This window comes from Ruegeria hyattellae, assembly GCF_041537925.1.
Lineage (GTDB): Bacteria > Pseudomonadota > Alphaproteobacteria > Rhodobacterales > Rhodobacteraceae > Ruegeria_C.
In genome coordinates, this window is sequence record NZ_JBGOSH010000013.1 from 1 (window position 1) to 57,671 (window position 57,671).

Genomic DNA, 57,671 nt, shown 5'->3' on the forward strand with positions numbered 1-57,671 from the left:
GGATGTCTTTGACGACCCGTTCGGCCGCCGGTTTGTCGGTTCCAACTTTCAGTCTCATCTTCACTCCTTGACGGTTCAGATGAGCCAGAAACCTTCCGTTATGCAAATACTCTAATCAGGCCCAAAGGTGCTGATCACGGACACAACAAGGTCGCCAGAGAGGTACTTTCAACGCAGAGAAACCAAGCGAGTTTCCACACACCCTCAGCCCAAAGCGAACGCGTTTCACGGTGCCAGCTCAGCTGCAATCTCGCCAAATCCGGCGTCCCGCAACTGACCTTCCAATCGCGCCAAAATAGTTTTGTCACGAAATAGTTCTTGCCCGCGAAGATAGTCGAATCCCAATGCCGGATCGACTGCAAGCGCCTCACGAATAACCTCTTTTGAGTTTGCAAGATCACCAGTGGCCACAAGGCTCGCGGCAAGGTAGTACCGTGACCGCCGTGTTTGATGCTGAAGTTGACGGGCCTCGGCGATTATTTGTTTATAGTTTTCAAGCGCATAGTGTGCGGACAAGCGTTCCTCGACGATATAGACCGGGACAAATGGATCGAGCTCTTGCGCATGTTCCAAACGCTCCAAACCCTTTTCTGGGTCACCGCAAAATATATGGATCGCTGCACACCGGCCAATCAAGTACGCATCATGTGGCGCAAGTGAAACCGATAATTCAGCGTGATAGATCGCCTTTTCGTATTCTTCATATTCCAGCCACATCCAACCAAGGATTCTACTAGCTTCAGGATCGTTGGGGTCCGCCAGGTAGGCCTTTAGGACAGAATTATTCGCCTTTTCCTTATCGAAATCAGGTAGGTCGGACCAGGCGCAGGCCAGCATAGCCCTTGGCCGGTTGAAACTCGGATCTGCTTCGATTGACTTGCTCAACCATTCGACAGCTTTCCTTGAATGCTCCGTTGTGATCCCGCCAAGCCGATGATGCCAAATACCCCGCAGGTAATATTCATAGGCCGTCATGTTTTCCGGGCGTTTGAGACGCGCCGCCTCGATTTCACGTCTCTCGATTTTTCCCGCGATCCGAGCAACCACCTTCGCCACGACGTCGTCGAGAATGTCGAGCAAATCAGAAAAACCGACCGAAAATTGCTCGGACCAAATTACCCTGCCGGTATCCGTCTCAGACAGCGAGAAGTTCAGGCGCGCATCGTCCCCCATCTTTCGGAATGAACCTGAAAGGACGAAGCCGACACCCAACTCTTTGCCGATCTCGACCGCGTCGTGGTCACCGATCGCAAAAAGTGTCGTGCGCGAGCTGACGTTCACCCGATGCGTTCGACTCAACTCTAGTATCAAATCCTCAGTCAACCCCTCGGACCAAATTTCATCATCTGATCCCGATGGCCCAATAAATTTGATCGGCGCCACTGCTAGCGAGCAACTTCGTTTGGGCATCTCGGCGGAGTCGTTTGCATAAACCGCCAAGAACGGCTGCCGGATCATGGGCCTTTCGATGCGGTAAAGTGTCAGTCCGAGCCGCGTATTCTCGGGCGCAACCTCTTCGAAAAAGTAAGGAGAATTTCGGCGAACGATCCCGAACAAACGGGCGCTTACTTGAATTTCGCCCGCAGGTGTCACCGATAGGGCCTCTTCAAGCTCTGCAAGATCGCCCGACGAGTAGGCCACACCTGGTTCATCGGTTTTGCCCTGGTGAATTGCAAACGCGGCTTTGTTAGCGGCTTTGCCACTATTGTCACGCGATTTAGATCGCGCATCAACGCATGCACGCATAGCGGCTTCTGCCGTCTCGAATGCAAACCAAATGTTGCTGTCTGGGAGTTGTAGCTGCGACCCGTTCCACTTTGAAAATGCCTCTTGGATTGTCGGGGCCTGGTCTGGCTCCGTGCGCACCAAGACCATGAACGATTTGGTAGCCAACCCTAAATCCAACGACCGGCCTGGTACAGCATTTCTGCGCCGCCGCGCTTCCTCCCAAAGGGATATGGTCTGAGCATCAGGCGCGACGTCGAGGTGCTGGTTCAAAAGCGTGCGGCATTTTTCGAATTGCCGAATTGCGGCATCAAATTTGCCCCGCACTATCTGCAACCTTATTAATCCGCGATGCGCATTTTCGTCCGTCGGTATTTGCCGCAACAGCATCCCCAAACGCGCTGCCGCAAGATCGAAGCGCTGTTCTGCTTCGGCCTCATCTGCAAGTTCTCGCAGTCGAACCGAGACCTGATCGCGCATGCGTTCGCGTTCGACCGACAGCCAAGTGTCGAATTCCGCGTCGCCCAATGACATGCCTTCTAGGAATTCAAGGCTTTGGTCCTGATCCTGTTTAACGACCTCAGAAAGCAATGCGTCAATTTGATCGCAGTCCAAGTGCAGGCTGCTCGTTCGAACCATTACTGACTCGGATGTGGTGGCGAGAACCATTTCGGCAAGGTCATCAAGTGCCGACCGCAAAACCGCGAGCGCCTGGCGCAGGCTGGAACGCGCCTGTGTTTCGGATCGATCACCCCAAAACATCCCGATGAGCGTTTGTCTAGGCACCGCCACGTCACTTCGCGTCACAAGATAGGCAAACATAGCCCGGACTTTGCGCGGCAGTTCTATTTCTTCGGCATTATCGCGTGTTACTTTCATCGGCCCCAAGAGCCGGACAAAAACAAGCTGCGCCTCGGAGGCCGCTGAGTTGATTTCTTGGTCGGGCATCAAAAAACGCTCCTTCGAACTCAACCGAAAGTTAGCTCATGCGATCCCGCCCGTCCAATCCGGGCGAAAACGGCCAAGGCCGTCATTCGGCAGGTGTCATTGGATTTGGAGCTGACGGCGCGATTGTCTTTGTGGGCGCATGGGCTCCTAACCGCAACGCAAGCAATTTTTTGACCGCACTCAAAAGCGTCGGAAGCCTTGTTTGCCACCGTCTCTGCGACAGCACGTCGGCGCGCAACTCGTCCATACTCAAAGCATCCATTTCAAACAATGCCGGCGTTATGCCCGCGCGAAGATGCCTTGTGCGAACGCGACTAAGTTCTTTGTGGGTGTCATAGAGCATTTGTTCGGCCTCCTTGGTTTCCCAACTTGAGAGAACATTGCCGGGCAGGTGTTAGGTCGCAGTACAGAGGGCCGTTATTTTCCCGTTATTTCATGCAAGGGTGAATGTCCGTATCGTCTCGCGATATGTGAGTTCGACAGGCCTCCTATCTCGCCGGTGCAGCGAATGTCGGCAAAGCGGGCTGCGCCCGCAGCATCTCGGTTGGCTGCTGGATGTCGGCTGTGGGCCGTCTTGATACATGTGAATAACATCTGCCGCCCGGATGCCGCGCTCGGTCCGATGGCCGTGGCGAGCCCACAGCAAAAGTGTTGAATTCTCGCTGCGTGCGCTCGCGGCAGGAAATTCGTCGCAGATGCGAGAATTTCAGCGCCGCCACGTGGCGGCCGGACTGGCCGTTCGAGCTGGCCGCAGCAAGCGTTCGCACTCGAACTCACAGGTGGCGGACAAAGCCGATCTCGGCACGCCCTCAATCTCGCCAAATGGATGGTTCTATGGGGCGGTTACCTTTTCTAGAAGACAGATCCTAATACCACCAACGGGCGCCTGCGTGCCGCCGCAGCCAGCCTCCGATGCTGAAGTGATCGCGGTGAATCAGGAGCAGAAGCGCGACGAATGCGGCCATCGCCGCAAGAGCGATCACTGGGTTTCGGTTGATTGGAAAGCCGCGGTCGTTCAGAGCAAAGGGATCTAGGTAACGCTCCCATTGTCGGGTGATGGTAAAGAAATGCATCGCCGCAAGACTGCCATAGCTGAAAACACGAAAAACGCCCAGTGCTGCCAACACACAAAGTGCAATTTGAACGCCTCCCACGGCGTATATCTGGGCAAAGGACATCTCGATCCCGTCGATATTCTTGGCCAGGTTTTGATATTGCTGGGGCGTAATGATCTTGTGGACGGCCCAGAGAAACATGAACCACACGAGCCCTATGCGCAGGATAAAGACGGCGGCGGCGTCTTTGCGGTCATAAAACGTCATGATCACTCCTGCACTTGCAAAACTATGAAGCGACAGACCGTAGGCAGAGGCCATCCGAAATCGTCGCGGCAACAACAGATGGCACGCTGGAATGATTGGCGCAATGAACGAGCGCTTCCGACCATATCTATTGTCGGTGGTCGTAAGGGAAAAAAGGTCCGCCATGGGCTCAGAACCATCGAATGCCAGCGCAGAATGCGTCGACCTTCAGACCTCCCTGGAGCGGGCGTTCGCGAACAGGGCCATACTCTTGATTCTACGCCGTTTGGTTCGATCCGCAGTCATTCGCAGTTCAGCAGCCGTAGTTCGTGTCACCGGCAGCGAAATCGGGCTCTGAGCCCAGAATGACCGATGCCGCACTCTGTATGAGCGTCAGCTTTGGGTCGGGCTCTGATCTTGTCGCGTTGAGGCTTCTTCGAGACGTGTCTTAAGATGGCCAACAACATTTTGCGCTGTCGCAATATCATCTGGCGACAGGCCTTCCGAGAGTTCATTCACCCATGGAATTTGCCGCGCATTCGCGGCTTCGTACAGCTTCCTTCCCTTTTGGGTCAGAACAACAAGATGCGCGCGTTTGTGTTGCGGGTTTGGCTGAAACTCGACGACGCCCTCTCTTTTCAACTCGTTGACAATCCGTTGAACGCCCTGCCGGTGAACACCCATGGTCCGTGCATGCCAGGCAACGGATTCCGGTCGATCAGAATAGGCAATGGCGCCAAGGATCTGCCATCGGGCACTTGTCAGGCCGAGTTCTAACACGAGGCGATCACCGGCAAGCTGCAGTCGACCGTTCAGCCGAAACACATCGAGTATCAGCGCTGTCACGGCTTCTCCATCCTCGGTCCTTCGTTCATCCGACATGTCGATCCCTTATTTTATTTGACAACATATTGTCATTGTGCTTGATGCCTCCCAAATATGACAACGTGACACCAAACTGAAATGACTTTCAAGGAGTAACGAAATGGTCAGTTTCAAACCCCTCGACCTCGAGTTTCCCATTGAACGGCAATTGGGCATCGATGCCGGACCCGTCGTGCTCGTCAATCTCTTCACAGTCGATCCCGTTGACCAAGACGCCTTGGTAGAAGCCTGGAAAAGCGATGCCCAATGGATGAAAAAGCAGCTGGGTTACATCAGCACTCAACTGCATAAAGCCGTTGGCGACGGCAGCATGTACCTGAACTACGCGGTCTGGGAGTCTGTTGCAGACTTCCGCGCCGCGTTTTCAAACCCCGAGTTTCAGCAGCAGCTCAGCCACTATCCCTCAAGCGCTGTGACAGCACCCCACCTGTTCGAGAAGATTGCCGTGCCGAATTGCTGCACGGCCTGACGAATCCCTTCTAAAAAACCAATTTGAGAGAACCGAAATGAAAATAAAGATTCACGCCATCGCGGGCGGCATCGGCTTTGTGATGATCCTCCTATTCTGGACATCAACGGCCACCAGCGAACTCTTTGCGAGCCATGAAACAGTCGCAAACGTCAAGGCATTGATCCTGAAAGGCATGTTCATTCTCATCCCGGCTATGGCCATTGCTGGCGGATCGGGCATGGCTATGGGCCGGAAGCGCAAGGATGTGCTGACGAGAGCGAAGAAGACCCGCATGCCTGTCATTGCGCTGAACGGTTTGCTGATCCTCCTACCGGCTGCCTGGTTTCTGGCTGGCAAGGCCGCCGCTGGCGAATTTGATAGCACATTTTATACGGTTCAGATGGTTGAGTTGATCGCCGGGGCAGCCAACCTCACCATGATGGGACTGAACATTCGTGATGGCTTGCGAATGACCGGTAAAATTCGGCGGTCGCGCTGAAGAGGTGGTTCCAACCCAAGCTCTGGCCAATATTGCCGACATTCGAGCAAACGCAGCGAAAGCACGCTTTGTCCGCGTTGTGTGAGTTCAGGTTCAGCACCGCGAATGACGGCTGTTCATGAACAGAGCAATTCCCGAGCCTTCAGCTCGTGACCGGGCTCTATCCGGACGCCGGCTACATCGGCGCCCGGGCGGAAACAGGATGACGCATTCTGGCTTTGTCGCAAAATTTGGTCGGCAGGTTGCACCTTCGCCCGGTTTAATCCATCTGGTGCTTGGTCTGTAACGCTATTTGGGAATGTCCGGTGATCGACTTCAAAGGTGCGCACTACCCAAGATCTGTGATCCTGTTTGCGGTTTATTTCTACGTTCGCTATGGGGTCTCGTACCGCGACCTGGAAGAGATCATGGCCGAACGTGGTATGTCGGTTGATCATCCTACTCTGAACCGCTAGGTCGTGAAATATTTATCCGAGGCTGCTCGCGTGGCGCAGAAAAGGAAGGCCAATACGGCTGACTCTTGGCGTATGTATGAGACCATATTAAGGTCCTTGGCGAATGGGTGTACCTGTATCGTGCCGTAGATCGCGACGGACAAACCCTTGATTTCATGCTTTCCGAGAAGCGCGCCACCAAGGCTGCAAAGAAATTCTTCGCCAATGCTTTGTGCACCAATGGCCTCCCGAAACGGATCACCATTGACAATAGCAGAAGCAACGCGGCCGGGATCAAGGAAGACAACAAGATATTCAAGCGATTGCAGATACCGGTTAAGATCGACACCGTTCGCTCGAAGTACCTAAACAACATTATCGAGCAGGACCACCGGTTCATCAAGCGGCTCACGAGGCCGATGCTCGGCTTCAAAAGCTACGTCTCAGCAGCAGGGGCACTTGCAGGAATCGAGACCGCCAACATGATCCGGAAGGGGCAGCTTGGGCCTTCGACAAACGGATTCCGTCAATTCGCAGAGCTCGCAGGATAAACTCGCCCAGTCAAAGCGATAGCTTCGAACCACGCTAAAGTTTGCGACAAAGCCCGTCGTCTGAAATGACGGGGTATAGGGCGAATTCGCCTCATTCATAATCCGTGCAACACGGTCACCTGGATCATAAAATGTAAGCTACATTCGGCCCGTGAGAATCTTTGCCAAGTCTGGTTCCGCTCTTTGGGTTTGTTCAAGGTCAAGTGAATTCTGAACATGAAGGATGTGGTGACGTATGGAGTCCTCAGCCGCTTGTGGTTGGCCGTTGGCGATAGCGTCAATGATCGAAGTGTGTTCGTCATCGGGACAGGTGGAACCGCGGTTTGAACCGAACAATGCGACAATCAGTGATGTGCGAGTCACCAACTCGCGCAACACGCGGGTCAGGACCGAATTATTATGGCAGCGCGCCAACTCGACGTGAAACGCTCCGGAAAGTCGGATCATCTCGGTACGGTCGTTGTTCTTTCGCGCAACTTCTTCCTTCTCGACATGCGCGCGCAAGGATTGAATACCTTCGTGACTGATGCCGCGTGCCAGTTCCTGCACGATTCCTGTTTCAATCATCAACCGGGCAACAAAGACTTCACGGGCCTCATCAGCACTAGGGCAGGCGACATAGGCTCCGCGATTCGAACGGAGGTCGACGATCCCCTGACTGCTGAGCAACAGCAAGGCGCGGCGCACACGCATGCGTCCGACACCGAAAGTTTCGCACAATGCCAGCTCGCTCAGCTTGGTTCTGGGCGCCAACTTTTGTTCCATGACTGCTGAATAAATCCGGTCGACGATCATTTGTTCGTCAGGATCGGTTCGCAGAGTGTCAAGCTTCTCTTCAGCTTTGTTTTTCATCTCGTTCCATACCGATGGAAATGGCCTGAAAATTGTTAATAGCTGCAAGGTGTTCTTATGACAATATATCGGATTTGTGTTGACAATATCAACAACTGTGCTGGCAAAAAATGTTGACAAAGATTGTTAACAATGCAGAACTTGAGCTGTTCACCGGGATTCGACCTGTGAAACAGTCTACCTTTCCAAGCGTCCGAAAGAGGCGCCGAGACCTCAATAGGGAGGAAATAATGAAACGCAGAAACTTGATGAAATCATCGGCTGCTTTGGCTCTGGCCGCATCCATCTTTGGATCGGTCGCTTGGGCGGAAAACCCGGTGCTGAAGATAGGCTTTGTCGGAGTTACGTCTGGCCCGGCTGCGGCCTGGGGCATCTCCAATCAACGCTCGATGGAAGCGCGAGCCGACTGGATCAACGAAACCGGTGGATACAAGATCGGTGACACCGTTTATGATATAGAGATTGTGTCTTTCGATGATCAGAAAGACCCCAAGCGGGCAATTGCCGGTATGGAAAAAATGGCGCAAGAGGGCATTCATTACGTGGTAGGGCCCAATGTGGATGATGGCGCCGCAGCGGTGCGCCCCGTCGCAGAAGCGCAGGGGATCATGTATTTTCCGTATGCCTTCCCAAAAGAGCTTTATACGGCCCCTGCGTCGAATGCGGTTCTTGGCATGGTCGCAAACTATCAGTCAGGCCCTGCGATCTATAAGTACTTGAAGGACGAAAAGGGTGTAAAAACCGTGGCGTTCGTTGCCGCGAACGAATCCGATCCGCTGAGCCAACGGGATGGCGGCGTCGCAGCGGCCAAGTCTCTGGGGCTTGAGGTTGTGTCGGACAATGTCACATACCAGGTGGACACGACAGATTTTACTCCGGTGTTGACCCCCGTCATGCGCACACAACCCGACCTCCTTGTGCTGTCTGGCGTCTCTCCGGCCAACGCGCCACAGCTGATCCGATCGGCGCGTGAACTTGGGTTCCAGGGCGTCATCTCGACCGAAACCGCGCAGGATGCGACGGTTCTGCGCGAAGGCGCAGGGGATTTGGCCAACGGGTTCATTTCTGTCGGTGGTGCCTCAACGCCCGAGATTGCATCCGATGACATGAAGGAGTTCGTCAAGCGATATACCGATTTGTTCGGCGAATATAATGACGAGTCTAACACCAAGGTCTATGCGCTTGAATACATTCTGGCGACGCTTAATGCCAACCCAGCCGGTATTGACGACGTCGCTGCGTTTCAGACGACCATGGATACGTTCGAAGCGCCCAATCCCTTTATGAAGGGCGATGCCAAGATGCGGTATGTGGGTTCAACTTCGTTCGGGCAAAAGCGTCAGATCGCCGTTCCGCTGGTGGTGAATGTTTATCAGGACGGTGCGTTTGAAACGCTCTTCGTCGCCGAAGTCGACTGAGGCAATACACTCAATCAAGGCGACAGCCTACCGAGCCACCTACTCACCCGGGCTGACAATCAGCCCGGGACACCCGAACCTTACGCGGGACACTCATGGAACAGATACTAGCAAATGGCATCTATCTGGGCGCGCAATATGCGATGATTGCCCTAGGACTGACGCTGATATTCGCCCTTATGAATGTACTGAATTTTGCCCATGGGCAGATGTATGTTCTTGGCGGCTTTGTCACCTATACCTTTTATGGGCAACTTGGTTGGCCATTCGTACTTGCGCTGCTGGCGTCTTGCATCACGCTTGCCGTACTCGGCGCGCTGATTGAACGGTTCCTGTTTGCACCGGTCATACGACGATCTTCCCGCGAGGAAAGCACGATGTTGCTGGCGGCGGGGCTGGCGTTCTTGTTCGATGCGGTAATCTTGCTGGTCTTTGGCGAGAAACAACGCGGTGTTCCTAAGATCGTCGACGGCGTCTTCAATTGGGACTTCAGGCTGATCATGCCATATGACCGCATCTTGATCTGCGTTCTGGCTATTTTGTCGATCGTCTCATTCATCCTGTTCATGCAATATTCCAGAACCGGCCGCGCCCTGCGTGCGCTGGCCCAAGACCGCACGGCCGCGCAGCTGATGGGGGTCAATGTCGCTCGCTATTCGATGATCGGCTTCGCCCTAGGCGCAATGCTGGCGGGTCTGGTCGGAGGGTTGCTGGTGACCATCACAGGGGTCAATTTGGGGATGGGCGGACCAACCTCGATCAAGGCTTTCATGATGGTGATGATCGGTGGAGCGGGCGTGATTTCCGGCGCGATCGCCGGTGGTATCATCCTCGGCTTTTTGGAAGCCATCGGTTTGGCCGTCCTCTCGCAATATGGCGACATCACCTATCTGCTGATTTTCGTATCGCTGATGATTTTCCTGGCCATTCGACCGCAGGGGTTGATGGGCAAGCCGTGGGGATAATGCAGTGCCTAAACTTAACATGATCCAATGGGCCAGTCTGGCGGTGTTTGTATTGGCAATCTTCGCTGTGGTGCCTGCGCTTATCGCAGCCCTTGGCCGGACCGATCTATATTACACCCTCACAGCAGTTGCGTTGTTGTCAATCGCCAGCGCAGGTGTTTGGCTGACTTTCTATATCGGTCGTATCAATATCGGTCAGGGTGCCTTTGCCCTGATTGGGGCCTATGTCTCTGCCATTCTGGTGACTAAGGCGGGCATGTCTTTCTGGCTGTCCTTGCCGCTGGCCGGGTTGTTCGCTGCCGCCGTGGCGATTGTGATCGGCGTTCCGATCCTGAGATTGCGCGGCGTATATTTCGCCATGATCTCGCTGGTGCTGACGCAGGTGGTCACACTGACAACGTTGGCCCTGCCAATCACCAACGGGGCAAAGGGTATCACATCGATCCCGCTGCCTGGAGGCGTGTCGATCTTGGGTCTGACACTGATCCCAGATTTTGCAACGCTTGAGAACCCGAGACTAGCTTTCTACTACGCTGCCTGTGTGCTGATGGTGCTGACCTTCGCGGCCATGTACCGGCTGGTCAACTCGCGCCTCGGGCATCTGTGCCGGTCAATGCAGCAGAACGAGGAACTGGCCAGTTCGATCGGTGTTAATATCTCGTATATCCGCGTCATCGTCTTTGCGATTTCATCCTTTCTGGGCGGCATTGGCGGGGCTATGTTTGGCTCGATCGCGCAATCGGTTTATCCATCCAGTTTTCAGGTCGCTGACAGTGTGAATTTCATGCTGAACTGTTTCCTTGGTGGGCTTGGCTATGTGTTTGGTCCGATGCTTGGCACGTTGGTTCTGTATTTCGGCTGGGACCTGCTGTTCGAACTCGGTCGCTTCCAGTTGCTGGCCTATTCCAGCATGCTAATCATCCTGATGCTGTTTTTGCCCAATGGGCTGCTCAGCCTGCGGTTGCCCGGCAGGAAAGGAGCGGGCAAATGAGCCATCTTCTGGAAGTCCGCCATGTTACCAAGAAATTCGGAGGATTGACCGCCAACAGCGACATTTCATTCAACGTCAATGAAAACGAGATTCTGTCGGTGATCGGGCCAAACGGGGCGGGTAAGAGCACCCTGTTCAAGATGATCTCCTCTTTCCTGCCCACAACGACGGGTGAGGTGCTGTACAAGGGCGAGAGAATCTCGAACCTGAAACCACACGTGGTGGCGCGCAAGGGTGTGGTTCGCACGTTCCAGGAAACGACGATCTTTAAGTCAATGACAGTGCGCGAAAGCATCATCGTGGCCCAACACCTGCGGGCCAGAGCCTCGTTGGCGGGGTATTTCTGGGGCACCAGGACCGCGCATGAGGATGTCGACAGCTTCGGGCAATATGCCGATGATCTGATCGAATTCCTGGGCATGACAGAGATCGCCAATGAACAGGCGTCGAACCTGCCGCAAGGCAACCTGCGGGCGCTGGGGATCGCCATTGGTCTGGCCACTGATCCCAAGGTACTGCTGTTGGATGAGCCATTTGCCGGAATGAACCACGATGAGACCATGAAAATGGTCAATCTGGTGCGCAAAGTGCGGGATGACCGGGGTGTCACCGTAATGCTGGTGGAACACGACATGCCAGCGGTGATGAATATTTCCGACCGGATTGTCGTCCTTAACTTTGGTGAGATGATCGCCGAGGGCACGCCAGAAGAAATCCAGAACAACGAAAAGGTTATCGAAGCCTATCTGGGCAGCGAAGATGACGAGATCGGGATCTGAGCCATGACAAAGATGTTAGATTTCAAAGACGTCGAGCTCTACTACGATCACGTCTATGCGCTGAAAGGCGTGTCGCTCGAACTGAAGCAAGGCGAAACGGTGGCTCTGATCGGTGCCAATGGCGCGGGCAAAAGCTCGATCCTGCGGGCGATCACCGGGTTGGCCAAAATCAAATCCGGTTCGGTCGCGTTTGAGGGTGAATACATCGCCGGCACAAACCCGGCCGAGATCGTCTCGAAGGGCATCGCCATGGTGCCGGAAGGGCGGCGCGTGTTTCCTTATATGTCGGTGAAAGACAACCTGCTGATGGGGGCCTTTACCCGCTCGGACAAGGCTGATGTTCAGAGCACACTGGATTCAGTTTTGGAAAGATTTCCGCGTCTGAAGGAGCGTTATTCCCAATCTGCGGGAACCTTGTCGGGTGGCGAACAGCAGATGATGGTTATTGGCCGGGCGCTGATGGCCAAGCCCCGGCTGCTGCTGCTGGATGAGCCTTCGCTGGGGATTGCTCCCAAGCTGGTGCAAGACATTGCTCGGTCTATCGTGGCAATCAACCGCGACGAAGGCGTGTCGGTTCTGTTGGTCGAGCAGAACTCGCGTATGGCGTTGTCGATTTCGCACCGCGCCTATGCGTTGACCACTGGAAATGTGGTGATCTCGGGCAATTCAAAAGAGCTTTTGACCGATCCCCGGATCAAGGCCGCCTATCTGGGCGGAGAAGTGTGAGGATGCTGTGAAACTGCTTGTAGTCAATCCCAACACCACCAGTTCCATGACACGCAAGATAGAGGCGGCGGCCCGCACTGTTGCAGACCCTGAAACCGAGATTGTTGCCGTCAACTCGCAGGACGGTCCGGCCAGTATTCAGGGCTATCTGGACGTCTCAATATGTCTGCCCGGCCTGTTGGATGTGGTCAAGCAATACCCGGATGTCGATGGGATCGTCGTGGCCTGCTTCGACGACACCGGTGTCGATGCCGTGCGTTGCGTCACCTCAGCCCCGGTCATCGGGGTTGGCGAGGCCGCGTATCACGCGGCCTCGATGATCAGCCCGAAATTCAGCGTCATTACCACATTGTCCCGCTCACTTGCAGGGTTAGAGGCGAACCTGTTGCGCTACGGTCTTGACCGCCGCTGTGTTCGGGTTCGCGCGTCAGACGTGCCGGTTCTGATGCTTGAGGAGAATGATCCCAAAACTGTCGACAAAATCAGAACTGAAATACGGGCTGCGATTGACGAAGATAGGGCTGAAGCCATTGTTCTGGGTTGTGCTGGCATGACGGATCTGATGACGAACCTGTCCGAAGAATTCGGCCTGCCCATTGTCGATGGCGTTGCTTGTGCCGTGGCTTTTGTCGAAGCCCTGGTCAAAGCCAAACTGACAACATCAAAACTGTGTTCTTATTCCTAAAAGGGTGCCGCAGGGCTCTGTCGCATTGTTTGGCGTTGATCGACTGTGTTGCGTGGATCAGGCAAGAGGCTAATTTGCCCCATACCCCAACACTTTAGAAGGCGCGTTCATACTCCGCAAAACCGAGACCAGTCATGCGGTTGAGCGCCTTTGATGCGATTTTCGCCTCGCCAATTTGATTGTCAGAACCACGCGCTTGCAGGCGATCGCCGATAACCTGTTTCCACCTGCCGATCTGGGCTTCAACCCGCGATCTCTCGTTGTATCCTGTCTTCGTTTGCCAGTGCATTCTGCCATGTCTAGCGATAGCATTGATGTGTTGATTGCGCTGTGCATTCTCGCCGTGAATCGCGTTCTTCGGAGGAGGAGGAGTAATGATCTCGGTATTGCCAAGTTTTTCCGGCGGAGAGATCTCGCTAGGTCGCGCTTATGCACATCCCAACGATTATGCCGGGCCTGAAGGGTTTTCGCTTTCCTCGTGAGATCATTGCCTATGCGGTTTGGGCTTACCATCGCTTTGCGTTGAGCACAGCTGACGTCGCGGATCTGTTGGCTTCTAGGGGCGTGATCTTCAGCCGGGAAACAGTCCGGCTTTGGGCCAATCGCTTCGGTCGCCACTTTGCAGGTTGCATCCGCCGTGATCGTCCGCTGCCACACGACAAGTGGCACATGGACGAGGCTGTGATCATAATGCGCGGCAAGAAGCACTGGCTGTGGCGCGCGCTCGCCGCAAATGGCGATGTGCTCGACATTCTCGTGCAAACGCGTCGAAGCGCCAAAGCCGCAAAGCGCTTATTCAAAGGACTGGTTGCCTAATTTGGCGAACCCAGGGTCGTCATCACCGACAAATTGCGCAGCTATATCAAGCCAATCAAAACACTGGCACCGGTCGTTGACCGTCGCGCTCACAAAAGTCTAAACAACGCAATCGAGGTGTCGCACCGACCGACCCGAAAACGAGAGAAGATAACGGGCCGGTTCAAGTCTCATCGGCAGGCTCAGAGATTTCTGTCTGCGCATGACCAGATCAACCTGATTTTCCGCCCCCGCCGATACCAACTCACTGCAACCTCATACCGCCACGCTCGCTCTGATGCGTTTAAACTCTGGGGCGACTACACCGCCGAAATGGCAGCCTGAACCTGCCTTTGCCATTGCCTGACAAGCTCACGTCAACAACTTGGCAATACCAGTTCGATTAATGATGGCCAACCGGTCAAACGTGGCAGGCGTACTTGACGCCTGTTTCTATTGGTCCAGAGGTTCCGGTGTCGGCGATTTGCGCATAAGCGCCCAGCGGTTAAGCCACGCCAGACCCGCCAGAGCCAATCCAAGCGCCAGTAGTGAAAAAACCCGGATCAGCCCTCCCAGACCGGAAATGTCGATCAGAAACACCTTCGCCACAGCAAGCCCGATTACCGCCAGCCCAGCCTTGCGCATCATATCGGATTGCCGAGCCAGAGACTGGTAGAACAGCAGCCCCCCGATGGCCAGCAATGTCATCGTGTAAGTGTAAAGCTCGGGCTGACTGACGCCGTTGCCAAAAAACATGCCCGGGGCGCCCTGCCAGAAATGACGAATGACAAGAACAAGCCAAAGGGCGGACAATGCCAGCGCACCGACTTGGCAAACATGCTTCAATTTCCGGGGCATCGACCCAATTCGCCATACGGCGAACCCGACGACGGAAGCCGGGATCAGATAGGCTACTGTCAACGTGTTAAAAACTGCAGGACCAAGAACCGGAGCCGTCGTGTATTCAAACAGCGGATTGGCTACGGACAAGGCAACCAGCAATGCTGCAGCACCGGTACATCCGAAAACTACGGCAAGAAAAATGCGGAATGTCTTTAACGCTCCACCCAGTTCCAGCCTCCGCACCTGAGCGAATGCAAGAACCAGCCAGATTACCGATGCCAGACCAAGACCCCAGTGGCTGTCTTCCGCACCAACCTCTCCGACGCTCTCCAGCCACCGCAGGAGCAGCAGCGACAAAAGAATGCCCGCAGTCGACCATGCCGCGCTTTCCAGCATCAGACGGGCCTTGGGGCGCGCCAAAGGACGCAAGAGCCACAAGGACAGAACAAGACCCGCCAAAGTGCCGCAATAGGCCAGCAGCATTTCCGGCAACGGCGCCAAACTGGCCCAGTCCAATCCCGGATCCACGACCAGACGGAAACCAAGGGTCGCGATACCCACCGCGATAAACCAGCTCATCGGGGGCAACGAGAATTTGCGGTCAAGCGCAGCTGCTACCGACACGGTCACCGCCATCGCGACGGTTAAAGCGGCAGAGCTGAGGACGATGATGCAAGCGAACGCAAGGCAGGACAGGGCCGACAGGGTTACCAGCGCCGCCCGCATCCGATCCTCACCGTCCACGCGCGCAAAACGCTCCGCCAGAAGGACCATCAGCGCCCCGAGCATCAGCGCGTGCAGCGCCCAGAGATATGCCCCGATGACTTCGGGAGGCCGCCAGCTGACCTCCAGCACAATGGCCATTGCAGGCGCCAGGACCGCCGCTGCTCCGGCCCAGACCGCGGCATATCGCCCACCGCGGAAGGAACGCCATGCGGCCACAAGAGAAAGCACCGCACCAAGCGCCGCCAAAATCGTAACAGCCATTGGATAATCTGCTTCGTTCGTCTCAGAATACGTCGCAGCAAATCTGCGGTAGAGGACACCGCCAAAGCCCTGATGATATACCAGCCAAAGCAACCCGGCAGCCGGGAAGATTGTAGCGTCCTGCAAGGCGCTCGCGCCGCTGGCCCATGTCATCAACGCAATCGTTAGCCCGCCCAAAAGCAAAGCATACAGCCAGAACATCGCCTCTGATCCCACCCAGTGAGTACTTACAATAGCCGAACTGGTCAGGACCGCGGCAAAGGCCAGCCGGGTGGGAAACTCGGGCCACGGATCGCCGGCCTTGCGGCGGACCACTTCGGTCAGCATCCTGCCGTCATGCCTCGGGAAGAGGCTGCGGGCAGGAATCGTGATCGCGGCTGCGGCAATTGCCACCAGATAAGCCACGAACCCTGCATCGCTTGAGGGGGACGACAAAACCACCAATCCTGCTGCGGCATAGGCACCAAACAAACTCAGCACCGAAACCCAGGCCCACTTACGCACGGTATCGATTCCAAGGCCAAGCAATGTGGCGATCAGGAAATAGGCATAAAGCCAAGAAGGATCTTCCGAGGACCCGCCCACCAAAAATGGCGCGCCGAAGGCCCCAATCAATCCGACCGCTGCCTGCAGGGGCCCATGATACCAACCCAGAACCACCCCCATCAGAGCAATCGCGACCATTGCGCCAAGCGCTGTTTCGGGTCCGATCAGACCGTACATCTGCCGTGCCGCGAGAATGCCACCAAACAATGTGACAAGCCCTGCGCCCGAAAAGACGGACGGAAGATAGGCCGTTGCCGAGTTTTCATCATCTCCGAAACGGCGGCGCACGACCTCACCCGCGATGATCAGCAGCGTTCCAAAAACCAGTGCGGCGGCAACGCGCGCCGTCGGTGGCAACAATCCGTTTTCGACCCCGTATTGCACAAGGAAAATGCCCGCTAGCGCTAAGGAAAGGGCGGAAACGGCATAAAACCAATTCTCCCGCAGCCAGAGTCCCAGGGCCTGCAATCGATCCTGCCGGAACACGACAGCGCGCGGTGTCGGCGGGCGAACGCCCTCATCCCGATCGGTTTTTTGGGTTGAGACACTAGACGGCTCTTTCGTCGCGGCACGCGTGTGCGCCCACGGCGCAGACCGGCGCATACTCTTGTCCGGTTCTGAGGTCCGCCTGGCTGGCGCGGCCTGCCTGGCCAAATCTGATCGGGTATCGGACCGGTCCGAGGACGTGGGTTCCCGCTCAATTTCAGTCAGCTGTCTTTCCAGATTGTCCACGCGCCGCCGCAGGCGGGACTGCCCCACGAGCAAGACGACAATCGTAACGGGAATTGCCACAACAATCAGACCGACAAGAACAAGCACCGGTTCCATAGAAAACCTCCAGATGAATTGCCGGAATGCGGCTTTGTTGCAAATTTTTGGCGTGTTTCAAAGCTTTCGCTTTGACTGGGTGGAGTTATCCAGCGAGCTCTGCAAATTGACGGAATCCGCTTGTCTAAAGTCCGAGCTGGCCCTTACGAATCATGTTGGCGGTCTCGATGCCCGCAAGTGTCGCTGCAGCTGAGACGACGCTTTTGAAGCCGAGCATCGGCCTCGTGAGCCGTTTGATGAAACGGTGATCCTGCTCGATCATGTTGTTGACCTCTTTGATCCCGGCTGTGTTGGTTCTGCTTTTGTCAATGGTGATCCGCTTCAGTATGCCATTGTTGCACAAAGCATTGGCGAAGAATTTCTTTGCAGCCTTGGTGTCTCGCTCCGCTGACAGCATGAAATCAAGGGTTTTCCCGTCGCGATTTACTACACGATACAGGTACACCCATTCACCACGCACCGTAAAATAGATCTCATCGATGCGCCAAAAGTCAGCGGTGTTGTCCTTCCGTTTCTGCGCCTCGTAGGCGGCCTCGGGTGAATACTTCAGGACCCAGCGGTTCAGCGACGCATGATTAACCGACACATCACGTTCTGCCATGATCTTTTCCAGGTCGCGGTATGAGACGCCGTACCGGACTTAGATATAGACCGCGAACAGAATCACCGATTGCGGATAGCGCACACATTTGAAGGAGATCATTGGCATTCCTAAACAATGTCGCAGTCAAACCACCAGTTGGATCAAACAACGCCAAGGTGTTACACGCCGGCCAAGGTTTGCGACAAAGCCATTCTGAGTAGTTCGCGACCCGATACTTTGCCTTGGGAAACTTGTGGCAACGGGCATCATTGAATTTGTCGGCCATCTACCGTCGCTCGCGTCAGAGGGAACGTTGGCGATACCGCGACCCAGCGATCCATGCAACACGGTCACGTCGATCCGTCTGTGGTTTCGCCATTTGTCAACATGACCCAATCAATTTGGGTTCCAGCCAGCAGCATACATACCTTTTGCGAGCTGTTCACTAAACTCCGGATTTTCGAACAAGCGTGAAAACAGGAGATCCACTCTTTGATTTGGCCAGTTGGTTTCGTATTTTCGAACAAGCTCACTAGCGCGACCTTCTTGGCCAAGGTATTGATTTGCAGCCATCATATACGCGACTGGCACTGGGCCCATTGGAGCCCCTTTTGCGATTGCTACTTCAAAATCTTTGATTGATTTGAGGTAATCTTCCATGTGAAAGTATGACGCCGCGCGCGCATTGCGGAACACGAACCCTGCATCACCGTCTGTTTGTGTAAGCATCTGAGATGTGTCATTGATAACACGCTCAAATTCCCCGGAATATAGAAATATTAGTGCGTTAAACTCCAGCACGTGCGGGTTTAGCGGATCAATTTGCCGTGCCTTATCGGACCACGACATAGCCTCATCGTAGTTGCCAGAGGCGAACTCAGCCCACGCACGTGCCGAAATTGCCCAAGCAGAGGTCGGTGAACGATCCAGCGCCATTTTCGAAAGAGATTTGGATTGACCAAGTAAACTCTCAGACTTAGCCTTGTCTGCTGTCAAAAGCGACATCAACCCCTGAACCTGCGAAGCGCCTGCGTATCCTCCTTCGTAGGTTTCATCTATCTGCATGGCGGACTCGAAAATCAACAAAGCGGCCTGAAGCCTGTCCGGATTGATTGCTGGGAAAATCAAATCGCGTCCCTGCTTAGCAAGATTGACGGATTGAAGTCGTTGAGGGGAAGTGTCGAACAACACGGTTCTGAGAACGGCCTCATCACCGGCGCCCCGAAATGAGGACAGTCTGGATTGATACTGCCAGATACCAATCGCTAAGAGAGCAATACCCACTAATGCACCACCGGGGGGGAGGTGCTTTCGGCGCTTTCGGTCAGCGCCCGTCGTTGAGTCCTCTCCGGGAATGCTAACCTGCACTGAGTGAAAAACCGGGATATATCTCCCTTTGGGCAGATCAATCCGCACCAAGGCGTCTAATCCCTCGCCTTCATAATACTCCTCCAGCTTTCTACGAATGCGACCAGCATCGACACGAACGACGCTTTCTCGCCGCTCAATCTCGTCAGGTTCGTACCCGTAGACGTCGAGGGCAATGGATTTCGCACGAATGAGGTCGCCCCTGCCTTGCAGTTCTTCCTCGACGACATAGCGAAGAAATCCGAGCAAGCGATCGGATCCTGAAAAACCGCTGGACAGGGCAAGCAACTCAAGAGCGGCTCGGGCATCTGCACCAGAAACAGCTTGGTCGGCTTTGGTATCTGGCGGCCTCTTCAAATTGGAAATCCCTTTGGGAACGGCAGGTTGCGCTGTTGATGCTACGGTAGCATGCGACAAGATACGTTTAAACAGCCTGCGGAAGTTCTCATGAATGCGCCATGTGGCGAATAAACCGGGCGCAGGCATTGAATAAACAGCATGAATTGGAGAAGTGCTTTGGATTGGACTCTTCGCGCATTCAAAAGTTACGAGGCCAAGATCCCATCCTCGAAGAACTCTTGTCTGACTATCTGACTTTGTCGCGCGATCTGGATACCGCCAAAAACAATTCTGACGCGGACGCAGAAAAATTCCTGAAGGACGCCAGAGAAAGCCTTCGTGCGCTTGAGCTGGAAATCAGAGAAAAACTTTCCTGTGCCACGCAGATAGCGAAACCTTAGAAAGGGAAGCGGATGAGAATACTAAGTTGGGCACTGCCTGCGCTACTATTGGGTTCTGCCGCGATGGCGCAGGGCAACCCAATCATTCACGACGGAGAGTTTGAGTTTCTGCGCGCGCAGTTTGGGGAACAATGGGATGCACAAGACGTCGAGATTGACGCCCGCCTAAAGGAAATCCGTGAGGCCAAAGGCGGTGCTCCAAACATTTTAAACATCCTGATCGACGATGTCAGTTTTGGGATGCTTGGCAACAGGGCAATGAACTACGTTACAGGGATCGACACACCCAACATCAACGGCTTGGCCGCTGACGGCATGTCGCTGATGCGGATGTACACAGAGCCGTCCTGCACCCCGACCCGAACTGCGATGCTGACGGGTCGACACCCGGTGCGCGCTGGCGTCGAAGAGGTAAAGGTTGCGCTGGTTGGTGAGGGTCTCGCTGCCGAAGAGGTGACGATTGCCGAGGTTCTCAAAGAAGCAGGCTACAACACCGCGCATGTCGGAAAATGGCATCAGGGGGATATCGAACAATCCTACCCGCATAACCAGGGCTTTGACTGGGCCGCCTTCCCGACACATCAGCAGGTACAGCTGTCGCTGATGACGCGCGAAGCCATGGAGGCCAACAACATGGTGGGCCTCGACCCATCGGGGCAGACAAACCCATTCGCGATTGATCAGCGTTTCAAACCATACGGGCTTGTCACAGGTCTGGAAGCCGAGGCAGACGGGCTTGCCCGCGAGGTCGACATGGCGCCGGGCGAGGTCTGGACACAATCCAAGTATCGCGACATGAATGAACGGTATCAGCGCCAAGCCATTGAGCAGCTGAACCGTCTGGCCGCAGAAGATGCGCCTTTCTTCTTGCAATACTGGCCGCTCTATCCGCTGAACTTCACCTACGACCAAGAACAGCAGACTTCGCGCAACGGCGGCTACATGGCTGAAAAGCTGGAGCTTCTGGACATTTGGCTTGGTGATCTATTCAACGAGGTTGAAAGGCTTGGCATTGCGGACAACACTATCGTCATGCTGATGTCTGACAACGGTATCTTCAACTACTACTCTCCTGCGCAATCTGGGTTTATGGAACTCATTTACCGCGGTGGGAAAACACAGCACCTTGAAGGCGGCGTAAGGACTGATGCTTTCATCCGTTGGCCCGGCGTAATTGAAGCAGGCAGTGCTGCCGGTGATATCGTTCACGTATCGGACTTGTTCACGACATTCGCCCGGCTTGGTGGAGCCACCGATTTTATTCCGCGTGACCGGGTCATCGATGGTGTTGATCAAACCGCCTTGCTGCTGGAAGGCGAAGGCAACTCGCGCCGTGATTACGTGTATGTGTATGAGGGTCCGGTCCTGCGGTCTGTGGTGAAACAGGAATTCAAGATGCACCTGCCGCCACCGGGACTGCCGGGCGCTGCGGCGGAAACATTCAATGTTCTGCGCGATCCACGCGAGGAAAGTTCACAGATTGGGATTGCGTTATGGGCCGGTGCATCCTTCCAGGACATGATCAAACGGCATGCAAAAACGATTGGCAAACATCCGCATTGGCCACTGGGTAAAGGTGTACCTTACGAAGGGATCGAAAACCTGCGCCCGGAAAGCGAACTGGCACGCGAAGTTTTCGCAAGTTGGCAATGACCGACCTTGATGGAGTGGATACCCCCGCTCTACGGCGTCGCAATGTGCCAGAATGGTGATGTATCACCAAGCACCGAGGAGGGTATCCAGGATCTGTCGCAAAGTTTGAAGTCTGCACGATTTGATCATTTGTTGCGCTCGAACTGGGGCAAATTCTGATCCTAATGTTCACAGATTGACGAATGGCCACCTCGTTTGCGACCAGCCAGTCAAACATTACCTGATTACGTTTGGGTTCGCGGCTTAAGGGCACAATTAGTTGCCACTTAGGTGCTTCTGATTTGCGCTGCTCGCCTCGCAGATCCACACACCGATCTGTTCGCTTTTCCCCCTTAAGTCCTGCATCCCGGCAAACTTCAGATTTGAAACCAGCGCTTGCTTGACCTTACCGTTCTGATTAATTGACTTAACCAGATCATCGCTGACCGCCAATGATGTGTTCAGCTTCCTGGTAAGAGTTTCTAATCTACTTGCAACATTTACCGTATCCCCAATGACACTGTACTCCAGTCGTCGCTGATTTCCTATGTCGCCAGAGATGACAGGACCGTAGTGAACTCCGATGCCAATGTGGACCGGGAGATGTCCATTTGCCTCTCTCTCCTCGTTCCATTTTTTTAGCGAGTTCAGCATATCGAAGGCGCAGTTAAGCGCGTTTTCAGCGTCATCAGAACCGGGTTCCGGCGTGCCAAAGGTCGCCATCAGTCCGTCGCCGAGGTATTTGTCCAGCGTTCCACCGTTCTCAAAAACGGCTTTGCCAAGCCGGTCATGATATTCTCGAAGGAAAGTGACAACCTCGCTCGGAGTATCGTTCTCACACATTGTGGTGAAACCTACGACGTCAACGAACATGACCGCCACGTCCTGCTCGCGGGCACCACCAAGCTCCCCTTCGGAGGTGCTGAGGCGGTCCACAACGTTCGGAGAAAAGTAGCGTGCGAGGCTGGCACGTGACCTTTCCGTGGTAATTCGACTTTCTACAAGCCGACGGGACCGGCGCACGACCGCGGCCAAGCCAGCGGTCACGAGAAGACATACGATGATCTCCTGCGCCCAGAATCCTAGATAGATAAAGTTCGGGTCTGAACGCGCTTGCAAAAAGTTCTCAACAGATCGCTCGGCAAGATCGAGATTGGTAAACGTGCCAGGTAGATGCAAGAACCAGGCGAGCATTCCGGTGCGCGCTACCACAATACAGAAGCCGCACCACAGGACGAGACTCGGACGGAAACTGAATGCGGCTTGCATCAGAAACAGGTAGAAATATGAGAACTGGCTGCCGTTCATTAGTATCGCCGGCGGCATATCCAATTCGGCGAACGGGCTTTGACTGCTGGTAACGAGCGCCAGCAAGGCACAGTCGACAGCGACAAAAACATACTTCGCTGTCCTACCCAGCCAACCATGCCTTGCACAGTAGAACTGAACTAGACCGAGAATGGCGAAAATCGCGATTTGCGATATATCATATAGAAAACTAAGTCCGCGGCTTTGTGTATCAACCGCAACCCAGATCAGGACGACGCAAAGAGCAAGCGTTCGAACCTTGGCAGCAAGCATCAAACCCTGCCGTTCGGCCTCGACGAACGTATCGTCGTTGCGTTGAGCAAGTCTAAGATTGACGTCTTCTTCCGCCAATCGATGCGTTGCGGGTTTCGGCGCCCCTATCACTCCAATACCCTCCAATAGTGCATATCATAATGGTCGAAGTGAATGCTGGGGTGTCCACTTGTTTGTTTGGTTTACCGATTACGGGGATGGTTGCGCGCTTGGCGCTCATTCCCCCGTTTGTAGTTGCCGGTTATCCGAGCCATTTCCTGCTGCTGGCTTTCGAAGTCCATGCCGTCCATGTCTTGCAGAAACCACCTTGCCTTGTCGCCCCTGAGCGTCGACGCAGTCTTGGCGCGATGTTCGACGATAACGTCGCCGTTCTTCGCGCGCCTGAAAGTGAATCCCAGATCGCTCATCATGCTACCCCTGCGCGGTTCCTTTGGCGCTTAGAGACAAGATAATCACTCAAGGGTCAAACCGATCCTGGGATTCTCGACTTCCAATTGAATGGCACCAGACAACTCAAGCCCAAGATCCCCTTTGGCCATCAGGCTAGAAGCCTGACAGAAAGAAGAAATCTAAGCGTACCTGTAGACCAGATCTCTTGGGTCTTCTCGTACGGCGTTTTCATCCAGTATACCGCCCAACCGTTCCGCAAGGCGACGCGAACGAAGGTTATCCGGATCAATATAACTGACGAGTGTCGGGGCGACATCCCAGCTACATGCCCAATCTCGCAGAGTTTGCGCAGCCTCAAACGCATAGCCTTTTCCTTCTGCATCAGCGTAGACAAACCAGCCAAGTTCGGTTTCTGGGAAAAGAGGTCCTGAATCGATACCAACCTGCCCCAGACAAGTTCCTGTATTCCTATCTTCCATCATCAGTGCTCCGTGCCCCATGAGGGCCACTGTGCGACGTCGTGGCAGAATATCCCCCAGGCAAGACGGGGCGATACTGGTCCGCCCATGAACTCTGAACGTTCTGAAGTCATGAGCGCCAGATAGCCGGACCAATCTTCCATTTTAGGCGGTCGAAGAAAAAGCCGTTCGGTTTTAAGTGTCGGAATTTCAATCACTTGTCGCCTATTTCTTTGAGAGTGCTGGACTATGGGGAGCTATGAGGTAAGCCGCCGCCAGTTTCCGTATCTCGGTTCCTTTAGTTAGAACTTGTAGGACATCCGAAGCGTAACTGAATCAGCCGTTATGTCGTCACCTGAGGTGTCATAAGTGTCCCGCAGGTATTCAAGACCAACCAGAATCCTGTCTGTTGCGCGGTACGTAACACCAACACCAGCAGAATAGCCGTCTTCGCTTAAGGACCCTCCATCGATATTCGCGTAGCCCACTACACCATAGAGATATGTTCGGCCAAAAACGTGCCCGCCTTTGAACTTCAGGCGTAACGTGCCAGCTTTTTCGGTTTCGTTTTCCGATACAAGTTCAGCCCCGGCATCATAGGTAACTTCGCCACCAAAAACGTAGCCGTCGAATTCGTGCAGATAGCCAACGTGCAAACCCAGAGCGCCATTTCCATTGTCGTTGTCACCGTCGGATAGGTCGACTGTTGATAGCTGCAAACCCGCGTTGAAGCCGGTCCAACTCTCATCTGCGTAGGACTGCGTCGGCACCAAGACGGCAAGTGTGATCATCGAGATAGCTTTCATCATATCGGTCCGTTCTCGTTCTTCGTGTGGAAAGGACATCTGATCGCTGACCAATTGGGCTGGTCAGCGGAGATGGTTTTCTGAGATGGAGAGGATGTTGAAATTTCTGCTGCCCCTTTTTAGTTCAGCAGTGATCCAACAGTCTGATCATAGGATAGGTTTCGGCTTGCTGTTCATTTGAAGCAGTTTTCCTGATTTGTCGTAACGCGCAGTAACTAGAACGCGACGCGCGTGGGCTACTTCCAATGGACCTCCGACGACCTCCCAGAGCCCAAAAGTAAAGAGATCCAACGTACCATGACCTGCCGCGCGAGCCAGGTTTGACTTTGTCCGGGGTTCCACGTCATAGATTGCGACCCAATCGCCATTGGTTTGTTGTTTTAGCGTTTCTGGTGAACCCAACTGTCGTTCGACGTTAAAGCGGGTCGCTTCCCGGCTGACGACGCTCAGATCTGGACCATCACTGCCTGTTGCAGCCATGTTTGCGGCGCATCCACTTAGCGTGACGCCAATCGAGAGCGCGACAATTGCTGAGCGCACGTGTCGGATAGAGCCGGCAATAAACTCGAGCAACTCGTGAATACCTGATAGGCGTGACACCTGGCGTAGCTCGGACGGAGAAACATATTCAGAAGTGAGAACGTACATGGTCTTGGTTCCTGGTTTATGGGCACAATTCAACCGGACCCGCAAAGCGATGTGGCTCGCGGAATTGGGCTGCGTCAGCGCATCGTCTTGTTCGGGTGGCAGGCGAATGGCATTGCTCTGCCGGGTGAGTCGGAGTACAAACCGACCGTGGGTCTGTATTTACAAACCGCCGGTCGGTTTGCAAGGGGAAAGTGAATGAAAAACACCAAGCGGAAGAATATGCCGCCAGAGGAGCGACGCGCACAGCTACTGGGATGTGCGCAAATGCTGTTCTTTTCTAAAGGCTTCGAAGATACGACAATCCAGGATGTGCTTGATCTGGCAGGTGTTTCGAAAGGTGGATTTTATCATCACTTCAAATCCAAGGATGAATTGTTGTTCGGAGTTCTCGACGGAATGGCTGAAGGCGTGTTTGCTCAAATGTCCGTTGTTGCCTCTGATGAGACATCCTCTGCACTTGATCTGTTGCGCAGCTTTATCCATCTGCGAGCCAACTACTTGCGAGAGCATGACTATCCTGGGCAGGTCGAATTTTTCAGGGTTATGAACCTCGACAAGAACATGGTCCTGCTAGAGCAGTTCAAACGCCGGGTCAGAGCCGATGCCATGCCCGTTTTGAAAAAAATTATCCAGAAAGGCTGTGATGATGGCACATTCACGGTTGCCGATGTCGAAACCGCCTCAGAACTAGTTTTGTTTCTGAGCACTTTTATTGATCTGTCGTTACTAAGGGCAATTGAGGCGCGTGGAACCGCAATGGCGGATCAGGCAGCTCAAAAATTGCAGGACGCAATCGACATGCAGTTTCTCGCAATCGACCGCATTCTGGGGTTGCCAGATGGAACCACGGATTTCGGTTGGCCGGAAGCCGTTGTCGTTACGATGGCAACTGTGCCTCCTCCACCGCCATCTATCAATTAACGCGGTTCGGAAAACCTACGGCCAACGTTGCTCTTCTGAATGGCGTTATACGCGTAGAAAATGCGCCCGCAGATGCGCTCAACCGCATGACATCTCTTGGTCGTGCGGAATATGAACGCGCCTTCTAAAGTGATGAGGTATGGGCAAATTTGCCTCAGTCCTGATCCATGAAACACGGGCGTTCAGGGGCAATTGTGGATACGTTCCCTTTCTACAATGAAGGGTTATTGGGACCAGCCGGATGAGACCGAGAAGGCAATAGTTGAGGGCTGGTTCGACACCGGTGATGAGATGTCGTTTGACGAAGACGGGTATCATTGGTTCGCTGGTCGCAAGAAGCAGATAATTGTGAATGACGGGTCGAACGTTTCACCTCAGGATATAGAAGGCTCGCTGCTGCACACCCGTCCGTCGCGGCAGCCGGAGTTATTGGAATCCACGACCTTGCTCACGGTGAGAATGTGCGAGCCTACGTTGTCCAGCATCCTGATGAGCCAGTACCGTCCCCAAGCGACCTGATTACGTTCTCAAGAAAGAACATTGGCTACAAAGCGCCAGAGGAAATCGTGTTTCTCGACGAAATGTCGCTGAGTCCGGCCGGAAAGACGGATCGCACAGCGCTCATCAAGATGGCTGAGCAGTAGAGCCATTCTCGCGGTCACCGAGATCCCGGCCTATGGATCCCGGCAAACTGCAACGGTCTTGAAGGGTCTGGTTCTGGATCACGATTGCTGAGGTGTTTTCGGCTTTTATGAGCGGCCCAATGTATTGTCGTCGCGAGCCCGATGGATTCCGCGTGCTTCTCACTCGTAGCCTCCAAGGCAAGAGCGTTGCTGTGGCGATCCATGCGCTAGGCTCTGGAAGCGACTGGTCGTGTCGTTGCACCAACTGACCTGCCCCCCGAGGCTCCCTCATTCATAACGAGAGTCTGCGGGTCTGGTTTTCATATTCTTCGTCGTCTGTTTGAGCAAGCGCATCGGGCGCAGAGCCCTCAAGTTGCTCATGCGTCCGGCGCGCTTCTGCTGGGGTCTGGTTCCCGAGCGATGAGTGCGGCCTGGCGTTGTTGTAGTCGTATCGCCAAAGGGCCAGCTTGCGCCTTGCATCGTCCAGGCTGTTGAACATCTCCTCGTTCAGGAGTTCATCGCGCAGACTGCCGTTGAAGCTTTCAATGAAGGCGTTCTGCTGGGGTTTGCCCGGGTCGATGTAGTGCCATTCGACATTGTTGTCGTTGGCCCACTTCAAGATCGCTCGACTGGTAAACTCTGTCCCGTTGTCGCTGACAATACTGGCGGGCTTGCCGTACAGGCGGACAAGCGCATCCAGTTCCCGAGCCACGCGGGCGCCCGAGATGCTGGTATCCGCGATCAGACACAGGTTTTCTCGGCAGCAATCATCATTCACGGCCAGAATGCGGAACCGGCGCGAGGCCCCGAACGTGTCAGACAGGAAGTCCAGAGACCAGCGCTCGCCCGGCCTCAAAGCCTCTGGCATCGGGGTCCGCGAACCGCGGGCGCGCTTACGGCCTCGTCGTCGCCTGACACCCAGCTTCTCCTCCGTGTACAGCCGATACAGCTTCTTGTGGTTCATGACGTACCCTTCGCGCTCAAGCATCACGCCGATCCGGCGATAGCCGAACCGACGTCGCTTCGCTGCGATCTTCTTCATCTCTTTGCGGATCTCAGGGTTGTCAGGCGGACGGTCGCGCCTGACAGTCTTCGGATCGACACCAACAAGACGGCATGCACGGCGTTGCGAGATGTCATGTTCCCGCATCGCCAGCAGTGCTGCCTCTCGTCGCTTGATCGGCGTCGTTAGCTCTTTCCCAGCAAATCCTTAAGCACGACATTGTCCAGCATCGTATCCGCCAGTAGGCGTTTGAGCCTGGCATTCTCGTCCTCCATCGCCTTCAACTTCGCGACGTCAGACACCCCCATGCCGCCATATTTCGACTTGTATTTGTAGAACGTACCCTGGCTGAGCCCGTGCTTGCGGCAGACCTCCGCCGTCGGCATCCCAGCTTCCTGTTCTCTAATCATCCCGATAATCTGCGCTTCAGTGAAACGGCTCTTTCGCATTCGTTTGCTCCTTCAAAAGGTTGGGCAAACTCTACATCAGAACGAGGGAAGTTTCGGGGGGCAGGTCACAACCCATGTCATAATGATTTGATATTCTGTGCTGTCGGAAAATACTGACCAAACAAAGCTGGCGTACGTTTTTTGGCCAGATGGACGGCAACACATCTAGGTGTCGACGATCCCTTGGTGGTCGCAAACCCGAGACAGCTACTCGTTGCTATACCTCGATTGAGCCGTTGCGAGTTGGAAGGAAAAACCAACCGGTTGGCTGAGGTGGCGTCAGGTTCCATTCAGGATCTGAATCCTTGTAGGTGACTTGATCTCGCAATGTCATTGGAGAGAAGGACGGCGCCAAACGACAATGGCGCCATGGAACTGGCAGAAACCACACCGGTTCATTTGATATACGTCGATCCGGACGTCAACATGGCGCGGTTTTTTTTGTATAGAATTGCAGCCAACGCTGTTTAGGGAAGTGTTCGTGCTTCGTACTTGAGGACGAATTGGTACGAATGGGCAGGCCATGATGGCGATGGATGACGACGAGACCCAGGCCAACGAAGCGCTCCAGGAACTCGACAGGCAGAAACGTCGTCGCGAATATGTTGCAGTGACGGAGTAATCGAGAAAGTTTCGACCGAAACCGGTTCTATGTTTGCGCAGCAGTCAAGGACTTGGGTTCGTTGTCATTCGGGGTCGTGGCTCTCTACAACGTCGGAGTCCGGCTTCATGATGGCGTCCGGGAGCTGATCGGCCAAAATGTCATTCGCGAGATTGGACCGGTTTCACATCTACAGCTTAAGGCTGGCTTGATCCGCCTCCGTTCCGACGGATGCAGAACTCGCCCTTGGTCTCTCGGGCAGGTGATGGATTGTTACGTTAGGCCGAGGCCTCCATTTTGTTTCAAAGACTGTTCCGTCGCGCCAGATATGGGCCGCTCCTCGACTTACTCGATCGGCGCCGACGGGATGCAATACAAGTGGCATCCTGCACTCGGGCTCGGTTCATGGTAGCGCATAGGCAAATCTGATTGGACGAAGGTGTTCAATTCCCGATGTTTTCATACTAGAGTCGCCAAAATCGCGCCAAGAGGAAATTGCTGTGCCGAGCTCAATGATTGAAGAAGACCTGACTATCGAAGGCAATGTCAGTTCGAGCGGGGGTAGCGTCGATGTTAGAGGCCATGTGGTTGGGGATGTCAGCGCAGAGATGATCACCATTCAGTTGAGTGGGTCTGTTGACGGCGCCTTGTCGGCAAGGAAGATCACTGTTGAAGGCAAGCACAAAGGCAGTTTGAACTGCGACGCTCTTATGCTTGCATCGACATCACAGGTTCAGGCTGATGTATCGGCCAAGACGATGACAACCGAAAGCGGCGCAAAAGTCTCGGGCAAGGTCGCTGTAACCGGTGGAAATGAGGCTTCGTTGTAAATACTTTGAGGCATAACCTGGCGCGTCGCGCTCGCGCTCGGGCAGTACCGGGTGGGACCTGAGAATATCGGGTGCACGCACTCGCAACCCTGTCGATTGGCCGGATTTAAGCGTCCACTTAATTCATCTCCGATGCTCTGACAATCTGAGCTCGTCCCACATCCAGCTGAAATCATACTCTGTGACGGGGGACCCTTTCTAGCGGGCGCTGCGGTTTTCGATGGTCTTCAGCCAGTCAATGACTTCTTACTTGCCCTTGGCGCTACGAACGGCCTTGCGTGGGGTTTTGCCTTCAAGAGCCGGCATCGGTTGGTCGAGTGTGTCACGGTAGAGGTGGTCGAGATGTTCGTGGGCAATCTGGCGGGCAAGGGCAGGGGGGATGTCATCTTCAGCCATCGATTCGCTGTCCCGGTTGTCATCTGACATCATTTGTTCACCGGTCTGGATCGCCGTAAGCGGCGGCTTCACTAAATCACCCAGCATCTCTAGGATGAGTGCTTCGCTGCGTTCGGCGCGTGCCGCAGAACTCACGGAGAGTGTAAGCGCCCTGCCTTTCAGATTCAGGGACCCAAGGACAGAAGCGCCCGACATTGAATTGTCCCGTGTGAGGCCAGCACCGCGCCTTGAACCGCCAGCGTTGTCCAGGTCCAGCCAGGTCCAGTCTTTCGGACCCGTGGCCACGAGATCTGCGGCATGGGACAGCGTCTGCGAAATCTGGTTTTGCGTGACCCCACTGGCGAACGGGAAGCGCAGATCATGCAACAAGGTCGCTGCAATGAAGGAAAGCAGTTGAGCGACTACTGAAAGCGGACGTATCGGAAAGATCTGAACTCGAGCGAGACATCGTCGCGCACACTTGATCCCGCGTAATTATTTTCTCACATGGGTTCTGACCTCCACCCTTCCATCCGTCGGGCGCGAGCCATTCTTCAAAATACAGCATCTAAATATATTTCGAGCGAATTTCACACTCCCCAATGCCGCATCGATAGGTGCTTTGATTCAAATGCCGGTCGTGCTCTGGTGTAGGCATGACAGTTAATAAGCCGGCCTTGGCCTACGGCGCATTGTTGCTTGCGATGTTGATCAGCTCGGGGAACTTCCTGTTCGGCAACCTGGCTGTCAATGAGGTTGATCCTGTTGTGCTGACATTTTGGCGCTGCCTGATCGCGGCAATATTTGTTTTGCCTCTTGTTATGAAGAGGCAAAACAAACTCATCCGACACTTCCAGAGCAGTTGGCTTCGTCTAACAACACTTGCCTGCATTGGCGTGGTCGCCACGCCTTGGTTTGTTTATTCTGCGCTCCGTTCAAATGATCTAATAGATCTTGGGGCCGGTTACACCAGTGTACCCTTACTTACGATTTTGTTTTCGGCACTATTGATCGGCGAGCGGTTGCAGTCTGTCCAGTATCTGGGTGTTGCGATCGCCCTCGCTGGGGCACTGGTTTTTGTATTTCGCGGTGAATTCTCAAACCTAATCAATTTCGACCCGCATCTCGCCTTCTTGCTGATGATTGCATCCAACGCCTGCCGTGGGCTTTATTTAGTTCTTCTTAAAAAATGGAACATGCAACCTAAGCCCGACGAGGGCTTGTTCGTGATTTTCGTCGTTGGCATCGCGGTTTTGTTGCCGTTTGTGTTGTTCCTCGAAGCAGGTACATCTCGGCCGTTCGTCTATTCTTGGCAGGTCTGGGGCTCTATTCTCTTCATTGGAGTTGGCATGGGGGCCATCTACCTCCACTTGCTAAATTTCGGTACAAATGTAGTTGGTGCTTCGACAGCTTCCTTGTTTGCCTATCTCGTTCCGGTTCTCGTTGCGGTCGAAGCTGTGACCCTGAAAGGCATCGACCTTCAGTTCTATCAAGGGGTCGGCGGTGTGCTGATCATTGGTGGAGTTCTGGTCGCAACCAGGCTGCATCTTCGCCCGAATGCCGTTGACCATCCACCACATTGATCCACTCGTTTGCAGATAACAAAGGGTTTGACATCGTTTTGGGCCGCGCGCTTCGAATTGGATTGCCTCGTCACAAGACAAAATCCGACAAAGACGAAGCATTTTGGATCGCGGTCGGTCGTCAGATCAACTTCCCGCGAAAGCAACATTTACGTCCAGTCATGTCGGTTGAGCGAAATTTGTTCCGATGTTGCAATGCCCGGCCTGAGTGATCGGTTCCGTAATATGTCTTGGGAAAATAATTCATCAGAAGATTAGTCTGACAAACCGGCTTCCCGAAGATCACCGACAAACCTGTCAAGATCACCTTGCTGAAGGTTTTCGAATGCCAAGCGGACGCGCGAACATGTCATGTCGGGGTGAAGCTCTTTGCTCTGACCGACTATCTGTCTTGCCTCTTCTATGCGGTGTTGTCGTATCAGAATTACCGCTAACACATAGTGCCCGAATGGGCCAACTGACCTTCCTTCCAATGTTGTTCTTGCGCAGGCTTCAGCTTGCTCCAAGTTGTCAAGGAGATAGAGGCACAGAGCCTTGGATAACAATTTAACCTTGAAGTACGGTCCGGACGGTCCAAATCGGGTTGCCGTCTCAAAATGCGCCAGTGCCTGTTTTGCCTGTCCATTTGCGAGCTGCGTATACCCAAGAACCAGGTGAGCGTTCGCAGCGCTTGGGTTTAGACTGACTGCAAGTTCTGCCTCTGTGATCGCAGCATCGTGACGGTTATACAGAGTATATGCCCGCGCGAGACTTGCATGCGCAAAACTACTATGTTCATCAAGGGTTACGGCGCGCTCTGCGTGATAGAGTGCGCGTTCCTTTGCCCCCTTGCGGTCATCAACTTGGACGAAAAACAGCTTTCGAAGCTCGGCATTTGCCATGACAGCGTGCGCAAGCGCATAGTCCGGCGTCATGTCTATGGTCTTAGATAAAATTTCATTGGCCTTTTGGGAATCTTCATCCGTGAACTTGAACAGATGCCAAAGAGCTTTTTGAACCTTATCCCATACATTGACCTCACCACGTTTCAGGCGGGCTTGTTCTCTCAAGTCGAACCGCAGTTCCCAGTCAATGTGCCCAACGACTGCCGAGGCGATTTCCTCTTGCAAGGAAAAGACATCCTCGATTTTATGATCCAGGCGATCGGCCCAAAGGTCATGCCCATTCGATGTATCTACCAAATGGGCGGTGACCCGAACGCGCTGGTCATCATAGCGCACACTGCCTTCTACTAAATAATGTGCCCCGAGGCGCTGTGCGATTTCTTCACCGGATAGAGAAGCATCCTTGAGTTGCTTGGTCGAAGTAGGTGAGACGACCGACAGCCAATCCACTTTTGCAATTTCGGTAACAAGTTCTTGGTTGATGCCGGCCACAAAACCATTGTCGTCGCTTTGTCCACTGAGTTTGTCGAATGGCAATACTGCGATTACCGGCTTTTGTGGTGCCGGAAGCTGAGTGACCATTCGATCGAACAGACGGTCTTTTTCGGCTGGTGGCTCTGTCTTTGGTGCAAGCGTTTCGGTTTCAGATTGCGAACCGAATAAAGGTTCATGCGTTGCCGGTAAGTGGAACACCGGTCCGTGCCGCGGCCAATCAACATTGTTGAGCGTCATATAGTCTTTGAGATTGTGCGCTGCGTACAAAAATGCGTGGCTGCGCGCACCAACGCTGATCTGCTTGTTTGCGAAGTTAAGGCCCACCGCGACGCGCGCCAACAGGTATTGGCTCTCCATAAAACTCAGCCGATGGCTTTCGTGGCGTTCAACCCAGCTCATCGCCCCACGTCGCAAAGTTCTGACAAACTCTACGATCCCGACGTCGTCTTGCCAAAGTCCCAGTGTATGGTGTTTGGAATGAAAGAGACCGAGATCATCAAGGATGGCGTCCCATTGGGCTGGTACGCAGCTTCCGCGTCTCGCCAACAGGTATGCCAACTCGAAATAAGCGTGATCGTAAAACAGGAATTGATTGTCTTCGTACAGCGCCAGATCAATCAGATAGTAATCGGGATCACTGCTTTGATGCGATCGTACCAGTACATTGAAGCCGTGCAGATCTCCATGTAGTCGGCCTTTGGCCGCTCGGATACTCAATCGGCTTGGCAAATTCTCGTCGCAAGCAAATGCCAGTGGGTTTGGGTACCAATGCCCCTCAAACATAAGGCAACGCTCGTTTAGGTCATGACTGCAATCATCGGAAAGAAATCGGTGTATTCGACCTGCCTCAGGATCCAGTCTGTAGCCGAGCCACTCGGAAAGCAATTCCCGAGGCGAGTACATACCTGGTGCCATCTGATAGTCAGAATTCCAATCGTCAAGAAGGCTTCGCGAGAGCCGTTGTAGGACATTCAAGGCAAGCTCGTAGCTACAATCGTTCCAAGGAAGGGAGTATTCCAGTCCTTGCGCCACGACCGTTGAGAGTATCGCAATCATTCCTTCGTGTTCCAGCGAGTGGACAATACGTGCCAGATGCTTGGATCCGAATGCCGGTATCGCTTCGAACGCCTCGAGATGTCTTTGGTTTTCGGTCTTCTCTCGCCATTCCGGATCGGGAAGTACGTCAAGTTTGAGAATTGCCTGACCACTGAAGGCATCGCATGTGATGTCGACAATATAGACAAGAGCGCCAGACTTGCCTGCACTTAGCTGTCGGTGAAAGTAGATTTCACCCTTTACCGACCAGCGGTCAGCTATCAGTGGCAGAAGCTCTTTGTAGGCTTCCGGCCAAGAGAGATCATCAATGGCGGGCATGAACAACACTCCGCAGAAGTACCGCCAAGGACTGTGTAATTCTGCGCGGCGGAACTGTACTTTTGCATGATACACATGCAAAGGCGTGAACCAAGTCGTTTGGACACACCGGTCAGAGTTTTCGGGATTACTTCAATATACTCTTTCTGGACAGAAGGTCAGGAGGTGTTGTCACGTTAACTGTCGTTCGGTTGCTCATGCCCGTAATTGGACGTAGGTGGCATCAATGAAGTCATCGTCAATCAACTACAAGCGCCACCGGTTTCCTCCTCAGATCATCGCCCACGTGGTGTGGCTGTACGTTCGCTTCATCTGAGTCTGCGTGAAGTTGAATAGATGCTGTTGCAGAGCGGGATCGATGCGTCTTACGAAACTATCCGGCGTTGGGTCATCAAGTTTGGGCCGGCGATCGCTCGAAACGTGCGGCAGATACAGAACCGTCCAGGTGATGTTTGGCATCTCGATGAAGTAGGCGTGAGAATTTCAGGTCGCAAATACCGGCTTTGGCGCGCGGTCGATCGGCATGGCGTTGTGCTGGACGAAATTCTCCAACCGAAACGGGACAAACGGGCGGCGTAGCGGATGCTGCGCAAAGCAACAGTCGGAAAAATCCAGCTTCCGGTGGTCCAAGGTTGGGGAGCAAAGCATCAGAACTTATGAAATTTAGCCGACCGTTGTCTCATTAAGCAAATCACAGGCATCGCTCACGTCCACTGTGTGCTCTCCCGCAGTTAAAGTCTTCAAAACGGAACTTAGATCGGCAATGGGAACAGGAACGTGTCCATGTTTTTTACAGTGCTTAGTGTAGTCCACCAATGTTCGAAGTTCGAACATCGTCGCCTGCTGCCGTCGTGCAGTACTCAAGGCTTTACGAAACTCGACTTCCGCGAACCCACTCTCGGCAATTGCCAGAGCGTAAACCCGGTCTGTCTCTGCTTGCGCCCACCCTTCATTTGTAAGGCTTTGATGCCTGCGAGCATCGGCTAACAAATGCAAGGCGCTATCCCGATCACCCGTTTTCAAAGTGAGTTCGGCAATCAATGTAAGAAAGAAGGGTTTGTAGTTTCCCGCTCCGCTGGTCCACCAAGCGCCTGACGCCTCTCGCAATGCTCGGATGGTTTCCTGCTCAGGCGAGACGTAGGCTTCCACCCAGCTTCGCCAAAGGGTTGCAGTCAACGACATGAAGGTGAATGAGTGTTTTGAAGACAGCTTCTCAAGCTCGTCCGCGACCTCAATTACTTGCTCGGGTTCGCGGCGTAGTAGATGGAGCATGCACAGATAGGTTAACGACTGCGCGATACTGTGGGCATGCTCAAGCTTTCGTGCTGCCGCGACAGCTTGCCTTTGAACTTCAAGTGCTTTGTCTGGAGCTCCGCGCATCCAAATTGCCATGCTCAAGAAGCACGAAGTGATAGCCGCGTGGTCCGACCCGTAAATGTAAGCCAGATGCCCATCACGTTTCCGATTGTAAAACCCTAGTGCATTACTCAAATGCTCATACGCCGGGTCCAGTTCCCCGATATGGAACAGCACTGCACCCATAGCACGATGAGCCACCATCTGATGCTGCGTCTCGCTTGTTGAATCCGCCAAATTCAGCAATTGGCCCGCAACATTCCTGGCCAGGTCATACTCAGCGCGCACCAAATGAAAGGAATACAAACCGTTCAAAACCGGGAACAAATGCTCTGTTTCTTCAACACCTTCACATAATTCGCGTATTCTTGCGTACACAGTCCCAGTTTCTTCGGCGGCTATTCCCGCAGTTGAGCGAAGAACACCTGCCCTGAGAACCTGAACCTCAATTTCTTTCTGGTCTCTTTCAATACTATGCTGCAATTCGCTCAACTGTTCGATCGCCAGGGACAGTTGTGTGTTTGCCTCGATATTAGCTGACCGCTGGACTGCGCGTTTGCCAGCGAGATACCGATAGTCGATTGCCTCTCCACTCATTCCTGCCACTGTGTAGTGGTGAGCCAGAATTTCCGGACTGGCATCGCCAATATGGGTTGTTTTTTCTTTTAGTGTTTGCGCTACACGAGCGTGCAAAACCCGACGCTCGCTTTTTAAGAGGCTATTGTAGGCTGTGTCGCGAATAAGGGCGTGACGATAGCTGAAAGTTTCAAGATTTTCTTCTTCAGAAACTGTAACAATGCCTGCGTCTACCAGAAGCTCTAATCCTGCGCGCAACGCCTTATCACCACTCCGTGCCACTTGAGCGATCAACGGATATGAAAATTGGGGGCCGATCACCGCTCCAATCTGCGCCACCTCCTTGGCGGAACTCAGGCGGTCAAGCCTCGCCATTAGAGCATCATGTAGCGTGCTGGGAACCGAGCTTGCTGGAGAAGCCCCGCCCATCGAGGGCGCGTCCTTTCCTTCGCTCAAAGCTCCGGATTCCAATAAATCTTTCGTCACTTCTTCAACGTAGAGTGGCACACCGTCAGATCTTGCCGCAACAACGTTATACATCTCTTCAGAGATCGACTGGCCTTTGGCAACTTCGTCCATAATGTTCTTGACTTGGTGAAATTCCAATTGCTTCAAAACCACTTTCGAAAGGTTGGATTGTAGCACCCATCCTGGGTCAAACTCGGGTCTGAATGTCATCACAACCAGCACCGGAAGATCGCGAATCCGGTCCGCGATCCGATCCAGCAGCAACTTAGTCGTCGGATCAATCCAATGTGCGTCCTCAAATAAAAGCAGAACTGGCTTTTTCTCAGCTTGTGAAGCCACAATACCAAGCAGCATTTCTAGCGTCTGATCCATGAGTTGCTGCGGCGGCAAATCCAAATGCCCCAATTGTTCCTCGAATGGAACGGAAAGAAGAGACGCGGCCAACTTTAAGATGTGGTCGGACTGATCGCCCAAAACGGTGGAGATCTTTTTGAGCTTTACTTCGTTTGCATCATCGGTACGAAGGCCTGCGGCATTCTCAAACTGGCGAATGGCAGGATAGAACGCACTCGCGTAATGGTAGGGAGAACACTGATATCGAACTTGAATGTGCGACACCCCGGGAATTTTCTGTCGCAATTCTTCAACAAGTCGAGACTTACCAATTCCAGGCTCACCCGACACCAGAACGACCTGTCCCCGACCACTAATGGCCAGATTCCACTTCTCATAGAGGGTCTCATATTCCCCGGCGCGACCGACCAAAGGGTTCAGCAACACGTCATCTAATGGCATGAAGCGGCTGATAGTTTCTCGCGCTCCTGTCACTTGCCAGGCTTCAACTTCTTTAGCAAATCCTTTGAGCTTGAATGCGCCACGCAGAACATATTCAAAAGTACGACCCGCCAACTGATGAGTACTTGGAGCGACGATCAGTGTGCCAGGATCAGCCATTGCCTGCAGCCGTGCGGCCAGATTTGGCGTCTCGCCCATCGCCGTTCCATCCTCAAACATTTTTTCGCCGCGCAAATCACCGACTACGACCAATCCAGTCGCGATCCCTATTCGGACATTCAGTTTTGCATGAGTTCGGATGTCTGGTATTTCCTTGATAATGCGAAGACCTGCGCGAATAGCTCGCTCTGGGTCATCTTCATGCGCGTGCGGAAACCCGAAAAAGACCATAATACCATCGCCATAGTAGCTTGCGATGTGGCCATCAAAAGCGGCAACTGACGCGGCACAGGTTTCTTTGAAAAGCCGAAGAACTTCAGCTAAATCTTCCGGGTCGACACGCTGAGATATTTCAGTTGATCCAACCAAATCGATGAACATTACAGTAAGCTGCCGGCGCTCTGCCACGATCGCGGGGCCTAATGCAGTGTTGTGAGGTCGGTGCCTTCCCTCCACATCGGCTCGAACAGCTTTCATGAAACGCCGCCTTGGGCCTAGGGGAAGCCCAATTGTAATGAGATCGCCGTCAGTCAACTCGGTCAGGTCACCGAGTTCAATTTCGTGCTCAGCAAAGGCTCCAACATATTTGGATAAGTCATGTTTCTCTAGCCAGAGCGCAATATCAGACATTTGATCGTTTCGCTTGCCGTCGCACCAGAACCATCGTCTGCAACCCACCAGCATGCATCTCCGTTTTTTTGATTTTCGCTTTCAAAGCACCCATTAGTTTCTTGGGAAAACTTGATCTCTTTTCTCAATGAAATACACCACCATAATTTTGGTCAAGGACTTCATCGTCTCTTAATGGCATGCGCCACTGAAAATTCTTCGGTGGCGGGCTGACATTAAATGCCTACATGGGCGCCGTAACCGTTTGTTGCAGACCGACCTTGTTGCACGGATCGGGCTTCAGGATTAGCTCTGTTGCTTTCCCTCCCGTGAGTTGCTGTGGATGCCATACAAATTCAATGATGCTCGTCGCAACAAGTTTCCCAAAGCATAGTACCGGGTCACGAACTGCTGTGAATACAACGAAAGTCTCCGGCAACGGGGTGACGTGAATATCTGGTTTTCTGAAGATGTAGTGGAGAAGTGGGCATCGCCACGCCGCAAGACACGCGGCGGTCAGTCCCGCTACTCCGATCTGGCGATCGAGATCTGTCTCACCCTGAGGGTCGTCTTTCGACTTCCACTCCGACAAACTCAGGGTTTTGTGCGGTCGGTTGCCAGGCTGATGGGTGTGGACATCGTTGTGCCGGATTTCTCGACCTTGTCGCGACGTGGCAAGGGGTTAAAGATTGCCGAAAATCGGCGAGCTGCAAGTAAACCAATCACCCTCATTGTGGATAGCACGGGTCTGAAAGTGCATGGCGGCGACAACTGGCATGAAGAAAAGTACGGCGCCAGGAAGGCCCGCAAAACATGGCGCAAACTCCATATCGGGCTCGACCGGGAAACTGGTGATATTGTTGCCTCGAAGCTGACCACGGAACATGTAGGCGACGAAACAGCGCTGCCAGAATTGCACACTGACATTGATGCCGATGTGAGCCGGTTTCTTGCGGATGGTGCGTATGACGGTCAAGGGGTGGTCGACTGCCTGGAAAGCAGGTTCGGGTCTGGAATAGAGATCATTGTCCCTCCACCAAAGAACGCAGTGCGCGGCGAGAATGCACAACGCAATCGACACGTCGCTGCCATCGCTAAACATGGCAGAATGAACTGGCAAGCCGAGACGAGGTACAACCAGCGATCACAGGTTGAAGCCCAGATTAGCAGATGGAAACAAGTTATCGGTGAGCGTCTGCAAGCGCGAGATTTTGGCCGTCAAATCGCCGAAGCGAAAGTAGCGGCAAAGGCGCTCAACCGCATGACAGGCCTCGGTCGTGCGATGTATGAGCGCGTCATCTGAAGTGATGGAGTAAGGGGTAAACTCGCCTAAGTCATGATCCATGCAACACAGCCACGTTCAATCATAGTGACCTCCGTTTAAGAAGGTCCCAGCGTTCAGGACTTTTGGGAAAGCGCGTCTCTCAGTGGAGACGTGGCGACGCCATCGCCATATTACTCCTTGTTTTCGCCAAAAACTCCGGCCGAAGCCGGAGTTTCTATTTTAGAAAACGGTCATGATATTGTCTCTTTTACGCGACCTACGATCTCATTCTGGGACTGTGGTTTGGAAGGATTAAGATTTGGCACGACATCACTTGTCACACCCCATTTGACCAAATCCACCCCGTCAACCTGATCCTCTTCAGATACGCGAAGCCCAGTCGTAGCTTTCAGTATTGGCGTCAGCACCAATGCCGTAACGATCCCCAGCCCGAGGGAAATAACCACACCCAGAGCCTGCATACCCAAAGAAACTTGGGCGTTCTGGAAAGCATAGTCTCCTTCCAAGCCGATAAATCCACCTTGGTGAGTACCGGAGTGAAGAACACCAATCATCAGCAGGCCGTATGAGCCACACCCTGCCATCAAGGGGATCAGTTTGTGCTCGTCGATTTTCATCTTCAAAGTCGCTTCGTAAATGAAGTAGGCGACGAAAGGTGCTCCTGCACAGACAAGAAACATCTGCCAAGGGACGTAGATGTCAAAGCCGCTGGCACCGGCAATGTGCCCCGCAAACGGGCCAAGCAGCAAGTAGGCGTACTTCCTTGTTTTGTAAGCAATCAGCGCTCCCGAGAGCGTACCGCCTGCCCAAGCTGCACCAAAGTTGTTCAGCGCAATTCCGACGGACGTATCTGCCATTGTAATGCTTACACCAAGAGCACCGGGATCGAAGAAGAACATGCAAGCGATAATAACCAGTGGCATCCCTGCGAAGACCATTACAACACACGTGGTAGCAAGCCCCAGATTTGGAACAACATACGATGGTACCTTTGGGTGCTCAGAGAACATACCCGGGCGATGACCCAGTGCCTTGGCAAACACAATCGCCATCCCGCCAGGGAACAAATAGACGAAACCGGCACCGAAATAATCGTGATATCCGGCATTGGTCAACCAACCGACAGAACCCCATGTCCACTGGCTCAAAATCGCCGAAACGATCGTCGAGACCACGCACGTTACATAAAAGGCTGAAGCCTTCATGCGCTCGCCAACCGCCAGATGCAGAAGAAGGTTTATCAGACCGGTGAATGCAGCCAGGAAGAAAACGAAGATCTGAAAGGTATTCAGACCGGGAAAAATCGCCGGGTCAATATGCTGAGCCAGCGAATTCATCATGTCGCCGCCAATCCACCAGGCATTGATGGCATCCCAGAATGCCACGTCTGCGGGATAGTCCGGTCCTTGATACATGATGTAGTACTGGGACACCCAGATGGCGAAGCCGATCACATAGTAGACCGCAAAGCTCAAGAAAAAGCCAACCAGCTTCTCTATGGTTGCATTGAAGTTGTTGCCGCGACGGATGCCTCCTGCATCACCCAGGATGAGTCCCGCAATGATCAATAGTCCACCTGCGCAGCCTGACGCATAAATGATGTTCTGCAACAGCTGTCCGTTGCTGACTTGATCCGTGAATATTTGGGTCGCTTGCTCTCCAGCCATTCTTAATCTCCCTTCCCGAAGTCGCTAGTTTCTTGTTTCATTTGCAGAATGTCGCTCCTCGTCACAAATCTCCCAATTGGCTCGACCCGGAAGCAATCCGAACGAGACACCCGCATCTGTGAACCGTCTTCTTGTGGCAACTGCAGCTTGCCCTGGAAAAGGCTTTGGCAACGACTTGGAAACTTTCTAAGTCAAGCCGTCGCCAACCCGTCTGCTAGGCCGCTTGCTCTTTGGCCTTCAGTGCCCGTACTACTGCTTCAGGGGTCATTGGAACATCGACCCAGACGCCGATTGCGTTGTAAACCGCCTGGCAGATCGCAGGTGCTGCTGCCGCCGCCGGCGATTCACCAGCGCCACGCGCACCGAATGGGCCGACTGGGTCTTCACTTTCGACGAAGAACACTTCTGCATCTGGCGGGAAGTCGCCGGTACGCAACAGTTTGTAATCAAGCAAGCCATCGTTCAGCACCCGGCCGTTTTCCGGATCAAATTCAATGCCTTCGTAAAGTGCAAAGCCTGCTCCGCAGATAGCGCCGCCAATGACTTGGTTCTTTAGGACTTTTGGATTCATCACTGTACCGCTGTCTTGGCCAGCCAGGTAATCTACAATCTGGACCACCCCTGTTTCGACGTCCACCTCCACTTCGCAGAACTGCGCCGCCCACTGTCTGGCAAATGCGATAGTCGGCGGCATCGCCGTGTCCGGGCGTCCGGTAATGACAGTGGTTTGGGCTAGGCTGTCAGAGCACAATTCGTTCATCATCTCTTCCAAAGCGACCCGTCGATTATCCTCGGGACGGTGTTTCAGGCAGATCATTGCGTCATCGATGGTCAGTTCTTCGGGGTCGATGTTGTCAAAGAACTCGCGAGACGCGATCTTGAGCACCTGGCGCTTCGCATCCTTGGCAGCTTCGCGCGTCGCCCAGCCGACCCTGAACATGGTGGTCGATGCTGACGACCCGGATGCGAACGGCACAGCAGACGTATCACCAGTCTCGATATTGACCATGTCCATCGGCACACCGAATTCCTCGGCTGCCACTTGGCTGAGCGTGGTTTCGCTGCCTTGACCCTGCCTCCCGCAGGCGGAGAAGACGTTGATCGAGCCGTCCAGGTTCACCCTGACGACAGAGCTGACGTTGCCACCGAATTCAACGCCGCAGCAATGTGCACCGGTTCCGACGCCGACACCGCGTCGCTTGCTTCCTTCGACTGAAGATGGTTTGCCCCAGCCTTTGAAGCGTTCTTTCCAGCGGAACTTTTCGGCACCCTGGCGCAACAGAGCCTCTGTATCTCCTGATGAAAGATGAAACATTTCCGGCCAGCCCTCTTTCTGGGCATCTGTCAGCCCGTCGACATACTCCGTCAACGTGCCTTTCAGGTGTTGTCGCGGCTCTTGCATACGCAATGATTGGCCCGCCTTTATCTGGTTCTTGATCCGGAATTCTACAGGATCATGGTCAATCGCGATGGCGGCCATGTCTGCTGCGCGCTCTACCGCCAGCCCCATCGTGATGTCGCCAACTGCGCGCATGCAGCCCGATGTGACCAGATTGGTGCTGACGCCGCGAACGCCGTAACGTCCGTTCTTTGCGCCGCCCCACAAGTCACAGCAGAAGAAATACACATCTGTCTTGAAACCATAAGCGCCGTTGTCCATCAGGTGGTTGAAATGCGCTAACGTCAGTGTGCCGTCTTTCTTGACACCCATGCGTCCTTTGGTGATCTCAACGTGGCGCCGCTTGACCGCGGCCATGCATTCTTCGCTGGTCAATTCGATCTTGACCGGGCGACGGATTTTCCGCGCCAGCAACGCAGTTACCATCATGAAGTTGTTGGACCACCACAAACCGAAGGATGCGCCGGATGGCAGAGCCACCACACGCACGTTCGCCATCGGGATTCCAAACGCCTGGTGAATACCTTGCTGTAGTTCTGAAGGAGTCTGAGACGAGGTCCACATGCTGACCTTGTCACCTTCCCAGTCGCAAATGCATGCATTGCGACCAATACCCGCGTAGTTTTGCGCTTTGAAGCGCATCTCGATTTCAACGACTTCGTCGGCCTCTTCGGTTCCACCATCCAGGTCTCCCCAGATAACTGAATATTCGTCGCGCACGTTTCCTTCTTCACGCACTTGCGGCGCGTCGTCGAGCAGTGCCTTTTCAACGTCGAGGACCACGGGAAGTTTTTCGTATTCGACCTCGATCAGGTCAAGGGCCTGATCCGCGATTTCCTCAGTCACTGCCGCGATCGCGCCAATGTCATCGCCAACAAAACGCGCAGTTCCATCCAGGATTTTGCCACGGTAATTGTCCCAAACCCCCATCCAGTTCAGATCAGGCGCGTCTTCATGCGTCACCACACCAAGAACACCAGGGAGTTTCAGCGCCTTGGAGGCATCAATCTTGATGACTCGCGCATGCGGTTCCGTGGATCGGATGATTTTGCCGTGGACCATCCTTGGTAGCTCGTAATCGACACCGAATTTCAATTCGCCGGTGACCTTGTCCTTGGCGTCCAGAACGGGAATACCTTTTCCCGCGATTTTGAATTTCTTCGGCACGTGTCGTTGGCCCATGCTATCCTCCAATGTCGACTCCGGACTATCCGGGTAGGCTGGTATTCTGATGCCCCACGGTTTAGGTTTTCTTCAGGTTTTTAATCTTCTCAGCTGCGTTCATCACAGCGCTCACGATGTAAGGATGAGCGCCGCAGCGGCAGATGTTGCCGCTCATGGCAACAGCAGCCTCTTCCTTGGCCGGGCTTGGATTTTCCTCCAGGAATTTCTTCGCCGCCAGAATGAAACCTGGCGTACAGAACCCACACTGAAAGCCTTGCTCTTCGATAAAGGCTTCCTGAACCGGGTCGAGATGATCGCGTGTACCGATCCCTTCGATCGTTGTAATCTCGCGGTCCACTGCCTGGCTACCGAGCACCAGGCAGGAGGTGACAGGTTCGCCATCCATGATGACCGTGCATGAGCCGCATTCGCCCTCGCCGCACGAAACCTTGACGCCCAGCAGGTTTAGATCGTCACGCAGAACATCTGACAGCGATTTGTGTGGCTTAATCTCAACAGGATATGACTTGCCATTAACTTTCAGAATCTGGGTCATGACATGCCTTTCAGGTTTTCGACGCATTTCTTGACTCCGCGGGCCGTCAACACAGCCGTCATGTCTGTGCGGTATTCTTTGCTGGCACGGATGTCTGTGATGGCACTGGCGGCTTCCGCCGACTGAGAACCTGCTGTTTCGGCTAGGCCGTTGGCGGCCTCTTCGAGACTGGCGCCAACCAGAACACCTTCAGCTCCGCTTACCCGGATCACGTTGGGTGCAACCGCGCCTAATGCCACGCCAGCTTTCGCGATCGTCCCATCATCGTTTAGGCGAAGGCACACGGCCGAGCTAACCAAGGCGATGTCTACAACCGTCCTGGCCACTCTATTGTAGGAGGCTGCCAGCCGGTCACTGATTTTCGGAACGACAATCTCGCGCAGCAGTTCGCCTTCGCCAAGATCGGTCTTGTTGACACCCTTGTGGAAATGCTCAAGCGGCAACGTGCGTTCACCATTTGGACCCTGAATCACCGCCATGGCTCCAAGTGCCGTAAGTGGCGGCGACAGGTCCGCCGAAGGCGAAGCATGGCACATATTGCCGCCCATAGTTGCGATCGTGCGAGTTTGTTTGGTGCACATCAATCGGGTTGTTTCACCCAGTGCATCGGTCGCTGAGTTCATTCCCGATGCACGATCCAGATCGTCTAGCGTGGCCATGGATCCGATACGCAGGCCGCCATCCGTTTCATCGATGAAGCGCAACTCGCCTACATGGCTCAGATCAATGCAATAGTCGAGGTCCAGCTTCTTGCGCTTGAACAACAACATCAGGTCGGTTCCCCCAGCCCAGTACCGTGCGCGATCTTTGTGTTCGGCCTTCATTTCGATGGCCTCGGCAACGCTACTCGGTCGAAGATATTTGAAAGTGCGTGTCAACGCTGTTCTCCTACCAATTTTTGCAGACAGCGGCACGACGCCGCCATTCTCCAATGCAAATTCCTGCGCGCGGCGCCTAGACGGGGAGGAACGTCACACCGCGCGCACAGCGCTTGGTTAGTTTGCGGATTTTACCGCGTTCCAAGCATTCGTGTATGCTCCAGACTCGGGCTCAGGTTCTCCCAAAATATAGCTGCTGGAGGTATGCCGGATCATCCTGATGTGCGGTTGCAAGAGCAGCGTCCCGAGCAACTTGGCGACAAACGATATCTTCATTGTACTTCTCCTTGCCAGCCTTCTTCTTTTGCTTTGCCACACAGTAAGCGCTAGCTGGTACATTTTCAAAATTTATTAAGCAAATGCATTGATAAGGAATATAAATGTATTCCTTAAAAATCGGCTCCAAAGAGGAAGTTCGGCGTTTTTAGCAAGAGGCCGTCACTGCAAAGGAATCTCAGAGAGAATTCAGCCAGTTGCAAAGAGGCACCATGTGTGAAGGGCAGAGATTCAACCTATTCGAATCTGGACCGTGGCGACGGATGAGCGGCAGCTTTGAAATGCTGATCCGTGTTCCGGTCGAGGCAATCTATCAACCGGTTTGACAGTTCGAGCCCGGCGGCACTCATATTCGGAAGTTTATAAAACAGACCGATGCGAATCGGCTTCAGAAGTGGAAAGCCCTCACTCTCACAGAGTATTCGCATTTCGTCATCTAACGTCGCATAAGTCATTGCGCTAACACCCAACCCTGCTCCGACCGCGTATTGCAATCCCGATACATCCGGGCTGGTGTACACGAACCGCCAATCGCGATTAACCGAGCCAAGGGCGTCGGTCATGCGATTGCGGTATTCACATCCAGTGGGGTGGCCCACGATAGGAACCACGTGGTCGGGGTTCAGATTGAAGTCGTTCTTGGCCACCCAGATCGGCTGATCTTCCCAGACCCGCACCAAGTACTGCTGGGTCTTTTCGCCAATCAAAGCAATGATCAGATCAAGCTCTCCCTTATGCAGGTCATCAAACAGGGCCAGGGACAGCCCACAACTGACTTCCAGATCGACATCCGGGTGCTCATCCACATATGCGGCGACCGTGGCTTGCAACTTCGACACCGCAAAATCTGTTGGAAGCCCGATCCTCAGCACCCCTTGTCGTTCAGGACTTTTAAACCGTGCCACAGCCTCGTCATTAAGATGCAGGATCTGACGTGCAAATGCGGCCAGAGCGCTGCCTGCTTCGGTCAACTCCAACGACCTGCCCTTCTGTTCCAAAAGCTTGGTTTCCAACAATTCCTGCAGCCTATTCATTTGCAGGCTTATTGCTGGTTGGGTACGGCCAAGAGCATCGCCGGCCCGTGTGTAGCCGCCTAGGTCGATGACCGTTACGAACGTCCGCAACAAATCTGTTGGAAGGTTGACCGTCGACACAATACATTTCCATTTCTTATTTTATTATTATAACTATAAATTGTATTTATCTCATTGCAAGCTCTAACGTCACCTCATTCCGGCAACTTAATGGAGAGTGAGGATGAACCGCGGCGACTTTCACACGGAATTTTGTAACAAGGGGCCTGTCGTTCTGCCGGTCATCCACGTGCTTGACGAGGCCCAAGCCGAGAAAAATGTTCAAGTCGCAATAGACTGCGGTTGTCCGGGCGTATTTCTAATCAATCATGATTTTGAAAAGGAAAAATTAGTCCCGATTATCAGGTCCATCCGAGGCAAGTTCCCGGATTATTGGATCGGTGTAAATTTTCTCGCAGTGACTGGAAAAACCGCATTTCCGATCCTCGACGAGCTACAGCGCGATGGTGTCCGAGTAGACAGTTACTGGGCAGATGATGCCCGCATTGACGAGCGCCGAGGCGAGAACGACCAGGTCGAAGCTACAGAAATAGATCGTATTCGTCAGCAAAGCGGCTGGGAAGGCCTCTACATTGGCGGCACTTGCTTCAAGAAGCAGCGCGAAGTTGACCCTTCACAATACGGCTACTGTGCCCGACTTGCCTGCAACCACATGGACGTGGTGCTGACGTCGGGTGTCGCCACCGGCCACGCGACTGACCTTGGAAAGATAGAAACGTTCCGAAAAAACTGCGGTGATACGGCGCTTGGAATTGCCTCGGGTGTCACCCCTGAAAACGCAAACGACTATAGCGACGATGTAGACCTGTTCATGGTCGCCACCGGGATCAACCTTGAGGGCGATTTCTACAACATCGATCCCGCTCGCCTTAAGCAACTCATGACAATCACCAAACGATAGAGAGGTAACCCAACATGGCACTCGACAAAGGACCCCGTGACGACCGTTGGTATTTTAGCATCATGGCCCCCAACACGAAGGGCGAAAAATTCGCCTGGTTGGATCCAACTTCTATCTACATCAACGGCAAGGCCTACCACGATCTTCTTGATGATCTGTGCGATGACCTGGACCCGGATGAAATCGATGTCGTCGCTGGCCTGGATGCCATGGGCTTCGTGCTGGCCGCTGGTATCGCTACGCGCATCGGCAAGGGCTTTCTGCCAATCCGCAAGGCTGGAAAGCTGTGCGTAGACACTGACAAATCGTCGATGACCAATTACTCGGGCAATACTCAGGACATGGAAATGCGCCTTCCTGCGTTCCGACCCGGAACTCGTGTCCTGCTCGTGGACCAATGGGTCGAAACCGGCGGTACCATGCACGGAGCCATCCAACTGGTAGAACAACAACAAGGCGTTGTTGCCGGTATGGTCGCGGTAGTGATCGAAGAGAACGACGCCACTGCGGAATACCGCAAGAATTACAAGTGCGTTACGGCCATTCAACCCGGCACCAAGTGGCAGGAAGAGGCCAACAATCACTTCTTGGAGAGTTTCCGGGCCTACGATCCGTCCATGGCCTTTCCCACCTAACCTAAGACCATCACTCCCCGACGCGCACGAGGTATCGACTAATGAAACTCATCTGCGGTAACAGCAATACCGATCTGGCCCAATCCATTGCCGGATACTTAAAAACCCCTTTGGCCGAATGCCTCGTGCGCCGTTTCGCGGATGAAGAGGTTTGGGTCAAAATCGAAGAAAATGTGCGAGGAGACGATGTTTTTATAATACAGTCGACATCATATCCTGCCAACGACAACCTAATGGAATTGCTCGTTTTGATTGATGCATTGAGACGAGCATCAGCGAAACGAATTACAGCCGTCATCCCATATTTCGGATATGCTCGCCAGGATCGCAAACCCGCACCTCGCACTCCCATTTCGGCTAAATTGGTTGCAAACCTCATTACATCGGCCGGCGCAGACCGTGTGCTTACGATGGATTTGCATGCAGATCAGATTCAGGGGTTTTTTGATATCCCAACAGACAATCTCATTGCCGTTCCTGCCATGGTGAGTGACATCACAAAAAATTATGACACAGGAAACACAATTGTCGTGTCACCTGACGTCGGAGGAGTGGTGCGCGCCCGCCAACTTGCCAAACGTATTAAGAGCCCACTAGCAATTGTCGACAAGCGTCGAGACAAGCCGGGCCAATCAGAAGTCATGAATGTTATCGGGGATGTGTCAGGTAAGTCGTGCATTCTGGTCGACGACATCATCGATTCCGGCGGCACACTGTGCAATGCCGCCACCGCTCTCTTGAAAAATGGCGCAAAAGATGTCTCCGCTTTCATCACCCACGGCGTTCTTTCGGGCAAAGCCGTCGATCGTATCAATGGGTCCGACCTTAAAGAGTTGGTCATCACCGACACGATTTCAGCAACCGATGCGATTAACGCGTCGGATCGCATTCGGGTCATCACAGTTTCCGATATGTTCGGTAAAGCCATCGTGCGTATAGCGAACTCGGAATCGGTCAGCATTCTTTTCGACTGACATGGCAGGGGAAGATCAGCTGGAGAGTTTCCAACACAAAGAATGAGGAGATGGATATGTCGCGCTTAGAGCAAAGGGCCTTTGTCAGTAGTTATGATTTTTTGCCTAAAGGTGCCACTTCATTCCAAGTTCCTGAAGATGCACCTGCGCGCGACTATCTATTTCTGCTCTTACCGAATCTAACACTGCTCGCCCTTAGTTCGGCCATCGAACCCTTGCGCGTGGCCAATCGATTGACCGGCAAGCAGTTGTATCGCTGGTACACCACGTCGATCCAGAACAACACCGTCAATTGCTCTAACGGAATTTCAATTACTCCGGATATTGCGCTGCCGCAAAACGTGGATGACAGATACACCTTTGTCTGCGGTGGAACGTAACCCGGACTTAATTCCGATAGTCAAACCATAAATTGGATTCGCGGGCAGCACCGCTTTGGACGCAAATTTGGAGCGATTTGCACCGGGACATATCAATTGGCTCAGGCGGGGATGTTAAACAACAGGCGTTTTACGTTGCACTGGGAGAACCAGTCGGCATTCTGTGAAGCTTTCCCAACACTCGTCCCTTCTATGAATCTATTTGAAAACCATTCTGGGATTCTCACCTGCGGCGGCGGTTCAGTAGCCGCAGATATGATACTGTCCATCATCGCCAAAGACCATGGGAATGAACTTGCTGCTCTAGTTGCTGACATGTGCATCCACGCGCGTAAGAACAGCGATCATGTCCCACAAAAATCTTCCATCGCTCATATGATCGGAAATCGCAACAAGGCCCTCATAGCCGTGTTGGAACTGATGAAGAATAATCTTGAAGAACCATTGGGGCTAAACGAAATGACCAAGGCTGCAGGTATTTCCCACCGACAGATCGAAAGATTGTTTCAACATTATTTAGGCACCTCCCCAAAGCGCTTCTATTCAGATTTGCGCCTCGAGAGAGGGCATGTACTACTTGGAGAAACCAATTTGTCCGTCATGGAAATCGCATCCGCGTGTGGGTTTTCGGTTGGACACTTCACCAATCGATTCAAAAAGCGATATGGGGTTAGTCCTCGTGACTATAGCGCGCAGTGGCGCATTAACTAATCGCGTGATTCCTAACTACACCGTTGAACTAACGGAGGCTGTATCGCTGCGATTAATGTTGAAAAAATGACACTGCGCGCACTCGACGTCGGCGCACCGATGCAGCCAATCCGGGCTTTAGTTAACTCGCCCCAACAAGGTGTCCTCGCTGTGATTGTGAACATAGAAGGACCCTCATACCGCCCGCTTGGAGCTATGATGGCAGTGTTTAAAGACAAGCGGCGAGTAGGCAGCTTGTCGTCGGGCTGTGTCGAGGCCGGAATAGCACTACATGCAGTGGAAGCGCTTGCAAAGGGACGGCCAAAAATTGTGCATTACGGCCGCGGCTCTTGGTATCGCGACATCCAGTTGTCTTGTGGGGGAGAAATGAGCGTGCGGCTTATACCTGCGCCTGACCTCACTGTTCTTCGCGAAGTATGCGAGTGCCATGCGGCCCGAAAGATTTTGACTCTGCGCCTCCACACCGAAACCGGAGCGCTTTCTCTTGTTGGTGATGCCGAAGCGGAAGCCGAGGACGCAACTTTCCTGCTTCGGATGACCGTGTTGCAGGGATCAGATTTGAGGCGGATTGACCCCATTCCCCAATAGTTCAGAAGACGCGTTTATACGCCGCACGACCGAGAGATGTCATGCGGTTGAGCGCTTTTGATGCGATTTGCGCTTCAGCAATTTGATTGTCGAAATCACGCGCTTCCAGGCGATCACCGATAACTTGTTTCCACCTTCCGATCTGAGCTTCAACCTGTGATCGCTGGTTGTATCCCGTCTCAATTTGCCAATTCATTCTGCCATGTTTGGTGATGGTATCGATGTGTTGATTGCGCTGTTCATTTGCCCCGTGAACTGCGTTTGTCGGAGGTGGGATCGTGATCTCTACCTCAGTTCCAAACTTGGCTATCAGATGGTCTGCGACACCCTGGCCATCATACGCACCATCCGCAAGGAACTGGCCGACATCGGCATCAATTTCGGCAAGCAGATCCGGGAGCGCGGTTTCGTCGCCGACATGTTCAGTCGTCAGCTCCGCTGCGGCGATGTCGCCTGTTTCCGGATCAAGGGCGATGTGGAGCTTGCGCCATGTTTTGCGGGCCTTAATGGTACCGTGCTTCTCTTCTTGCCAGCCGCAGTCACCATGAATATTTAGACCAGTGCTATCCACGATGAGGGTGATCGGCTTATCTGAAGCGCGCCGGTTTTGAGCGATTAACGACTCCTTACCGCGTCGTGATAGCGTCGAGTAGTCCGGCACCACAAGATCCAATCCCATCAGCTTGGCGATCGACCGCATGAAGCCCTGAGTTTGCCTCAAGGCAAGCCGGAACACGACTCGCAGCGTGAGGCAAATCCCGATCGCCAGATCCGAGTAGACCGCCTGCCCACCGCGGGTCTTGCGGCGTGGCGATGTCCAAACCTTAGCCACATCATCTGAAACCCACACGGTCAAATCCCCGCGCCGCCGAAGGCTTTCGTTGTACTCTGCTGCGTTCGTCACCCGATACCGGGCCTTTTCAAACTTGTCGCGACGGCCATCATTGAGTTTGTAGGGCATCTACCGTCGCTCACGTCACAGAAAACGCTGGAAGTACTTTGAGCGACCGATCCGTGCAACACAGTCTCTCTATACCAACTTTCTCGTGGAATGCCGGACAATCAGTTCTGCCGGTAGAAGATACGGGTCGGGAACGGTCTGGCTTTCCAACCAGCAGACTATCGATTTGGCGGTTACCTCTCCCATTCTTGCAACTGGCAGATGGACCGTCGTGATTGCGGGAAACGTGTAGGGGGAAGAAGGCAGATCATCGATTCCGATCAGCGATATTTCATCAGGCACGTTTATTCGTTGCCTTTGCAATTCGAATAAAACTCCCATGGCCAAGACGTCGGAAAAGCATAGAATAGCCGTAAATGTTGCCTTAGTCTTCAGAAGACTTTGTGTTGCCGTGCCACCACCTTGAATTGAGATATCGGTCTCGAACGTTTGTAGTGATTGCGTTAATTTGGCGGTCTTCAACCCCGATAGTCGCGCCTGAGTCCTGTCGTTGTTCTTGACTGGTCCGTGAACCACGGCAATTTTCCGGTGGCCTGATGCCAAAAGAAAATCGAGAGCAATTCGCGACGCGCTTGCGTTGTCGTAGCCGATAGTCGGCAAATGATAGTTCTTTTTAAAATACGAAGTGGCTATCACCGGAAGGCGCGTTTGTTCAATCAGTCTGTCAAATTCCGGGCTGTGCGTGATACCGGAAACAATCAGCGCTTCCGCACCAATATCTACCAACCCTCTTGCTTTTTCAGTTTCAATCTCGGGATCGTTAGAGGTTGTTGCAACAACAAGCGACAAACCATGCTTTGCCAGATATTTTTCAAGCGCTGCCAGAAATCTTGAAAAGATCGCATTATCTAGTGTGGGAACCAGGGCGCCGATGACGCGGGTTCTGCCGGAATTGATCGCACGGGCGGCAGCACTGGGCACGAAATGCAACATGTCGATCACCTCCTGTACGCGCAAACGTGTCTCTTCAGAAACAGCTTTTGGAGAATTCAGAACCCGTGAGACTGTCGCGACGGAAACACCAGCGGCCTTTGCCACGTCACGAAGATTGGTCCGCTTCTTTTTCGGTCGGCTTTCCATTTCACCTCTATGATTGGAGTGCCCTCTTCGTACTCTTCTAATACTTGACAGATGTAACCAGTTACATCAAGTTGTGTAACTAGTTACATTTGCGATTCACGGAAAACAATGTACACCGACGCGATCCTTCACGAATTCAGCAATAACGGGCACGCTACACCCGCGCGGTTGTTTGCTGGGTTTCAGAAGCCGAGTCACGAACGAACCCTGGTACTTGCACCGCGGGAAGTCCGGAAGATCGCGATGCGCCCCGACGATCTACTGTCCATCACCGGGGTCTGGTCCGAGGGTGAGCTACAGGTTTCAGCATTTGACGCCCACGGAAAAGATGCGCTTTCCACCATCGGACTTGCTGCGTCAGGACAGGTGAACAGTACCGGGGCTGACTTGACAAAATTGGTCGGCTGGATCGCAGCGCAGGGCGGTGATTGCAACGCCTACATCGCTGCCGCCCGCCTGCCAGGAAGTGATGACCAGTTTGTTCTCAGGGCCCGTGGCCCCGTGACCTTATGGCTGTCACGCGTCTCGGACCGTGACCAGTTGGTTAGTGGGTTTGGCGGTGGCTCGATCACAATTACGCATCAGCCCTCTGGAAGAACCGGCCGGATACTGCCCGACCCGCTGGGGGATGTGCGCGATGAATTCACCGTTACGCGCGGCACGGGAACGTCCTACGAATTGAAGCAGGGTGAAATCCTCCAGATCATCGACGTCGAGGGGCAGCAATGCTCGGATTTCGTCGCCATACGCGCCGATCGGCTCGACAATGGTGAGGAGTGGCTGATCGACAGTACCGCAACCCGATCGATGGTGCGACGCGCCTACCCGGGCCCCGGCATGCTCGACAAGTTCTTCGACAGCGAAATGCGCCCGATTCTGAACGTTGTGCAAGACACCTGCGGGCGGCACGATACTTACGGTCTGGCCTGCACAGCACGTGGATACGCGGAGCGCGGTTTCCCGGGGCACATCAACTGTTCTGACAACATTTCCCATGCGCTTGATCCTTATGGTGTGAAGCGCCGTTCCGCATGGCCGGCGATCAATTTCTTCTGGAATACCTGGATTGACCCCAATACTCACGACCTTCTGGTAGATGAAAGTCACTCACGCCCTGGCGACTATATAGCCATGAAGGCACTTGAAGATCTTATCTGTGTTTCGACCGCGTGCCCGGATGACATCGACCCAATCAACGGTTGGAACCCGACGGATGTGCATGTGCGGATTTACCGGCCCGAGACACCTATTCGTCGCGCAGTTGCCTATCGCGAAAAGGAAGACGCACCAATGTCCCTCAGTCAGGAATCTGCCTTCCATGAACGGCTGGGACCATTGACCCAGCACTTTGCGCCGGCTCGGGACCTATGGGCACCGGTGAGTTTTCCGTCGCATGGGACACTGGGCGAGTATTGGGCGTGCCGTGAAGCTGTGACCCTGCAGGACATGAGCGGGCTGCGCAAATTCGATGTTATCGGGCCTGATGCCGAGATGCTGTTGCAACTGGCGACGACGCGAAATGTTTTCAAACTGCCGGTCTGGCGCGGCTCTTACACGCTGATGTGCGACGAAATGGGTTCTGTCATTGATGATGGTACCCTGTTCCGGCTTGCGCATGACCTGTTCCGCTGGTGCTGTGGCACTGAGGAGAGCGGACGGGCGCTGCAGACATTGGCCGAGAAACACGGGTTTCAGGTTCGCATCCACGCCATGCGCAACGCATTGCCAAATCTGGCGCTGCAGGGCCCGAAATCCCGCGAAGTGCTGCGCAAGATTGTCTTCACGCAGCCCCATGTGCCGACGCTGGATCAGCTGAAATGGTTCGGCTGTACCGTTGGCCGCTTGAACGATCGCGAAGGCGCCCCCTTTATGCTGTCGCGTTCCGGATATACCGGCGAGCTGGGCTACGAGATATTCTGCTCCAAGGCCGATGCAGTGACCATCTGGGACGCTGTGATGGCTGCGGGAGAGGAATTCGGGGTCACACCGATGGGGTCGGCTGCATTGGAGATCATCCGCGTCGAAGCGGGCCTCGCGGCGGCTGGCGCCGAATTCGCAACAGGTGTTGATGCCTATGAGGCCGGATTGGGGTTCGCCATTGATCTGAACAAGACGGAGTTCATCGGCAAGGCGGCGCTCGAGCGCAATCATGAGGCTCCCCGACGGGTGCTCAAGGGGTTACTGCTGGATTGCAACGATGTCCCGCCGCACGGCGCCGGGGTCTTTGCCAATGAGAGGCAGGTGGGGGCAGTCACCTCTGCCACGCGCTCTCCGTCGCTAGAGCGCGGCATCGCTATCGCGCGCCTTTCGGTCGAGCAATCGGAAAACGAAACCAGGCTGGAAATCGGGCAACTTGACGGGCGGATGAAACGCCTTGGTGCCATGGTCACCGATATTCCATTCATAGACCCGCAGCGAAAGCGGGCGCGCGCTTAGCAAGAAACATCCAATCAACAGGAGTGAGAATATGAAACTAAAGATGAAATCACTGGCATTGTCAGCTGCAGTCAGCGTGTTTGCGCTGCCAGCCTTTGCGGCGGAAGAGGTCAAGATTGGCGTACCGTCCTGGACCGGCGCGCAGGCGATAGCCTATTTGTTGGGCGCGGTCGTAGAAATGCGGATCGGTGGGGCTGTGGAGTATGTACCTGGCAACAATGCCACGATCTTCCAGGCGATGGATCAGGGCAAGGGCGACATTGATGTACACCCGGATGTCTGGCTACCGAACCAGCAAAGCTTTACCCAGAAATATGTCGATGAGGCGGGCACGGTAACGCTGTCGTCCAACCCTTACGAGGGCAATCAGGGTTTTTGCGTCAGCAAGGATTTTGGCGAAGCCAACAACGTCACTGACATCGCCGACCTGGGTCGCCCGGACGTGGCCGCTTTGATGGACAGCGACGGCAATGGCCGTGGTGAGATGTGGATCGGCGCACCCGGCTGGGCTTCGGCCAATGTGAACGAGGTGAAGGTGCGCGACTACGGGTTGATGGATTTCATCGAGCCGGTCCGGGCCGAAGAAAGCGTGAAAACAGCGCGCATCAAAGACAGCATCGCCAAGGGTGAGGGCTATGCCTTTTACTGCTATAAGCCCCACGCCGTGTGGTTCATGTTTGATGTTGAAATGCTGTCTGAGCCTGCGTTTGATCCCGAAAAATACGTGATGGTGCAGCCTTCGGACGATCCCGATTGGTTCGACAAGTCCATGGTCGCATCGAAAGATGCACTGAAAGATGTTCAGATCGCCTGGTCCAACTCGCTGGTGGATCGTTCGCCGGCGATTGCTGAGTTCTTCACCAATTTCCAGGTGACCTCGGATGACGTGTCGAACTTTGCCTACGAGATCAGCGCCAATGACCGTGATCCGGCCGAGGTTGCGCGTGAGTGGGTTGAAGCGAACCCTGATCGTGTAGACGCTTGGCTGGGTCTCTGATCCAGCACTGAAACCCAAGGTGGCGCTGCATTTTCGGCGCCACCTTAAAACGGCGCATCCCAATCAATAACAACCTCCGGGGGACACATGGGCGACGATACCGTTATCAAGATCTCGAATGTCTGGAAGATCTTCGGTGCCAAACCCGAGATTGCCTTGCAGGCGATCAGGGATCGCGGCCTGACCAAGGCCGAGGTGCTGGCAGAGTTCAACTGCGTTGTCGGCGTGGCCGATGTCAGCATGTCAGTCACCCGTGGCGAAATTTTCTGCATTATGGGGCTGTCGGGCAGCGGCAAATCCACAATGGTGCGCCACTTCAATCGCCTGCTGGAACCCACCGATGGCAAGATTGAAATCGAAGGCACCGATGTGATGGCGCTGGGTCCGAAAGAGCTTCAGCAGTTTCGCAACAACAAGATTGGCATGGTGTTTCAGAACTTCGCACTGATGCCGCACCGATCGGTGCTGGACAACGTAGCGATGCCGCTGGAAATCCGGCAGGTCAGCAAGAATGAGCGCATGCGTCAGGCCGCCGCCATTCTCGATATTGTCGAGCTTGGCGCCTGGGGCTCGAAATTTGCGCATGAATTGTCCGGCGGGATGCAACAGCGCGTTGGTCTGGCCCGCGCCCTGGCCGCCAACCCCGATGTTCTGTTGATGGACGAACCGTTCTCGGCGCTTGATCCGCTGATCCGCCGCCAGTTGCAGGACGAGTTTATCCGGCTCAGCAAGATCCTGAAGAAGACGACGATCTTCATCACCCATGATCTTGATGAAGCCGTCCGTATCGGCAATCGCATCGCCATCATGCGCGACGGCAAGGTGGTGCAGATTGGTACGGCGGAAGATATCGTCATGCATCCTGCCGATGACTATGTAGCGGATTTCGTGGCGGGTATCTCGCGGCTCAAAGTGGTACGCGCCCATGCGGTGATGCAACCTATTGCTGATCATGTCGCGGCCCATGGCCCGTTATCCGCTGACGCCCCGCGCGTCAATGAAAGCGAAAACCTGAGCACGATGATCAATCTGGCGATCGACAATAGCAGCGCCATTCTGGTTGAGGATGGTGGCGTGGATGTTGGCGTGATTACCCGCGCCGATCTGTTGCGCACTGTGATCGAAGGGACAGAAGTATCATGAACACCTCTGATGTGAACCCGCTGGAAGACA

General features: G+C 53.9%; 49 protein-coding genes and 5 pseudogenes (1 of these 54 running past the window's edge). 30 read left to right on the forward strand and 24 right to left on the reverse strand.

Going from position 1 to position 57,671, the window contains the following annotated elements:
- Nucleotides 1-225 precede the first annotated feature (225 nt).
- The 4 genes from AB1E33_RS22990 to AB1E33_RS23005 all read right to left on the reverse strand — a co-directional run bounded on the left by AB1E33_RS22990 (nucleotide 226) and on the right by AB1E33_RS23005 (nucleotide 4,820).
- Nucleotides 226-2,673, reverse strand: a complete 2,448-nt coding sequence (locus AB1E33_RS22990; RefSeq protein ID WP_372579582.1) for a BTAD domain-containing putative transcriptional regulator — start codon at nucleotides 2,671-2,673, stop codon at nucleotides 226-228.
- An 82-nt stretch (nucleotides 2,674-2,755) separates the two neighbouring features.
- Complete coding sequence (locus AB1E33_RS22995) at nucleotides 2,756-3,016, reverse strand: hypothetical protein (RefSeq protein ID WP_372579583.1); 261 nt, start codon at nucleotides 3,014-3,016, stop codon at nucleotides 2,756-2,758.
- 523 nt (nucleotides 3,017-3,539) lie between these two features.
- Nucleotides 3,540-4,160, reverse strand: coding sequence for a hypothetical protein (locus AB1E33_RS23000; RefSeq protein WP_372579584.1), 621 nt, complete (start codon nucleotides 4,158-4,160; stop codon nucleotides 3,540-3,542).
- Nucleotides 4,161-4,367: 207 nt separating this feature from the next.
- A complete protein-coding gene (locus AB1E33_RS23005; RefSeq protein ID WP_372579585.1) occupies nucleotides 4,368-4,820 on the reverse strand; it encodes a MarR family winged helix-turn-helix transcriptional regulator in 453 nt (150 codons plus the stop codon).
- A gap of 139 nt (nucleotides 4,821-4,959) precedes the next feature.
- On the opposite strand from AB1E33_RS23005, the gene AB1E33_RS23010 reads away from it, so the two are divergent.
- From AB1E33_RS23010 to AB1E33_RS23020, 3 genes and pseudogenes are all read left to right on the forward strand, one after another.
- Nucleotides 4,960-5,328 (forward strand): antibiotic biosynthesis monooxygenase family protein, encoded by a 369-nt coding sequence (locus AB1E33_RS23010; RefSeq protein WP_372579586.1) that lies wholly within the window; start codon nucleotides 4,960-4,962, stop codon nucleotides 5,326-5,328.
- Nucleotides 5,300-5,809, forward strand: coding sequence for a hypothetical protein (locus AB1E33_RS23015; protein ID WP_372579587.1), 510 nt, complete (start codon nucleotides 5,300-5,302; stop codon nucleotides 5,807-5,809). Before AB1E33_RS23010 ends, AB1E33_RS23015 begins: the two co-directional genes overlap by 29 nt.
- Nucleotides 5,810-6,114: 305 nt before the next feature.
- Nucleotides 6,115-6,794 (forward strand): annotated as a pseudogene (locus tag AB1E33_RS23020) (IS6 family transposase).
- Between the two features lie 138 nt (nucleotides 6,795-6,932).
- On the opposite strand, the gene AB1E33_RS23025 reads toward AB1E33_RS23020, so the two are convergent.
- Entirely contained in the window at nucleotides 6,933-7,766 is an 834-nt protein-coding gene (locus tag AB1E33_RS23025) for a GntR family transcriptional regulator (protein WP_372579588.1), read from the reverse strand.
- A 110-nt stretch (nucleotides 7,767-7,876) separates the two neighbouring features.
- Between AB1E33_RS23025 and AB1E33_RS23030 the strand changes: the two genes are divergently transcribed.
- From AB1E33_RS23030 to AB1E33_RS23060, 7 genes and pseudogenes are all read left to right on the forward strand, one after another.
- The gene (locus tag AB1E33_RS23030; RefSeq protein WP_372579589.1) at nucleotides 7,877-9,064 is read left to right on the forward strand and encodes an ABC transporter substrate-binding protein; all 1,188 of its coding nucleotides are present in this window, start codon (nucleotides 7,877-7,879) and stop codon (nucleotides 9,062-9,064) included.
- A gap of 95 nt (nucleotides 9,065-9,159) precedes the next feature.
- Entirely contained in the window at nucleotides 9,160-10,029 is an 870-nt protein-coding gene (locus AB1E33_RS23035; protein ID WP_372579590.1) for a branched-chain amino acid ABC transporter permease, read from the forward strand.
- 19 nt (nucleotides 10,030-10,048) lie between these two features.
- Nucleotides 10,049-11,020 carry a branched-chain amino acid ABC transporter permease gene (locus AB1E33_RS23040; RefSeq protein WP_372579720.1) on the forward strand — a complete coding sequence of 324 codons (972 nt, stop codon included), beginning with the start codon at nucleotides 10,049-10,051 and terminating at the stop codon, nucleotides 11,018-11,020.
- Nucleotides 11,017-11,799, forward strand: coding sequence for an ABC transporter ATP-binding protein (locus AB1E33_RS23045; RefSeq protein ID WP_372579591.1), 783 nt, complete (start codon nucleotides 11,017-11,019; stop codon nucleotides 11,797-11,799). The genes AB1E33_RS23040 and AB1E33_RS23045 overlap by 4 nt, the downstream gene beginning before the upstream one ends.
- A gap of 3 nt (nucleotides 11,800-11,802) precedes the next feature.
- The gene (locus tag AB1E33_RS23050; protein ID WP_445758221.1) at nucleotides 11,803-12,525 is read left to right on the forward strand and encodes an ABC transporter ATP-binding protein; all 723 of its coding nucleotides are present in this window, start codon (nucleotides 11,803-11,805) and stop codon (nucleotides 12,523-12,525) included.
- Nucleotides 12,526-12,532: 7 nt separating this feature from the next.
- Nucleotides 12,533-13,210, forward strand: coding sequence for an aspartate/glutamate racemase family protein (locus AB1E33_RS23055; RefSeq protein ID WP_372579592.1), 678 nt, complete (start codon nucleotides 12,533-12,535; stop codon nucleotides 13,208-13,210).
- A 429-nt stretch (nucleotides 13,211-13,639) separates the two neighbouring features.
- A pseudogene (locus AB1E33_RS23060) lies at nucleotides 13,640-14,350 on the forward strand (IS6 family transposase).
- Between the two features lie 108 nt (nucleotides 14,351-14,458).
- On the opposite strand, the gene AB1E33_RS23065 reads toward AB1E33_RS23060, so the two are convergent.
- From AB1E33_RS23065 to AB1E33_RS23075, 3 genes and pseudogenes are all read right to left on the reverse strand, one after another.
- The gene (locus tag AB1E33_RS23065; protein WP_372579593.1) at nucleotides 14,459-17,209 is read right to left on the reverse strand and encodes a DUF2339 domain-containing protein; all 2,751 of its coding nucleotides are present in this window, start codon (nucleotides 17,207-17,209) and stop codon (nucleotides 14,459-14,461) included.
- A gap of 124 nt (nucleotides 17,210-17,333) precedes the next feature.
- Nucleotides 17,334-17,912: pseudogene (locus AB1E33_RS23070) on the reverse strand (IS6 family transposase).
- 276 nt (nucleotides 17,913-18,188) lie between these two features.
- Nucleotides 18,189-19,646, reverse strand: coding sequence for a tetratricopeptide repeat protein (locus AB1E33_RS23075; RefSeq protein ID WP_372579594.1), 1,458 nt, complete (start codon nucleotides 19,644-19,646; stop codon nucleotides 18,189-18,191).
- Between AB1E33_RS23075 and AB1E33_RS23080 the strand changes: the two genes are divergently transcribed.
- Nucleotides 19,646-19,900 carry a hypothetical protein gene (locus AB1E33_RS23080; protein ID WP_372579595.1) on the forward strand — a complete coding sequence of 85 codons (255 nt, stop codon included), beginning with the start codon at nucleotides 19,646-19,648 and terminating at the stop codon, nucleotides 19,898-19,900. The genes AB1E33_RS23075 and AB1E33_RS23080 overlap by 1 nt on opposite strands.
- A gap of 12 nt (nucleotides 19,901-19,912) precedes the next feature.
- Complete coding sequence (locus tag AB1E33_RS23085) at nucleotides 19,913-21,553, forward strand: sulfatase-like hydrolase/transferase (protein ID WP_372579596.1); 1,641 nt, start codon at nucleotides 19,913-19,915, stop codon at nucleotides 21,551-21,553.
- Between the two features lie 255 nt (nucleotides 21,554-21,808).
- On the opposite strand, the gene AB1E33_RS23090 is transcribed toward AB1E33_RS23085, so the two are convergent.
- The 5 genes from AB1E33_RS23090 to AB1E33_RS23110 all read right to left on the reverse strand — a co-directional run bounded on the left by AB1E33_RS23090 (nucleotide 21,809) and on the right by AB1E33_RS23110 (nucleotide 25,415).
- Nucleotides 21,809-23,191: an adenylate/guanylate cyclase domain-containing protein gene (locus AB1E33_RS23090; RefSeq protein WP_372579597.1), complete on the reverse strand. Its 1,383-nt coding sequence runs from the start codon at nucleotides 23,189-23,191 to the stop codon at nucleotides 21,809-21,811.
- A gap of 104 nt (nucleotides 23,192-23,295) precedes the next feature.
- The gene (locus tag AB1E33_RS23095) at nucleotides 23,296-23,523 is read right to left on the reverse strand and encodes a hypothetical protein (RefSeq protein ID WP_372579598.1); all 228 of its coding nucleotides are present in this window, start codon (nucleotides 23,521-23,523) and stop codon (nucleotides 23,296-23,298) included.
- Between the two features lie 159 nt (nucleotides 23,524-23,682).
- On the reverse strand, nucleotides 23,683-23,985 hold the full coding sequence (locus AB1E33_RS23100) for a GNAT family N-acetyltransferase (protein ID WP_372579599.1): 303 nt from the start codon (nucleotides 23,983-23,985) through the stop codon (nucleotides 23,683-23,685).
- 278 nt (nucleotides 23,986-24,263) lie between these two features.
- Nucleotides 24,264-24,770 carry an outer membrane protein gene (locus AB1E33_RS23105; protein ID WP_372579600.1) on the reverse strand — a complete coding sequence of 169 codons (507 nt, stop codon included), beginning with the start codon at nucleotides 24,768-24,770 and terminating at the stop codon, nucleotides 24,264-24,266.
- A gap of 144 nt (nucleotides 24,771-24,914) precedes the next feature.
- Nucleotides 24,915-25,415, reverse strand: a complete 501-nt coding sequence (locus AB1E33_RS23110; RefSeq protein ID WP_372579601.1) for a hypothetical protein — start codon at nucleotides 25,413-25,415, stop codon at nucleotides 24,915-24,917.
- 195 nt (nucleotides 25,416-25,610) lie between these two features.
- Here AB1E33_RS23110 and AB1E33_RS23115 point away from each other — a divergent pair, with 195 nt between their 5' ends.
- From AB1E33_RS23115 to AB1E33_RS23125, 3 genes are all read left to right on the forward strand, one after another.
- Complete coding sequence (locus AB1E33_RS23115) at nucleotides 25,611-26,336, forward strand: TetR/AcrR family transcriptional regulator (RefSeq protein ID WP_372579602.1); 726 nt, start codon at nucleotides 25,611-25,613, stop codon at nucleotides 26,334-26,336.
- Between the two features lie 216 nt (nucleotides 26,337-26,552).
- On the forward strand, nucleotides 26,553-26,855 hold the full coding sequence (locus tag AB1E33_RS23120) for a hypothetical protein (RefSeq protein ID WP_372579603.1): 303 nt from the start codon (nucleotides 26,553-26,555) through the stop codon (nucleotides 26,853-26,855).
- Nucleotides 26,771-26,980: a hypothetical protein gene (locus tag AB1E33_RS23125; protein ID WP_372579722.1), complete on the forward strand. Its 210-nt coding sequence runs from the start codon at nucleotides 26,771-26,773 to the stop codon at nucleotides 26,978-26,980. The genes AB1E33_RS23120 and AB1E33_RS23125 overlap by 85 nt, the downstream gene beginning before the upstream one ends.
- Before the next feature lie 271 nt (nucleotides 26,981-27,251).
- On the opposite strand, the gene AB1E33_RS23130 is transcribed toward AB1E33_RS23125, so the two are convergent.
- A protein-coding gene (locus AB1E33_RS23130) for an IS3 family transposase (RefSeq protein WP_372579604.1) occupies nucleotides 27,252-28,411 on the reverse strand; the annotation gives its coding sequence in 2 pieces (ribosomal slippage) (nucleotides 27,252-28,162 and nucleotides 28,162-28,411; 1,161 coding nt in all).
- Between the two features lie 502 nt (nucleotides 28,412-28,913).
- Here AB1E33_RS23130 and AB1E33_RS23135 point away from each other — a divergent pair.
- Together AB1E33_RS23135 and AB1E33_RS23140 are read left to right on the forward strand one after the other, a co-directional pair.
- A complete protein-coding gene (locus AB1E33_RS23135) occupies nucleotides 28,914-29,033 on the forward strand; it encodes a WGR domain-containing protein (protein ID WP_372579723.1) in 120 nt (39 codons plus the stop codon).
- A 491-nt stretch (nucleotides 29,034-29,524) separates the two neighbouring features.
- Nucleotides 29,525-29,842, forward strand: a complete 318-nt coding sequence (locus tag AB1E33_RS23140; RefSeq protein ID WP_372579605.1) for a bactofilin family protein — start codon at nucleotides 29,525-29,527, stop codon at nucleotides 29,840-29,842.
- 246 nt (nucleotides 29,843-30,088) lie between these two features.
- Here the strand turns inward: AB1E33_RS23140 and AB1E33_RS23145 are convergent, their stop codons facing one another.
- Entirely contained in the window at nucleotides 30,089-30,607 is a 519-nt protein-coding gene (locus AB1E33_RS23145) for a hypothetical protein (protein WP_372579606.1), read from the reverse strand.
- 266 nt (nucleotides 30,608-30,873) lie between these two features.
- On the opposite strand from AB1E33_RS23145, the gene AB1E33_RS23150 reads away from it, so the two are divergent.
- Nucleotides 30,874-31,800, forward strand: a complete 927-nt coding sequence (locus tag AB1E33_RS23150; protein ID WP_372579607.1) for a DMT family transporter — start codon at nucleotides 30,874-30,876, stop codon at nucleotides 31,798-31,800.
- A 254-nt stretch (nucleotides 31,801-32,054) separates the two neighbouring features.
- Here AB1E33_RS23150 and AB1E33_RS23155 read toward each other — a convergent pair whose 3' ends face one another.
- Nucleotides 32,055-34,553, reverse strand: a complete 2,499-nt coding sequence (locus AB1E33_RS23155) for a hypothetical protein (RefSeq protein ID WP_372579608.1) — start codon at nucleotides 34,551-34,553, stop codon at nucleotides 32,055-32,057.
- A gap of 226 nt (nucleotides 34,554-34,779) precedes the next feature.
- Here AB1E33_RS23155 and AB1E33_RS23160 point away from each other — a divergent pair.
- Nucleotides 34,780-35,129 (forward strand): annotated as a pseudogene (locus AB1E33_RS23160) (IS6 family transposase); the annotation flags it as partial.
- Nucleotides 35,130-35,216: 87 nt separating this feature from the next.
- On the opposite strand, the gene AB1E33_RS23165 reads toward AB1E33_RS23160, so the two are convergent.
- Nucleotides 35,217-38,537: an ATP-binding protein gene (locus AB1E33_RS23165; protein ID WP_372579610.1), complete on the reverse strand. Its 3,321-nt coding sequence runs from the start codon at nucleotides 38,535-38,537 to the stop codon at nucleotides 35,217-35,219.
- A 397-nt stretch (nucleotides 38,538-38,934) separates the two neighbouring features.
- Here AB1E33_RS23165 and AB1E33_RS23170 point away from each other — a divergent pair.
- Nucleotides 38,935-39,819: pseudogene (locus AB1E33_RS23170) on the forward strand (IS5 family transposase); the annotation flags it as partial.
- Between the two features lie 212 nt (nucleotides 39,820-40,031).
- Here AB1E33_RS23170 and AB1E33_RS23175 read toward each other — a convergent pair.
- The 5 genes from AB1E33_RS23175 to AB1E33_RS23195 all read right to left on the reverse strand — a co-directional run bounded on the left by AB1E33_RS23175 (nucleotide 40,032) and on the right by AB1E33_RS23195 (nucleotide 46,895).
- Nucleotides 40,032-41,468, reverse strand: a complete 1,437-nt coding sequence (locus AB1E33_RS23175; protein WP_372579611.1) for an ammonium transporter — start codon at nucleotides 41,466-41,468, stop codon at nucleotides 40,032-40,034.
- A gap of 214 nt (nucleotides 41,469-41,682) precedes the next feature.
- Nucleotides 41,683-44,049: a xanthine dehydrogenase family protein molybdopterin-binding subunit gene (locus tag AB1E33_RS23180; protein WP_372579612.1), complete on the reverse strand. Its 2,367-nt coding sequence runs from the start codon at nucleotides 44,047-44,049 to the stop codon at nucleotides 41,683-41,685.
- A 61-nt stretch (nucleotides 44,050-44,110) separates the two neighbouring features.
- A complete protein-coding gene (locus AB1E33_RS23185) occupies nucleotides 44,111-44,587 on the reverse strand; it encodes a (2Fe-2S)-binding protein (protein WP_372579613.1) in 477 nt (158 codons plus the stop codon).
- Nucleotides 44,584-45,519: an FAD binding domain-containing protein gene (locus AB1E33_RS23190; RefSeq protein ID WP_372579614.1), complete on the reverse strand. Its 936-nt coding sequence runs from the start codon at nucleotides 45,517-45,519 to the stop codon at nucleotides 44,584-44,586. Before AB1E33_RS23190 ends, AB1E33_RS23185 begins: the two co-directional genes overlap by 4 nt.
- A 458-nt stretch (nucleotides 45,520-45,977) precedes the next feature.
- Nucleotides 45,978-46,895: a LysR substrate-binding domain-containing protein gene (locus tag AB1E33_RS23195; RefSeq protein ID WP_372579615.1), complete on the reverse strand. Its 918-nt coding sequence runs from the start codon at nucleotides 46,893-46,895 to the stop codon at nucleotides 45,978-45,980.
- 103 nt (nucleotides 46,896-46,998) lie between these two features.
- Between AB1E33_RS23195 and AB1E33_RS23200 the strand changes: the two genes are divergently transcribed.
- The 6 genes from AB1E33_RS23200 (at nucleotide 46,999) to AB1E33_RS23225 (ending at nucleotide 51,024) form a co-directional block, all read left to right on the forward strand.
- The gene (locus AB1E33_RS23200) at nucleotides 46,999-47,736 is read left to right on the forward strand and encodes a BtpA/SgcQ family protein (protein ID WP_372579616.1); all 738 of its coding nucleotides are present in this window, start codon (nucleotides 46,999-47,001) and stop codon (nucleotides 47,734-47,736) included.
- 14 nt (nucleotides 47,737-47,750) lie between these two features.
- Nucleotides 47,751-48,371, forward strand: coding sequence for a phosphoribosyltransferase family protein (locus AB1E33_RS23205; RefSeq protein WP_372579617.1), 621 nt, complete (start codon nucleotides 47,751-47,753; stop codon nucleotides 48,369-48,371).
- A 41-nt stretch (nucleotides 48,372-48,412) separates the two neighbouring features.
- Complete coding sequence (locus tag AB1E33_RS23210; protein WP_372579618.1) at nucleotides 48,413-49,345, forward strand: ribose-phosphate pyrophosphokinase; 933 nt, start codon at nucleotides 48,413-48,415, stop codon at nucleotides 49,343-49,345.
- 56 nt (nucleotides 49,346-49,401) lie between these two features.
- Nucleotides 49,402-49,725 carry a type 1 glutamine amidotransferase family protein gene (locus AB1E33_RS23215; RefSeq protein ID WP_372579619.1) on the forward strand — a complete coding sequence of 108 codons (324 nt, stop codon included), beginning with the start codon at nucleotides 49,402-49,404 and terminating at the stop codon, nucleotides 49,723-49,725.
- Between the two features lie 96 nt (nucleotides 49,726-49,821).
- Entirely contained in the window at nucleotides 49,822-50,436 is a 615-nt protein-coding gene (locus AB1E33_RS23220) for a GlxA family transcriptional regulator (RefSeq protein ID WP_372579620.1), read from the forward strand.
- Nucleotides 50,437-50,502: 66 nt separating this feature from the next.
- On the forward strand, nucleotides 50,503-51,024 hold the full coding sequence (locus AB1E33_RS23225; protein ID WP_372579621.1) for an XdhC family protein: 522 nt from the start codon (nucleotides 50,503-50,505) through the stop codon (nucleotides 51,022-51,024).
- Nucleotide 51,025: 1 nt separating this feature from the next.
- On the opposite strand, the gene AB1E33_RS23230 is transcribed toward AB1E33_RS23225, so the two are convergent.
- Together AB1E33_RS23230 and AB1E33_RS23235 are read right to left on the reverse strand one after the other, a co-directional pair.
- Nucleotides 51,026-51,985, reverse strand: a complete 960-nt coding sequence (locus AB1E33_RS23230; protein WP_372579622.1) for an IS5 family transposase — start codon at nucleotides 51,983-51,985, stop codon at nucleotides 51,026-51,028.
- A gap of 69 nt (nucleotides 51,986-52,054) precedes the next feature.
- Nucleotides 52,055-53,065 (reverse strand): LacI family DNA-binding transcriptional regulator, encoded by a 1,011-nt coding sequence (locus AB1E33_RS23235; RefSeq protein WP_372579623.1) that lies wholly within the window; start codon nucleotides 53,063-53,065, stop codon nucleotides 52,055-52,057.
- Nucleotides 53,066-53,308: 243 nt separating this feature from the next.
- Between AB1E33_RS23235 and AB1E33_RS23240 the strand changes: the two genes are divergently transcribed.
- From AB1E33_RS23240 to AB1E33_RS23255, 4 genes are all read left to right on the forward strand, one after another.
- Nucleotides 53,309-55,501, forward strand: a complete 2,193-nt coding sequence (locus tag AB1E33_RS23240; RefSeq protein WP_372579624.1) for a DUF1989 domain-containing protein — start codon at nucleotides 53,309-53,311, stop codon at nucleotides 55,499-55,501.
- A gap of 31 nt (nucleotides 55,502-55,532) precedes the next feature.
- Nucleotides 55,533-56,498 carry an ABC transporter substrate-binding protein gene (locus AB1E33_RS23245; protein ID WP_372579625.1) on the forward strand — a complete coding sequence of 322 codons (966 nt, stop codon included), beginning with the start codon at nucleotides 55,533-55,535 and terminating at the stop codon, nucleotides 56,496-56,498.
- Between the two features lie 87 nt (nucleotides 56,499-56,585).
- Nucleotides 56,586-57,641, forward strand: coding sequence for a quaternary amine ABC transporter ATP-binding protein (locus AB1E33_RS23250; RefSeq protein ID WP_372579626.1), 1,056 nt, complete (start codon nucleotides 56,586-56,588; stop codon nucleotides 57,639-57,641).
- On the forward strand, nucleotides 57,638-57,671 hold the 5' portion of the coding sequence (locus AB1E33_RS23255; protein WP_372579627.1) for an ABC transporter permease. The gene runs 1,508 nt beyond the window's last position; the window shows 34 of its 1,542 coding nt (coding positions 1-34); its start codon is at nucleotides 57,638-57,640; its stop codon lies beyond the right edge, outside the window. Before AB1E33_RS23250 ends, AB1E33_RS23255 begins: the two co-directional genes overlap by 4 nt.

What these genes read in the sequence shown, in the direction of transcription:
- AB1E33_RS22990 (WP_372579582.1), bottom strand. Translation starts at nt 2,673, where the DNA reads ATGCCCGACCAAGAAATCAACTCAGCGGCCTCCGAGGCGCAGCTTGTT.
- AB1E33_RS22995 (WP_372579583.1), bottom strand. Translation starts at nt 3,016, where the DNA reads ATGCTCTATGACACCCACAAAGAACTTAGTCGCGTTCGCACAAGGCAT.
- AB1E33_RS23000 (WP_372579584.1), bottom strand. Translation starts at nt 4,160, where the DNA reads ATGGCGGACCTTTTTTCCCTTACGACCACCGACAATAGATATGGTCGG.
- AB1E33_RS23010 (WP_372579586.1), top strand. Translation starts at nt 4,960, where the DNA reads ATGGTCAGTTTCAAACCCCTCGACCTCGAGTTTCCCATTGAACGGCAA.
- AB1E33_RS23030 (WP_372579589.1), top strand. Translation starts at nt 7,877, where the DNA reads ATGAAACGCAGAAACTTGATGAAATCATCGGCTGCTTTGGCTCTGGCC.
- AB1E33_RS23035 (WP_372579590.1), top strand. Translation starts at nt 9,160, where the DNA reads ATGGAACAGATACTAGCAAATGGCATCTATCTGGGCGCGCAATATGCG.
- AB1E33_RS23040 (WP_372579720.1), top strand. Translation starts at nt 10,049, where the DNA reads ATGATCCAATGGGCCAGTCTGGCGGTGTTTGTATTGGCAATCTTCGCT.
- AB1E33_RS23045 (WP_372579591.1), top strand. Translation starts at nt 11,017, where the DNA reads ATGAGCCATCTTCTGGAAGTCCGCCATGTTACCAAGAAATTCGGAGGA.
- AB1E33_RS23050 (WP_445758221.1), top strand. Translation starts at nt 11,803, where the DNA reads ATGACAAAGATGTTAGATTTCAAAGACGTCGAGCTCTACTACGATCAC.
- AB1E33_RS23065 (WP_372579593.1), bottom strand. Translation starts at nt 17,209, where the DNA reads ATGGAACCGGTGCTTGTTCTTGTCGGTCTGATTGTTGTGGCAATTCCC.
- AB1E33_RS23075 (WP_372579594.1), bottom strand. Translation starts at nt 19,646, where the DNA reads ATGCCTGCGCCCGGTTTATTCGCCACATGGCGCATTCATGAGAACTTC.
- AB1E33_RS23085 (WP_372579596.1), top strand. Translation starts at nt 19,913, where the DNA reads ATGAGAATACTAAGTTGGGCACTGCCTGCGCTACTATTGGGTTCTGCC.
- AB1E33_RS23095 (WP_372579598.1), bottom strand. Translation starts at nt 23,523, where the DNA reads ATGATGAGCGATCTGGGATTCACTTTCAGGCGCGCGAAGAACGGCGAC.
- AB1E33_RS23100 (WP_372579599.1), bottom strand. Translation starts at nt 23,985, where the DNA reads ATGATGGAAGATAGGAATACAGGAACTTGTCTGGGGCAGGTTGGTATC.
- AB1E33_RS23105 (WP_372579600.1), bottom strand. Translation starts at nt 24,770, where the DNA reads ATGATGAAAGCTATCTCGATGATCACACTTGCCGTCTTGGTGCCGACG.
- AB1E33_RS23110 (WP_372579601.1), bottom strand. Translation starts at nt 25,415, where the DNA reads ATGTACGTTCTCACTTCTGAATATGTTTCTCCGTCCGAGCTACGCCAG.
- AB1E33_RS23115 (WP_372579602.1), top strand. Translation starts at nt 25,611, where the DNA reads ATGAAAAACACCAAGCGGAAGAATATGCCGCCAGAGGAGCGACGCGCA.
- AB1E33_RS23120 (WP_372579603.1), top strand. Translation starts at nt 26,553, where the DNA reads ATGAAGGGTTATTGGGACCAGCCGGATGAGACCGAGAAGGCAATAGTT.
- AB1E33_RS23140 (WP_372579605.1), top strand. Translation starts at nt 29,525, where the DNA reads ATGATTGAAGAAGACCTGACTATCGAAGGCAATGTCAGTTCGAGCGGG.
- AB1E33_RS23150 (WP_372579607.1), top strand. Translation starts at nt 30,874, where the DNA reads ATGACAGTTAATAAGCCGGCCTTGGCCTACGGCGCATTGTTGCTTGCG.
- AB1E33_RS23155 (WP_372579608.1), bottom strand. Translation starts at nt 34,553, where the DNA reads ATGCCCGCCATTGATGATCTCTCTTGGCCGGAAGCCTACAAAGAGCTT.
- AB1E33_RS23165 (WP_372579610.1), bottom strand. Translation starts at nt 38,537, where the DNA reads ATGTCTGATATTGCGCTCTGGCTAGAGAAACATGACTTATCCAAATAT.
- AB1E33_RS23175 (WP_372579611.1), bottom strand. Translation starts at nt 41,468, where the DNA reads ATGGCTGGAGAGCAAGCGACCCAAATATTCACGGATCAAGTCAGCAAC.
- AB1E33_RS23180 (WP_372579612.1), bottom strand. Translation starts at nt 44,049, where the DNA reads ATGGGCCAACGACACGTGCCGAAGAAATTCAAAATCGCGGGAAAAGGT.
- AB1E33_RS23185 (WP_372579613.1), bottom strand. Translation starts at nt 44,587, where the DNA reads ATGACCCAGATTCTGAAAGTTAATGGCAAGTCATATCCTGTTGAGATT.
- AB1E33_RS23200 (WP_372579616.1), top strand. Translation starts at nt 46,999, where the DNA reads ATGAACCGCGGCGACTTTCACACGGAATTTTGTAACAAGGGGCCTGTC.
- AB1E33_RS23205 (WP_372579617.1), top strand. Translation starts at nt 47,751, where the DNA reads ATGGCACTCGACAAAGGACCCCGTGACGACCGTTGGTATTTTAGCATC.
- AB1E33_RS23210 (WP_372579618.1), top strand. Translation starts at nt 48,413, where the DNA reads ATGAAACTCATCTGCGGTAACAGCAATACCGATCTGGCCCAATCCATT.
- AB1E33_RS23215 (WP_372579619.1), top strand. Translation starts at nt 49,402, where the DNA reads ATGTCGCGCTTAGAGCAAAGGGCCTTTGTCAGTAGTTATGATTTTTTG.
- AB1E33_RS23225 (WP_372579621.1), top strand. Translation starts at nt 50,503, where the DNA reads ATGACACTGCGCGCACTCGACGTCGGCGCACCGATGCAGCCAATCCGG.
- AB1E33_RS23230 (WP_372579622.1), bottom strand. Translation starts at nt 51,985, where the DNA reads ATGCCCTACAAACTCAATGATGGCCGTCGCGACAAGTTTGAAAAGGCC.
- AB1E33_RS23235 (WP_372579623.1), bottom strand. Translation starts at nt 53,065, where the DNA reads ATGGAAAGCCGACCGAAAAAGAAGCGGACCAATCTTCGTGACGTGGCA.
- AB1E33_RS23240 (WP_372579624.1), top strand. Translation starts at nt 53,309, where the DNA reads ATGCGCCCCGACGATCTACTGTCCATCACCGGGGTCTGGTCCGAGGGT.
- AB1E33_RS23245 (WP_372579625.1), top strand. Translation starts at nt 55,533, where the DNA reads ATGAAACTAAAGATGAAATCACTGGCATTGTCAGCTGCAGTCAGCGTG.
- AB1E33_RS23250 (WP_372579626.1), top strand. Translation starts at nt 56,586, where the DNA reads ATGGGCGACGATACCGTTATCAAGATCTCGAATGTCTGGAAGATCTTC.